Below are 49,739 nucleotides of genomic sequence, written 5' to 3' on the forward strand. Positions count from 1 at the left end.
CGGCGGCGGCCGGCGCGGCCTTCTTCGGGCGCGCCGGCTTGTCGCCTGCGGGTAGCGCGGCGGGGCGCACCGCCTTGCGGGCGACGAGGCTGCCGGAGCGGACAGGGGCGCGGGTCGGCGACGCCGGCTTCGGATTCTTGACGGTTAATTTGGTGCGCATAAACGCTGGGATTCATTCAGACTGCGATCGCGCGCAGCAATTCGGTTTCGAGCTGGATCTGCAGGCGGTTGTCGGACAGGCCGGCACCGTCGAGCAGGAAGATGTCCTCGACGCGTTCGCCGAGCGTATTGATCCGCGCCGCGTGGACGCCGACCTGATGCTCGGCCAGGACGCGCGCGATCGAATAGAGAAGGCCCGGCCGGTCGTTGGCGGACACGGACAGGATGTAGTACTGGCCGCGCTCGTCGGCCCGGAGGTCGACGCGCGGCGTGATCGGAAACGTCCGGGACAGCCGCGACAGGCGGCCCTTGGACGGTTCCGGCAGCGACGCGGTTTCGGCAAGGCGCGCCGCGAGTTGCTGTTCGACGAGATTCGCGATGTCGCGGTAGCGCACGTCGCGTTCGGTCTGCGTGACGATGAAGTTGTCGAGCGCATAGCCGTGCCGCGTCGTGCTGACACGCGCATCGAGCACCGACAGCCCGTTGCGGTCGAAGTACGCGCAGATGCCCGCGAACAGGTCGGGGCGGTCCTTCACGTACACGAGCACCTGCAGCGCGTCGCCGATCGGCGACGGCCGCGCGCGCACGATCGCGGTCTCGGCGTTCACGTGCCGGTACAGCACGCGCGTCTGCCATGCGATGTCGGCCGCGTCGTGACGCAGGAAGAAGCCGACGTCGAGCTGGTCCCACAGCGCGCGGTGCGCGTCGTCGGGCACGGTCTCGAGGCGCAGCAGCGCGAGCGCCTGCTCTTGCCGCGACTTCAGTTCCGAATGCGCGTCGGGGTTCGCTCCGCCGAGCACCGCGAGCGTGATGCGGTACAGGTCCTCGAGCAGCTTGCCCTTCCACGTGTTCCACACCTTCGGGCTCGTGCCGCGGATATCGGCGACGGTCAGCAGGTAGAGCGCGGTGAGGTAGCGCTCGTTGCCGACGACTTCGGCGAAGCGCTTGATGACTTCCGGGTCGCTCGTGTCCTGCTTCTGCGCGACCTGGCTCATCGTCAGGTGATGCTGGACGAGCCACACGATCAGCGATGCGTCGTCGCCGGTGATCCCGTGCTCGCGGCAGAAGCGCCGCGCGTCGGCCATCCCGAGCGTCGAGTGGTCGCCGCCGCGGCCTTTCGCGATGTCGTGGAACAGCGCCGCGACGTACAGCACCCACGGGCGCTCGAAGTTGCCGATCAGCTGGCTGCAGAACGGGTACTCGTGCGCATGCTCGGCCACCGCGAAGCGGCGGATGTTGCGCAACACCATCAGGATGTGCTGGTCGACCGTGTACACGTGGTACAGGTCGTGCTGCATCTGGCCGACGATGCGGCGGAAATTCAGCAGGTAGCGGCCGAGCACGCTCGTCTGGTTCATCAGCCGGAACGCATGCGTGATGCCTTCGGGCTGCTGCAGGATCTGCATGAACGTGCGGCGGTTCTGCGGATCGCGCCGCCACGTGTGGTTCATGATCTCGCGCGAGTTGTAGAGCGCGCGCAGCGTGCGGGCGGACAGGCCCTTCACGCCGCGGGTCGCCTCGTACAGCAGGAACGCCTCGAGGATCGCGTCGGGATGGCGTTCGAACACGCCGTCGTCGACGATCTCGAGCATGCCCTGCTTCTCGACGAAGCGATCGGGCGACAGCACACGCGTGATGCCGCTCGTCGCGGGGAACAGCTGCGCCTCGATGTTCTGGATCAGGATCGTCGCCAGCTGCGTGACCGCTTTCGCGGCCCAGTAGTAGCGGCGCATCAGCTGCTCGCTCGCGCGCTTGGCCTGCGTCGGCCGGTAACCGAAGCTCTCGGCGGCCTGCGTCTGCAGGTCGAACACGAGCATGTCCTGGCGGCGCCCGGCGATCACGTGCAGCCGCGCGCGCAGGGTCTTCAGGAATCCTTCGTTGCGGCGCAGCTCACGTGCCTCGCGATCGGTGATGAGGCCGCGCGTGTCGAGCTCGCGCCAGCTGCTGCCGAAGCCGGCCGCGCGCGCGATCCACAGGATCGTCTGCAGGTCGCGCAGCCCGCCGGGGCTCTCCTTCACGTTCGGCTCGAGGCTGTACGGCGTGTCCTGGAACTTCGCGTGGCGCTGGCGCATCTCGAGCACCTTCGCGGTGAAGAAGGCGCGCGCGTCGAGCGCCTCGTGATACCGCACGGTGAAGCGTTCGAACAGCGCGGTGCCGCCGACGATGCGGCGCGCTTCGAGCAGCGAGGTCTGCACGGTGACGTCCTGCGACGCCTCCTCGATGCATTGCTCGACCGTGCGCACGCTGCTGCCGATCTCGAGGCCGAGATCCCACGCCATCCCGATGAAGCGCTCGATCCGCGCGTCGAGCGCCGGGTCGTGCGCATCGGGCAGCAGCACCAGGATGTCGACGTCGGAGTGGGGCGCGAGCTCGCCGCGCCCGTAGCCGCCGACGGCGACGAGCGCGAGCGTCGCGGGCAGCCCGCAGTCGTCCCACACGCGCTTGAGCGCATCGTCGGTGAGTCTCGACAGCGCGTGCATCAGCGACGTGACGTTCGTCGCGCTGCGAAAGCGCTCGAGCAGGTCGGCCTTGGCGGCCTTGAATTCGGCGCGCCGCGACAGCGCTGCGGGCGAGGGGGCGGCGTGAGCGCTCATGGGCGGCCGTTCAGGTCAGCAGGTGAGGGGTGGGCGGGGCGGGCGCGACGGCGCTCAGACCGCGGCGGCCGGTTGCGCGAACACCGGGCGTGCCGGCGTGCCGGCGGACACGGTCAGCACCTCGTAGCCGGTTTCGGTGACGAGCACCGTGTGCTCCCATTGCGCGGACAGGCTGCGATCGCGCGTCTTGACCGTCCACTGGTCGGGCATCGTGCGGATGTCGCGCTTGCCGGCGTTGATCATCGGCTCGATCGTGAAGATCATCCCGGCCTTCAGCTCGATGCCGGTGCCCGGGCGGCCGTAGTGGACGACCTGCGGATCCTCGTGGAACACCGTGCCGATGCCGTGGCCGCAGTATTCGCGCACGACGCTGTAGCCCTGCGCTTCGGCGTGCTTCTGGATCGCGTAGCCGATGTCGCCGAGGTGCGCACCGGGCTTGACCTGGTCGATGCCGAGCCACATGCACTCGTAGGTGGTCTGCACGAGGCGCTTCGCGAGGATCGAGCCTTCGCCGACGATGAACATCCGGCTGGTGTCGCCGAAGTAGCCGTTCTTGATCACGGTGATGTCGATGTTCAGCGCGTCGCCGTTCTTGATCACCTTCTCGCCGGGAATGCCGTGGCAGATCACGTCGTTGACCGAGATGCAGGTGGCCTTCGGGTACGGCGGATAGCCGGGCGGCTGGTAGTTCAGCGGCGCGGGGATCGTGCCCTGCTCGTTGAGCATGAATTCGTGACAGAGCCGGTCGAGTTCGGCGGTCGTGATGCCCGCGACGACGTGCGGCGTGATGAAGTCGAGCACTTCGCTCGCGAGACGGCAGGCGACGCGCATCTCGGCGATGTCGTGTTCGTTTTTGAGCGTAATAGCCATCGAGGTATGCCTGGAATGCGGTGAATTGACGGATTATCGCACCTTATGGCGGGCCTCGCAGCCCCTGCCGGCGGTGCCGGTGCGGGTTTTCGCGGATTGTCCGGCCGGCTGCCGCGCGGCAAGCGAAAGTGGCGGGCGACTTGAGAGCCGACAAATCGGCGTGCTATACTCTTTGGCTAAGTCGACATCCAAATGCCGAACATGCCCCGATGTGGGGCGGTATCGCGACGGCATCAGGATGAAAGGCTTGCGGCACGGGCAGTTTCGCACGTGCCGAATCGCAAGCCGGCGCAACCAGGGTGCCGGCCGCGCGGAACGCGCGGCGGTACGGCAGCCGGCTTAAGACCCAACCCTCGTGGAGAATTTACATGGCAGTCACGATGCGCCAAATGCTGGAAGCGGGTGTCCACTTCGGTCACCAGACGCGCTTCTGGAACCCGAAGATGGCTCCGTTCATTTTCGGTCACCGCAACAAGATTCACATCATCAACCTCGAAAAGACGCTGCCGATGTTCACGGACGCACAGAAGTACGTGCGCCAGCTGGCAGCGAACCGCGGCACGATCCTGTTCGTCGGCACGAAGCGCCAGTCGCGTGACACGATCGCCCAGGAAGCGCAACGTGCGGGCATGCCGTACGTCAACGCACGCTGGCTCGGCGGCATGATGACCAACTTCAAGACGCTGAAGGTATCGATCAAGCGCCTGAAGGACATGGAAGCGGCAGTCGAGGCGGGCGAGCTCGAAAAGATGAGCAAGAAGGAAGCGCTGCTGTTCGAACGCGAAATCGCCAAGCTGCAGAAGTCGATCGGCGGCGTGAAGGACATGGGCGGCATTCCGGACGCAATCTTCGTCGTCGACGTCGGCTACCACAAGATCGCCGTCACGGAAGCGAACAAGCTGGGCGTGCCGGTCATCGCCGTGGTCGACACGAACCACTCGCCGGAAGGTGTGGACTACGTGATCCCGGGCAACGACGACTCGAGCAAGGCAGTCGCGCTGTACGCTGAAGGCGTGGCCGACGCGATCCTGGAAGGCCGTGCGAACGCGGTCAACGAAGTGGTCCAGGCAGCGCGTGGCGACGACGAGTACGTCGAGGAAAACGCGTAACTGGCCCCGAGCCGGCGCAAAAAGGGGGCTCTCAACAGGCCCCCTTTTTTTAAGCTTGTGCGCCGGACCTGATCGCGCCGAATCGGCGCGGGTCCGGAAACGATTTTCGGCCGTTCGCGTCCAAGCGGGCGGCGTTGTGAATACAGACTCAAGGAGCGAATGATGGCGGCAATTACCGCAAGCATGGTGGCAGAACTGCGCGCAAAGACCGACGCACCGATGATGGAGTGCAAGAAGGCGCTGACGGAAGCCGACGGCGACCTGGCCAAGGCTGAAGAGCTGCTGCGCGTCAAGCTCGGCAACAAGGCGAGCAAGGCGGCATCGCGCGTGACGGCAGAAGGCGTCGTCGCATCGTTCGTCGGCGGCAACGCAGGTGCGCTGGTCGAGCTGAACTGCGAAACCGACTTCGTCGCGAAGAACGACGACTTCCTCGCATTCTCGAAGACCGTCGCAGAACTCGTCGCGACGCAAAACCCGGCCGACGTGGCAGCGCTGTCGGCACTGCCGCTCGACGGTTCGACGGTCGACGCAGTCCGCCTGGCCCTGATCGGCAAGATCGGCGAGAACGTCTCGATCCGCCGTTTCGTCCGTTTCGAAACCGCGAACAAGATCGCAACGTACCTGCACGGCGCGCGTATCGGCGTGATCGTCGAGTACACGGGTGCGGAAGAGCAGGTCGGCAAGGACGTCGCGATGCACATCGCCGCGATGAAGCCGGTCGCCCTGTCGTCGGCCGACGTGCCGGCGGAACTGATCGAGACGGAACGCCGCGTCGCCGAGCAGAAGGCTGCCGAATCGGGCAAGCCGGCTGAAATCGTCGCGAAGATGGTCGACGGCAGCGTCCAGAAGTACCTGAAGGAAGTGTCGCTGCTGAACCAGACGTTCGTGAAGAACGACAAGCAGACGATCGAGCAGATGCTGAAGGCAGCGAACGCGACCGTGCAGAAGTTCGCGCTGTTCGTCGTCGGCGAAGGCATCGAGAAGCGCCAGGACGACTTCGCCGCCGAAGTGGCCGCGCAAGTCGCAGCAGCAAAGCAGCAGTAAGCAGTCAGGCAGTATCCGCGGCGGGCGTCCGCTCCGCCGCGGCCGGCGGCGCCGCCGGCCGGCCGGGAAACCCGGTCCGGTCGCCGGCGCTTGCCCGAATCAGTATTTCGCCCCTACAGTTCGTGGTTGTCATCCTCTCGTCGCTCGGAAGCCCCTATGTCCAATGCCTATAAACGCGTCCTCCTCAAACTCTCCGGCGAAGCGCTGATGGGCGACGATGCCTTCGGCATCAATCGCGCGACGATCGAACGGATGGTGGCGGATATCGCCGAAGTCGTGGGTCTCGGTACGCAACTCGCGGTCGTGATCGGCGGCGGTAACATTTTCCGCGGTGTCGCGGGCGGTGCGGCCGGCATGGACCGCGCGACGGCCGACTACATGGGGATGCTGGCGACGATGATGAACGCGCTGGCGCTGCAGGACGCGATGCGCCACGCCGGCATCGTCGCGCGCGTGCAGTCCGCGCTGCGCATGGATCAGGTCGTCGAGCCGTACATCCGGCCGCGCGCGATCCGCCAGCTCGAGGAAGGCAAGGTCGTGATCTTCGCGGCCGGCACGGGCAACCCGTTCTTCACGACGGACACGGCCGCCGCGCTGCGCGGTTCGGAAGTGGGCGCCGAGGTCGTTTTGAAGGCGACCAAGGTCGATGGCGTATATTCTGCCGATCCGAAGAAGGATCCGTCGGCCACGCGCTACACGACGATCAGCTTCGACGAGGCGATCAGCCGCAATCTGCAGGTGATGGACGCGACGGCCTTCGCGCTGTGCCGCGACCAGAAGCTGCCGATCCGCGTGTTTTCGATCAACAAGCCGGGCGCGCTCAAGCGCATCGTGCTGGGCGAGGACGAAGGTACGCTCGTCCACGTGTAAACTCCCGCGGATGCGGGCAAGCGGCGCGGGTCGCCGGCCGTGGTGCGTGGCGCACCGGGCGCGGCCCGCGTTCATTGAAGGTTGGAAGGTTCGGAGGTTGAAATGAGTGTCGCTGATGTCAAGAAGGGCGTAGAGCAGAAGATGCAGCGCTCGATCGAAGCGTTCAAGAACGATCTGGCGAAGATCCGTACGGGCCGTGCGCATACCGGTCTGCTCGATCACGTGCAGGTCGACTACTACGGTTCGATGGTGCCGATCTCGCAGGTTGCGAACCTGACGCTCGTCGACGCACGCACGATCGGCGTGCAGCCGTGGGAAAAGAACATGGTCGCGAAGGTCGAGAAGGCCATCCGCGAAGCCGATCTGGGCCTGAACCCGGCCACGGCCGGCGACCTGATCCGCGTGCCGATGCCCGCGCTGACGGAAGAGCGCCGCCGCGAGCTCACCAAGGTGGTCAAGAGCGAAGGCGAAACGGCCAAGGTCGCGATCCGCAACCTGCGCCGCGACGCGAACGAAGCGCTCAAGAAGCTCGTGAAGGACAAGGAAATCTCGGAAGACGACGAGCGCCGTGCGAGCGACGACGTGCAGAAGCTGACCGACAAGCACGTCGCCGAAGTCGACAAGCTCGTGCAGAGCAAGGAAGCCGAGATCATGACGGTCTGACGACCGTCCTCGCGCGCCGCCTTCTTCCCGCAACTGTCTCAACGGCCATGACCTATACCAGCTCTACCGTTCGCGTGCCTGACGTCGGCGCCGTGCCGCGTCATATCGCGATCATCATGGACGGCAACGGCCGTTGGGCGACCGAACGCCGCTTGCCGCGCGTCGCGGGGCACACCCGCGGCGTCGACGCCGTGCGGTCGGTGGTCGAAGGCTGCGCGCGCGCCGGCGTCGAATACCTGACGCTGTTCGCGTTCAGTTCGGAGAACTGGCGCCGGCCGAACGACGAAGTGTCGTTCCTGATGCGGCTGTTCATCACCGCGCTCGAGCGCGAGATCGGCAAGCTGCATGCGAACGGGATCCGCCTGCGCGTCGTGGGCGATCTCGAGCGTTTCGAGCCGCGCATCCGCGAACTGATCCGCCGCGCCGAAACCAAGACGGCGCGCAACACCCGCCTGACCCTGACGATCGCCGCGAACTACGGCGGCCGCTGGGACATCCTGCAGGCGACGAAGAAACTCGTCGAGCAGGCCGTGCGCGAGGGCCGCGAGGTCGAGGTGACTGAAGACGCGTTCGCGCCGCACCTGGCGATGGCCTATGCGCCGGAGCCCGATCTCTTCATCCGCACCGGTGGCGAGCAGCGCGTCAGCAATTTCCTGCTGTGGCAGCTCGCGTACGCCGAATTCTATTTCACCGACAAATACTGGCCGGATTTCGACGGCGCGGCGCTGGCCGACGCGATCGCGTCGTATACCGAGCGCGAGCGCCGTTTCGGGCGCACCAGCGCGCAGCTCGAACCGCAATCGCAGAACGCCGATTCCCTTTCATGCTGAAGACCCGTGTGATCACGGCGGTCGTGATGCTGGCCGTGTTGCTGCCGGTGACGCTGTTCGCGCCGCTCGCGGCCTTCGGCGCGCTGATCGGCGTCGTGCTCGTGTTCGCCGCATGGGAATGGGCGCGCCTGCTGAAGCTCGGCGCGGCCGGTTCGGTCGTCTATGCGATCGTCGCGGCGCTGGCGCTCGCGGCGACCGCGCCGCTCGGCGTCGAGGCCGCTTCGTCCCGTCCCCTTTTCATGGCGGCCGGCGTGTTCTGGCTGCTGGTCGGCCCGTTCTCGCTGCGGCGCAAGCCGGAGCTCGCGGGCGGCGTGTGGCGGCCGTTCCTGCTCGCGGCCGGGCTCGTGGTGTTCGCGGCCTGCTGGCACGCGGTCGTCGCGGCGCGTGCGCAGGGCGTTCCGTTCGTGCTCTCGCTGCTGCTGGTCGTGTGGCTGGCCGATATTGGTGCATATTTCGCGGGCAAGGCCTTCGGAAAGCGTAAACTGGCCGTTACGATCAGTCCCGGGAAGAGCTGGGAAGGCGCGATCGGCGGCTGGCTCGCCGTGATGGTCGTCGCGGGAGCCGCGATGGCCGCGCACTGGTTCGAGCCGACCCTGTTTTCCGCATTCGCGACGCGCTACGGGATGCCCGGCGCGTGGGCCGCGCTGACGCTGCTGGTTGCGTACAGCGTGATCGGCGACCTGTTCGAGTCGCTGCTCAAGCGTCAGGCGGGCGTGAAGGATTCGAGCGGCCTGCTGCCCGGTCACGGCGGCGTGCTCGACCGCGTCGACGCGCTGCTGCCGGTGCTGCCGCTCGCAATGCTGCTGCTTGGTTAAACCACTATTTCTGTTATGCAAAAACGTCTGACACTGCTCGGTTCCACGGGCTCGATCGGAGACAGCACGCTCGACGTGGTCGCCCGCCATCCCGAGCGTTTCTCGGTCTATGCGTTGACCGCGCACCGCAATGGCGACAAGCTCGTCGAGCAGTGCCTGCGCTTCGCACCCGAAGTCGCGGTGGTCGGCGATGCGAACACGGCAGCGCACGTCGAGGCGAAGCTGCGTGCGGCGGGCAACAAGACCACGGTGCTGTACGGGCCGCAGGCGCTCGTCGACGTGTCGAACAGCGACGGCTGCGACACGGTCGTCGCGGCGATCGTCGGCGCGGCCGGCCTCGCGCCGAGTCTGGCGGCCGCGCGCGCCGGCAAGCGCATCCTGCTCGCGAACAAGGAATCGCTCGTGATGTCGGGCGCGATCTTCATGGACGCCGTGCGCGACCATGGCGCGATCCTGCTGCCGGTCGACAGCGAACACAACGCGATCTTCCAGTGCATGCCGCGCGACGCGAACGAGCACGGCGGGATCTCGAAGATCATCCTGACCGCGTCGGGCGGCCCGTTCCGCACGCGCGAGCCGGCCACGCTCATCGACGTGACGCCGGACGAGGCCTGCAAGCATCCGAACTGGGTGATGGGCCGCAAGATTTCCGTCGATTCCGCGACGATGATGAACAAGGGCCTCGAAGTGATCGAGGCGCACTGGATCTTCGGCCTGCCGGGCGACCGGATCGACGTGCTGATCCACCCGCAGAGCGTGATCCATTCGCTCGTGTCGTACCGCGACGGCTCGGTGCTCGCGCAGCTCGGCAACCCCGACATGCGTACGCCGATCGCGCACGCGCTGGCGTTCCCGGAGCGCGTCGACGCCGGTGTCGAGCAGCTCGACCTCGCGCAGATCGCCCAGCTGTCGTTCGAGAAGCCCGACTACACGCGCTTCCCGTGCCTCGCGCTCGCGCTGAAGGCGCTCGAGGAGGGCGGCATCGCGAGCGCCGCGTTGAACGCGGCGAACGAAATCGCGGTCGAAGCGTTTCTCGAGCGCCGGATCGGCTTCATGGCGATCGCGGCGACGGTCGACGCGGTGCTCAACGCACTGCCGAACCGCAACCCGAACGGGCTCGACGACGTCCTGGCGGCGGATGCCGAGGCACGCCGCCTCGCCGCCGAGATCATTGCGAAAGCGCCTGCGCCACGCGTGGAGCGCACTGTCTGAATGAGGTGCTCATGAACGTGCTGGTCGAACTGATCGCGTTTGCGGTGGCGATCGGGGTGCTGGTCGTCGTGCATGAGTACGGACATTATCGCGTCGCGCGCTGGTGCGGCGTGAAGGTGCTGCGTTTCTCGATCGGCTTCGGCCAGCCCGTCGCGCGCTGGGTCAGCCGCAAGACGGGCACCGAATGGACGCTCTCCGCGCTGCCGCTCGGCGGCTACGTGAAGATGCTCGACGAGCGCGAGCCGGGGGCGGGCGTCAAACCCGAGGAGCTCGGCCAGGCGTTCAACCGGCAATCGGTGTTCAAGCGCATCGCGATCGTCGCCGCCGGCCCGATCGCGAACTTCCTGTTGGCAATCGTCCTGTTTTCCGCCGTATTCGCAACCGGCGTGACCGAGCCGGCCGCGGTGCTCGCGCCGCCGGCCGCCGGCACGGCGGCGGCCCGCGCGGGCTTCGACGGCAGCGAGACGATCGTGTCCATTCGCGACGCACAGGGCGGCGACGCCGTGCCGGTGCGCTCGTGGTCGGACCTGCGCTGGAAGCTGCTGGCCGCCGCGTTCGATCATCGCGAGGTCGTGCTCGGCGCGCGCGACGGCGGCGCGGCGACGTTCGACTTCCGCGTCGACCTGCGCAATGTTCCCGAAAGCGCGCTCGACGACGATTTCATGCTGCACCTGGGCTTCGAGACCGGCGGCGGCGCGCTGTCGGTGGCGTCGGTGCAGCCCGGCAGCGCGGCCGAGCAGGCAGGCCTGAAGGCCGGCGACAAGCTGCTCGCGCTCGACGGCAAGCCCATCGGCGGCGCCACGCGCTTCATCGACGCGGTGAAGCACCATGCAGGCCAGGCGGTCGAACTGCAGATCGAGCGCGGCGGTGCGTCCCGGACGGTGTCGATCGTGCCGCAGGCGCAGCGCGACGACGAAACGGGGCAGCAGGTCGGCCGCATCGGCGCGGCGCTGTCGATGCACACGCCGTCGGTCGACGTGCGCTACGGGCCGATCGAGAGTCTGCGGCTCGGCGCGCACCGCACGTGGGACATCGCCGTTTACTCGCTGAGGATGTTCGGGCGGATGATCACGGGCGATGCGTCGCTGAAGAACCTGTCCGGCCCGGTGACGATTGCGGACTACGCGGGCAAGAGCGCGCGGCTCGGTCCGTCGGCCTTCCTGTCGTTCCTCGCCCTTGTCAGCATTAGCCTCGGGGTGCTGAACTTGCTGCCGATTCCCGTTTTGGACGGGGGGCATCTGTTATATTATCTGGTTGAAGCCGCGACCGGGAAAGCCGTATCGGAGCGCTGGCAGCTGATTCTGCAAAGAGCCGGGTTGATCTGCATCGTCGCGTTGTCGGCGATCGCGCTGTTCAACGACCTGGCTCGGTTAATCCATTTCTGAAGCGTCAGGCGGCGGCCAGTCGGCCGCCGCCTGATTTGATGCAGCTAAATATTGGGGATGCACGTTGTTCAAACCTCATCGCTTTGTACCTAAGACAGTTGCAGCGGCCGCGCTCGCCGCGCACGGCCTCGCGGCGCATGCAGCGGCACCGTTCGTGGTGCAAGACATCAAGATCGAGGGGTTGCAGCGCGTCGAAGCCGGTTCGGTGTTCGCCTACCTGCCGATCAAGCAGGGCGATACCTTCACCGACGACAAGGCATCCGAAGCAATCCGCGCGCTGTACGCGACGGGCTTCTTCAACGACGTGCGCATCGCCACCCAGGGCAACGTCGTGATCGTGCAGGTGCAGGAGCGTCCGGCCATTGCGTCGATCGACTTCACCGGCACGAAGGAATTCGACAAGGACAACCTGACGAAGGCGCTGCGCGCGGTGGGTCTGGCCGATGGCCGCTACTACGACAAGGCGCTCGTCGACAAGGCGGAGCAGGAGCTCAAGCGTCAGTACCTGACGCGCGGCTTCTATGCGGCCGAGGTCAAGACGACGATCACGCCGGTCGACGCGAACCGCGTGTCGATCCTGTTCGCGGTCGCCGAAGGCCCGAGCGCGAAGATCCGCCAGATCAACTTCATCGGCAACAAGGCGTTCAGCACCAGCACGCTGCGCGACGAAATGCAGCTGTCGACGCCGAACTGGTTCTCCTGGTACACGAAGAACGACCTGTACTCGAAGGAAAAGCTCACGGGCGACCTCGAGGCCGTGCGCTCGTACTACCTGAACCGCGGCTACCTCGAGTTCAACATCGAATCGACCCAGGTGTCGATCTCGCCCGACAAGAAGGACATGTACCTGACGGTCACGCTGCACGAAGGCGAGCCGTACACGGTGTCGGGCATCAAGCTGTCGGGCAACCTGCTCGATCGCGAAGCCGAACTGAACAAGCTGATCAAGATCAAGCCGGGCGATCGCTTCTCGGCCGAAAAGCTGCAGCAAACGACGAAGTCGATCGTCGACAAGCTCGGTGAATACGGCTACGCATTCGCGACCGTCAACGCGCAGCCGGACATCGACCAGGCGAACCACAAGGTGAACCTGAACCTCGTCGTCGATCCGAGCCGCCGCGTGTACGTGCGCCGCATCAACGTGGTCGGCAACACGCGCACGCGCGACGAAGTCGTGCGCCGCGAAATGCGCCAGCTCGAAAGCTCGTGGTTCGATTCGAACCGCCTCGCGCTGTCGAAGGACCGCGTGAACCGTCTCGGCTACTTCACCAACGTCGACGTGACGACGGTGCCGGTCGAAGGCACGAACGACCAGGTCGACGTGAACGTGAAGGTCGACGAAAAGCCGACCGGCGCGATCACGCTGGGCGCGGGCTTCTCGTCGACGGACAAGGTGGTGCTGTCGGCCGGCGTGTCGCAGGACAACGTGTTCGGCTCGGGCACGAGCCTGTCGGTGAACGTCAACACCGCGAAGAGCTACCGCACGCTGACCGTCACGCAGGTCGACCCGTACTTCACGGTCGACGGCATCAAGCGGATCACCGACGTCTACTACCGCACGTACCAGCCGCTTTACTACTCGACGAGTTCGAGCTTCCGGATCATCAGCGCGGGTGGCAACCTGAAGTTCGGTATCCCGTTCTCGGAAGTCGACACCGTCTACTTCGGCGCGGGCTTCGAGCAGAACCGTCTCGACGTCGACTCGAACACGCCGCAGAGCTACCAGGATTACGTGAACGAGTTCGGCCGCGTGTCGAACACGGTGCCGCTGACGGTGGCATGGTCGCGCGACGCGCGTGACAGCGCGCTGATCCCGAGCCGCGGCTACTTCACGCAGGCGAACGTCGAGTACGGCGTGCCGGTCGGCAAGATCCAGTACTACAAGGCCGACCTGCAGGCGCAGTACTACTATTCGTTCTCGCGCGGCTTCATCCTGGGCCTGAACCTGCAAGGCGGCTACGGTAACGGCATCGGCAACCCGTACCCGATCTTCAAGAACTACTACGCGGGCGGTATCGGCTCCGTGCGTGGCTACGAGCCGAGCTCGCTGGGCCCGCGCGACACGAAGACGAACGACCCGATCGGCGGTTCGAAGATGGTGGTCGGCAACATCGAGCTGACGTTCCCGCTGCCGGGCACCGGCTACGACCGCACGCTGCGCGTGTTCACGTTCCTCGACGGCGGTAACGTGTGGGGCAACGCGCCGGGCGGCACGAGTACCGGCGCGAACGGCCTGCGTTACGGCTACGGTGTGGGTCTCGCGTGGATCTCGCCGATCGGCCCGCTGAAGCTGAGCCTCGGCTTCCCGCTGCAGAAGCACGAAGGCGACCAGTACCAGAAATTCCAGTTCCAGATCGGGACGGCGTTCTGATCGAACGCATGACAACAGTAACGAGAGGGTAATTTTGCTAACCGGTAAGTTTTCGAAACGAGTGATGTGTGCGCTGACCGTTGCGCTGGCCTTGGGCGCGGCGACGGCGCATGCTCAGGACGTCGCCCGCATCGCGGCGGTCAATTCGGATCGGATCCTGCGCGAGTCGGCGCCCGCCAAGGCGGCGCAGACGAAGCTCGAAGCCGAGTTCGCGAAGCGCGACAAGGATCTGCAGGACCTCGCGGCGCGCCTGAAGTCGATGTCCGATTCGCTGGACAAGAACGGTGCGTCGCTGTCGGCGGCCGATCGCGCGCAGAAGCAGCGCGATCTCGCGCAGCTCGACACCGACTTCCAGCGCAAGCAGCGCGAGTTTCGCGAAGACCTGAACCAGCGCCGCAACGAGGAGCTCGCGGCCGTGCTGGAGCGTGCGAACAAGGTCATCAAGCAGATCGCCGAGCAGCAGAATTACGACCTGATCGTGCAGGAAGCCGTGTACGTCAGCCCGCGCATCGACATCACCGACAAGGTGCTCAAGGCGCTCGCGTCCGGCTCGACGAACTGAACGGAGCAGACGACGAATGGCATTGACGCTTGAGGCACTCGTAACGCGGTTCGGCGGCGAGATCGCCGGCGACGCCCAGTGCAAGGTGGGCGGCCTCGCGCCGCTCGACCAGGCAGGCCCTCAGCAACTCGCGTTTCTCGCGAACCCGAAGTACCTGTCGCAGGTCGAGACGACCCGCGCCGGCGCGGTGCTGATCGCGCCGAAGGATCTCGAAAAGCTGGGCGCGGCCGCTGACGGCCGCAATTTCATCGTGACGCCGAATCCGTACGCGTACTTCGCGCGCGTCGCGCAGATGTTCATCGATCTCGCCACGCCGCCGCGCGCGGCCGGCGTGCATCCGAGCGCGACGATCGATCCGGCCGCGCAGGTCGCCGCGAGCGCGGTGATCGGCCCGCACGTGACGGTCGAGGCCGGTGCGGTGATCGAAGACGACGTGCAGCTCGACGCGAACGTGTTCGTCGGCCGCGGCACGACGATCGGCGCCGGCTCGCACCTGTATCCGAACGCGTCGGTGTACCACGGCTGCAAGATCGGCCCGCGCGCGATCATCCACGCGGGTGCCGTGATCGGCTCCGACGGCTTCGGCTTCGCGCCGGATTTCGTCGGCGACGGCGACGCGCGCACCGGCAGCTGGGTCAAGATTCCGCAGGTCGGCGGCGTGTCGATCGGCCCGGACGTCGAGATCGGCGCGAACACGACGATCGACCGCGGCGCGATGGCGGACACCGTCATCGAAGAATGCGTGAAGATCGACAACCAGGTCCAGATCGCGCACAACTGCCGGATCGGCGCCTACACGGTGATCGCCGGCAAGGCGGGCATCGCGGGCAGCACGACGATCGGTCGCCACTGCATGATCGGCGGCGCGGCGGGGATCGCCGGCCACGTGACGCTCGGCGACTATGTCATCATCACGGCGAATTCGGGCGTGTCGAAGTCGCTGCCGAAGGCCGGCATCTATACGAGCGCGTTCCCGGCCGTCGACCACGGCGAATGGAACCGGAGCGCCGCGCTCGTGCGCAACCTCGACAAGCTGCGCGACCGCATCAAGGCGCTCGAAACCGCGCTGGCCGCCCAGGGCGGCACGCACGCCTGACCGACACCATGCGAGACCACGAACCGGGCACGGCCAGCGCATCCGGCCCGGTTTGCCAGACTGGGCCGCACGGCGGCCCGCTTCAGCCTTTGCATCACCACCGCGCAGCCTCTGCGTGAGACGAACCATCATGAGCACTGAAAAAATCAATCTCGACATCCACAAGATCCTCACGCTGCTGCCGCATCGCTATCCGATTCTGCTCGTCGATCGCGTGCTCGAACTCGAGCCGCACAAGGGGATCAAAGCGCTGAAGAACGTGTCGATCAACGAGCCGTTCTTCCAGGGGCACTTCCCGAAGCGGCCGGTGATGCCGGGTGTGCTGATCCTCGAGGCGCTCGCTCAGGCGGCCGCGCTGCTGACGTTCTCGGAAGAGCAGCCGAAGGATCCGGAAAACACGCTGTACTACTTCGTCGGGATCGACGGCGCGCGCTTCAAGCGCGTGGTCGAACCGGGCGACCAGCTGATTCTGAACGTGACGTTCGAACGTTACATCCGCGGCATCTGGAAGTTCAAGGCAGTGGCGGAAGTGGACGGCAAGGTGGCGGCGGAAGCCGAACTGATGTGCACGGTCAAGACGGCCGACGCGGCGCCCTGAGCGACGCGGCACGCATGGGTAACGTAACGCGGGCAACGCGACACATCACATCGAGAGGCAACGGCGCATGACCAGGATTCATCCTACCGCGATCGTCGAACCGGGCGCACAGATCGACGAGTCCGTCGAGATCGGGCCGTACGCGATCGTCGGGCCGCACGTCACGATCGGCGCGCGCACGACGATCGGCTCGCACAGCGTGATCGAAGGTCACACGACGCTCGGCGAGGACAACCGCATCGGCCATTACGCGTCGGTGGGCGGCCGTCCGCAGGACATGAAGTACAAGGACGAGCCGACGAAGCTCGTGATCGGCAACCGCAACACGATCCGCGAATTCACGACGATCCACACCGGCACCGTGCAGGACGTCGGCGTGACGACGCTCGGCGACGACAACTGGATCATGGCCTATGTGCACATCGGCCATGACTGCCGCGTCGGCAACAACGTGATCCTGTCGAGCAACGCGCAGATGGCCGGTCACGTCGAGATCGGCGACTTCGCGATCGTCGGCGGGATGTCGGGCGTGCACCAGTTCGTGCGCATCGGCGCGCACTCGATGCTGGGCGGCGCCTCGGCGCTCGTGCAGGACGTGCCGCCGTTCGTGATCGCGGCCGGCAACAAGGCCGAGCCGCACGGCATCAACGTCGAAGGCCTGCGCCGGCGCGGTTTCTCGCCCGACGCGATCTCGGCGCTGCGCAGCGCGTACCGCCTGCTGTACAAGAACGGCCTGTCGCTCGAGGAAGCGAAGGTGCAGTTGCGCGAGCTGGCGGCCGCGGGCGGCGAAGGCGACGCAGCGGTCACCGCGCTCGTCGAGTTCATCGACGCGTCCCAACGCGGCATCATCCGCTAAGCGATGTCGCTCCCGACCAATCAGCTCCGGCTCGCGATGGTGGCCGGCGAGCCGTCGGGCGACCTGCTCGCGGCGTCGCTGCTCGGCGGGCTTCAGGCGCGGCTGCCCGCATCGACCCGCTACTACGGGATCGGCGGGCAGCGGATGCTCGCGCACGGCTTCGACTCGCACTGGCAGATGGACAAGCTGACGGTGCGCGGCTACGTCGAGGCGCTGGGCCAGATTCCCGAGATCCTGCGGATTCGCGGCGAGCTGAAGCGCCAGCTGCTCGCGGAGCGGCCCGACGCCTTCATCGGCGTCGACGCGCCCGATTTCAACTTCAGCGTGGAGCAGGCCGCGCGCGACGCGGGCATCCCGTCGATCCACTTCGTGTGCCCGTCGATCTGGGCGTGGCGCGGCGGCCGGATCAAGAAGATCGCGAAGTCCGTCGACCACATGCTGTGCCTGTTCCCGTTCGAACCGGCGATCCTCGACAAGGCGGGCGTCGCGTCGACGTATGTCGGCCACCCGCTGGCCGACGAGATTCCGCTCGAGCCCGACACGCACGGCGCGCGCATCGCGCTCGGCCTGCCGGCCGAGGGCCCTGTGATCGCGGTGCTGCCGGGCAGCCGGCGCTCGGAGATCGGGCTGATCGGCCCGACGTTCTTCGCCGCGATGGCGCTGATGCAGCAGCGCGAGCCCGGCGTGCGGTTCGTGATGCCGGCGGCGACGCCCGCGCTGCGCGAACTGCTGCAGCCGCTCGTCGACGCCCATCCGCAACTCGCGCTGACAATCACCGACGGCCGCTCGCAGGTCGCGATGACGGCCGCCGACGCGATCCTCGTGAAGAGCGGCACCGTCACGCTGGAAGCCGCGCTGCTGAAGAAGCCGATGGTGATCTCGTACAAGGTGCCCTGGCTGACCGGACAGATCATGCGCCGGCAGGGCTATCTGCCGTACGTCGGCTTGCCGAACATCCTGGCGGGGCGCTTCGTCGTGCCCGAGCTGCTGCAGCATTTCGCGACGCCCGAGGCGCTCGCCGATGCGACGCTCACGCAGCTGCGCGACGACGCGAACCGCCGCACGCTGACCGAAGTGTTTACCGAAATGCATCTCTCGCTGCGGCAGAACACGGCCGCGAAGGCGGCCGAAGCGGTCGTGCGCGTACTCGAGCAACGCAAGGGGCGCGTATGACGGCAGCCCGTGCACCACGCCGCCGCGCGTCGACCGACGTGCAGGGCGGCTTCGACTTCAGCCGGCCCGACGAGATCGTCTGCGGCGTCGACGAAGCGGGCCGCGGCCCGCTCGCGGGGCCGGTGGTCGCCGCCGCGGTGATCCTCGATCCCGCGCAGCCGATCGACGGGCTCGACGATTCGAAGGCGCTGTCCGCGAAAAAGCGCGACGCGCTGTACGACCTGATCGTCGCGCGCTCGCGCGCGTATTGCGTCGCGTCGGCCAGCGTCGACGAGATCGACACGCTCAACATCCTGCACGCGACGATGCTCGCGATGAAGCGGGCCGTCGAAGGCCTGTCGGTGCTGCCGACGCTCGCGCAGATCGACGGCAACCGCTGCCCGACGCTGATGGTGCGTGCCGAGGCGATCGTCAGTGGCGACGCGCTCGTGCCGAGCATCTCGGCCGCTTCGATCCTCGCGAAGGTCGCGCGTGACCGCATGCTCGTCGAGCTGCACGAACGCTTCCCGGTGTACGGGTTCAACGTGCATGCGGGCTACGGCACCGAGAAACATCTCGCCGCGCTGCGCGAGCACGGCCCGTGCGAAGCGCATCGGCGCTCGTTCGCACCCGTGCGCGCGGCACTCGACCTGATTCGATGAAAAGCATTACTTCCCGCGACAACCCGCTGTACAAGCGCCTGAAGGCGCTTGCGGGTTCGACGTCCCAGCAGCGCCGCGGCGGCCAGGCGCTGCTCGAAGGTTTTCACCTCGCCAGCGCGTATCTCGATACGGGCGCGATACCCGAGCTGTGCGTCGCCACCGAAGGCGCGCTCGCGCACGACGAAGCGCAGGCAATCATCGCGCGCGTCGACGCGCAGCGGGTCGTCACGCTGCCCGATGCGCTGTTCGGACAACTGTCGAACGTGGTGAGCGGCGTCGGTTTCCTGCTGCTCGTCGAGCGTCCCGCGCAGCCGCTGCCGGAGCGTGTCACGCACACGTCGGTCGTGCTCGACGGCGTGCAGGACGCCGGCAACGTCGGCTCGATCCTGCGCAGCGCGGCCGCGGCCGGTGTGCGGCACGTGTTCTGCGCGCCGGGCACCGCCTATGCGTGGTCGTCGAAGGTGCTGCGCTCGGGAATGGGCGCGCACTTCCTGCTGTCGATCCACGAGGATGTCGAGGCCGGCGCGCTCGCCGAACGCCTCGACGTGCCGGTCGCGCTGACCGATTCGCACGGCGCGCAGGCGATCTACGACTGCGACCTGGCCGGCCCCGTCGCATGGGTGTTCGGCAACGAGGGCGCCGGCGTGTCGGCGTTCTGGCGCGACGTGGCCACGCATCGCGTGACGATCCCGCAGCCGGGCGGCATGGAGTCGCTGAATGTGGCGGCAGCGGCGGCGGTGTGCCTGTTCGAGCAGGTGCGGCAGCAGCGGCTCGCATGACATGATGACGTGACGCGCGGCGTTGCCCGCGCGGTATCCCGCACCACGAAAAAAGGCCGCGTTCCACGCGGCCTTGTTGCTTCTGGCGACGGCGGCCCGGCGGCCGCCCGTGCGCCGGTCGTCAGTACGACTGCCGGTCGAGGCGGATTTCCTGCAGGATCGTCGTCGCGATCTCCTCGATCGACTTGTGCGTCGACGACAGCCACTTGATCCCTTCGCGGCGCATCATCGCCTCGGCCTCGTTGATCTCGTAGCGGCAATTCTCGGGCGCCGCGTACTTGCTGCCGGGGCGGCGCTCGTTGCGGATCTCCGACAGGCGCTGCGGATCGATCGACAGCCCGAACAGCTTGTCGCGATGCGGCGACAGCGCCGACGGCAGCTTGCCGCGCTCGAAGTCTTCCGGAATCAGCGGATAGTTGGCGGCCTTTACGCCGTACTGCATCGCGAGATACAGGCTCGTCGGCGTCTTGCCGCTGCGCGACACGCCAACCAGGATCACGTCGGCTTCCGACAGGTTGCGGTTCGACTGGCCGTCGTCGTGCGCGAGCGAGAAGTTGATCGCCTCGATCCGCGTCTTGTATTCCTCGGTGTCGGCGTTCTGGTGGCCGCGGCCCATCGCGTGGCTCGACTTCAGCTCCAGTTCCTGCTCGAGCGGCTCGACGAAGCGCTGGAACATGTCCAGCACGAGCGCGTTCGAGCGCTTGACGATGTCGTTCGACTCGCTGTCGACGAGCGTCGTGAACACGATCGCGCGTCGGCCGTCGTGCACCGCGGCTTCGTTGATCTTCTCGACGGTCGAAAAGGCCTTGTCGAGCGAGTCGACGAACGGCACGCGCACGAGGCGGAATTTCTGGTCGAACTGGGAGAGGATCGAGTGCGCGAAGGTTTCGGCAGTGATCCCGGTGCCGTCGGAGACGATGAAAACGGTAGGCAGCATGAATCTGGGCGTCGAGCGTGAAGGGCGGTTGCGCGGGCGGCTGGAGGTCCGCCTCCAGGCACAGTGACAAGGTCGCGCCACATCCGGCAGCCGGCACGGTAGAATAGCGGCAACCTGTTGGATAAGCAATTGCGGGGCGGGGTGCGAACGGCACGCCAGGCTTGCCGCGAGCGTTCCAGAACTCCCGGCAAGTTCGGCGATTCGTCTGAATATATCGCCCTTCTGCCGGGATTTTTGCAAATCGGGTCGGAAGATTTCCCGCTGCGATTGTTTCTCCAACAGGTTGCGCAAGACGCGCCGCGCCTTTTTGCAAGCGCCCGCGTCCGAGCCCACTTGCGCAATCGAGCATTTTTTTCACACTTAGGGGCTTGTATGACTAACGCAGCAAACGTCGCAAAGGACCAGGCGTATGTAATCCCGTTCGAGCAGTTGCGGATGACCGATGTGGAGATCGTGGGCGGCAAGAATGCGTCGCTCGGCGAGATGATCAGCCAGCTTTCCGAAGCAGGCGTTCGCGTACCCACCGGTTTCGCCACGACCGCGCTCGCATTCCGCGATTTCCTCAAGCACAACGATCTGACCGATCGCATCGCCAAGCGTCTCGAGTCGCTCGACATCGACGACGTGAAGGCGCTCGCCGAAGCCGGTGCCGAAATCCGCAAGTGGATCGTCGACGCGCCGCTGCAGGCACGTCTCGAGGAGGAAATCCGCGCACAGTTCGAAATCCTGAAGAACGGCTCGCCGGGCGAGCTGTCGTTCGCCGTGCGTTCGTCCGCGACCGCGGAAGACCTGCCCGACGCGTCGTTCGCCGGCCAGCAGGAGTCGTACCTGAACGTCGTCGGCATCGACGACGTGCTCGACCGCATGAAGCACGTGTTCGCGTCGCTGTACAACGACCGCGCGATCTCGTACCGCGTCCACAAGGGCTTCACGCACGCTGAAGTCGCGCTGTCGGCCGGTGTGCAGCGCATGGTCCGCTCGGACGTCGGCGCGGCCGGCGTGATGTTCACGATCGACACCGAATCGGGCTTCAAGGACGCCGTGTTCATCACGTCGAGCTACGGCCTGGGCGAAACCGTCGTGCAGGGCGCCGTGAACCCGGACGAGTTCTACGTGTTCAAGACGACGCTCGCACAGGACAAGTACCCGATCATCCGCCGCTCGATCGGCTCGAAGCTGATCAAGATGGAATTCACGCAGCCGGGCGAGCCGGGCCGCGTGAAGACGGTCGACGTGCCGCACGAGCAGCGCAACCGCTACTCGATCACCGACGAAGACGTGATCGAGCTCGCGAAGTACGCGGTCATCATCGAGAAGCACTACCAGCGTCCGATGGACATCGAGTGGGGCAAGGACGGCCGCGACGGCAAGATCTTCATCCTGCAGGCGCGTCCGGAAACGGTGAAGAGCCAGGCGAGCGGCAAGGCCGAGCAGCGCTTCAAGCTGAAGGGCCAGTCGCAGGTGCTGGCAACGGGCCGCGCGATCGGCCAGAAGATCGGCGCGGGCCCCGTGCGCGTGATCCAGGACCCGTCGGAAATGGAACGCGTGCAGCCGGGCGACGTGCTGGTGGCGGACATGACCGACCCGAACTGGGAGCCGGTGATGAAGCGTGCGGCGGCGATCGTCACGAACCGTGGCGGCCGCACCTGCCACGCGGCGATCATCGCGCGTGAGCTCGGCGTGCCGGCAGTCGTCGGCTGCGGCGACGCGACCGACATCCTGAAGGACGGCGCGCTCGTCACGGTGTCGTGCGCGGAAGGCGACGAAGGCAAGATCTACGACGGGCTGCTCGAGACGGAAGTCACGGAAGTGCAGCGCGGCGAACTGCCGGAAATCCCGGTCAAGATCATGATGAACGTCGGCAACCCGCAGCTCGCGTTCGACTTCTCGCAACTGCCGAACGGTGGTGTTGGCCTCGCGCGTCTCGAGTTCATCATCAACAACAACATCGGCGTGCACCCGAAGGCGATCCTCGAGTACCCGAACATCGACCAGGACCTGAAGAAGGCGGTCGAGAGCGTCGCGCGCGGTCACGCGTCGCCGCGCCAGTTCTACGTCGACAAGCTGACGGAAGGCGTCGCGACGATCGCCGCGGCGTTCTATCCGAAGCCCGTGATCGTGCGTCTGTCCGACTTCAAGTCGAACGAGTACAAGAAGCTGATCGGCGGTTCGCGCTACGAGCCGGACGAGGAAAACCCGATGCTGGGCTTCCGCGGCGCGTCGCGCTACATCGCCGAAGACTTCGCGCAGGCGTTCGAGATGGAATGCCGTGCACTGAAGCGCGTGCGCGACGAGATGGGCCTGACCAACGTCGAGATCATGGTGCCGTTCGTGCGTACCGTGAAGCAGGCGGAGCGTGTCGTCGGCCTGCTCGAGAAGTTCGGCCTGAAGCGCGGCGAGAACGGCCTGCGCCTCGTGATGATGTGCGAAGTCCCGACCAACGCGATCCTCGCCGAAGAGTTCCTCGAGCACTTCGACGGTTTCTCGATCGGTTCGAACGACCTCACGCAGCTCACGCTCGGCCTCGACCGTGACTCGGGCATGGAACTGCTGGCTGTCGACTTCGACGAACGCGACCCGGCCGTCAAGTTCCTGCTCAAGCGCGCGATCGATACCTGCCGCAAGATGGGCAAGTACGTCGGTATCTGCGGCCAGGGCCCGTCCGATCACCCGGACTTCGCGCAATGGCTGACCGACGAAGGCATCGTGTCGATCTCGCTGAACCCGGACACGATCATCGATACGTGGCAGGCGCTCGCCAACCGGAAGTAACGGTCGGTAACGCTTATTCGGCGCAAGCGCGGTACGCCGCGCTTGTGTTGAAGGCAAAATGCAAGGTTCGTGTTATAAACACCCCGGTAAGCGCCGGGGTGTTTTTTTTCGTCGGTACGCGCCGCGTTGCGTCATGCGTGTCGACCGCGACCCACGGGGGGCGCGCAGCGAATATAGTGAGCAGCGGGGACGTTTTTCGGGAGACCACAATGATGTCGGGGCATCTGTTCTGGTGGGTCGGAGTCGGCGTGCTGGTCGTCGCCGAATTGCTGACCGGCACGTTCTATCTGCTGATGATCGCGCTCGGCTTTCTCGCGGGCGCGCTGCTGCAGCTCGCCGGTTTCGCGCCGCACGTGCAGTTCGGTGCGGCCGCCGTGGTCGCGATCGTCGCGATGATCGTGCTGCGCCGCTCGGGGCTCGGGCGCAAGCAGAAGCGCGACACGTCGACGAATCCGGACGTCAATCTCGATATCGGCGCGACCGTCACGGTCGATGCGTGGCACGACCGCCGCGCGCGCGTGCAGTATCGCGGCGCCGACTGGGACGTCGAACTCGCGGCCGGCGAGCGCGACGATGCACGCGTGTATCAGGTGCGTGCCGTGCGCGGCAACAGTCTCGTCGTCGTCGCGAAACCCGCGGGCTGATCGTCCACTGATACAACAAGGAGGGAATATTTCATGGATTCGCTGATCATCTGGGTCGTCCTGCTCGTCATCGCCATCGTGATCGTGTCGAAGACGGTGAAGATCGTGCCGCAGCAGCATGCGTGGGTGCTCGAACGCTTCGGGCGCTATCACGCGACGCTGTCGCCCGGTCTCAATATCGTGCTGCCGTTCGTCGACCGGATCGCCTACCGGCACGTGCTGAAGGAAATTCCGCTCGACGTGCCGAGCCAGGTCTGCATCACGCGCGACAACACGCAGCTGCAGGTCGACGGCGTGCTGTACTTCCAGGTGACCGATCCGATGAAGGCGTCGTACGGGTCGAGCAACTTCGTGCTCGCGATCACGCAGCTTGCGCAGACGACGCTGCGCTCGGTGGTCGGCAAGCTCGAACTCGACAAGACCTTCGAGGAACGCGACTTCATCAACCACAACATCGTGTCGGCGCTCGACCAGGCGGCCGCGAACTGGGGCGTGAAAGTGCTGCGCTACGAGATCAAGGACCTGACGCCGCCGAAGGAGATCCTCCATGCGATGCAGGCGCAGATCACCGCCGAGCGGGAAAAGCGCGCGCTGATCGCTGCGTCCGAAGGCCGCAAGCAGGAGCAGATCAACCTCGCGTCGGGCGCGCGCGAAGCGGCGATCCAGAAGTCGGAAGGCGAGCGGCAGGCCGCGATCAACCAGGCGCAGGGCGAGGCGGCCGCGATTCTCGCGGTGGCCGAGGCGAACGCGCAGGCGATCCAGAAGATCGCGAACGCGATCCAGTCGCAGGGCGGGATGGATGCGGTGAACCTGAAGGTCGCCGAGCAGTACGTCGGCGCGTTCTCGAACCTCGCGAAACAGGGCAATACGCTGATCGTGCCGGCGAACCTGTCGGATCTCGGCACCGCGATCGCGTCGGCGCTGACGATCGTCAAGAACGCGGCACCGGCGGCGAGCGGGCGGGGCTGAGCGGCAAGCGCGGGTTACGCGTGCCGGCGATCGCCGCGAGCGTCGCCGGGTGCGCGCCGCTCGTGCGCCCGGCATGCGCCCGGTATGTGCCGGTCATGTGCTCGTTATTTGCTCGTTATGCGGCCGGCATGCGTCGAATCGTCGCGTGACCTCGGGCGCGATCGCGCCCGCATGTCAGTAGCGCAGGCTGCGCGGCGGTTCGTCCCGGAACGCGAGCGGCGGTCCGGCCGGCGCTCATGCGCTTCGCATCGCACACAGCAACACGGCCCGCTTCGAGCGGGCCGTGTCGTTTGCGAGGCTGGCTTTCCCGAGCGTCAGGTGCCGGCGCGCATGATGCGCGCCTTTTCGCGTTCCCAGTCGCGCTTCTTCTCGGTTTCGCGCTTGTCGTGCAGCTTCTTGCCCTTCGCGAGCGCGATGTCGCATTTCACGCGACCGCCCTTGTAGTGGAAGTTCAGCGGCACGAGCGTGTAGCCACGCTGCTCGACCTTGCCGATCAGTTTCTTGATTTCGTCACGGTGCAGCAGCAGCTTGCGCGTGCGGACCGGATCGGGCTTGATGTGCGTCGAGGCTTCGGGCAGCGGGCTGATGTGGGTACCGATCAGGAAGATCTCGGCGTTCTTCACCACGACGTAGCCTTCCTTGATCTGGCCGCGCCCGGCGCGCAGCGCCTTGACTTCCCAGCCCTCGAGCACGAGCCCCGCCTCGTAGCGTTCCTCGATGTGATAATCGAAGTGCGCTTTCCTGTTGTCGATGATGCTCATGAAAGGATCGGGCCAACTCGTTTAAAATCACGATTTTAGCAAAGCAGGGCGGGAATCGCCCGGCTTGCGTTCTCACCTCGAGCGATGCCGCGCGATTTATGGCAGATGTCCAGAAAACCGTATTGATCCGTCATTCGGCGGAACAGATGTTCGACCTCGTCACCGACGTGGCCGATTACCCCAATTTCCTGCCCTGGTGCGGCGGCGTCGAGATCCGCCGTCAGGACGACAGCGGGATGGAAGCGCGCATCGACATCAACTTCAAGGGCATCAAGCAGCATTTCGCGACGCGCAACACGCAGCAGCGCCCGACGCGGATCGACATGGAGTTCGCGGACGGCCCGTTCCGGAAGTTCACGGGCTCGTGGCGCTTCATCCCGCTGCGCGCCGATGCATGCAAGATCGAATTCGCGCTGCACTACGAGTTCTCGAGCATCCTGCTCGAGAAGATCATCGGGCCGGTGTTCAGCCATATCGCGAACACGTTCGTCGATTCGTTCGTCAAGCGCGCCGACCAGCGCTACGGGAAGGGGTGACGCGATGCTGTCGATCGAAGTCTGCTACGCGCTGCCGGATCGCCAGACGCTGATTCCGGTGTCGCTGCCCGAAGGCGCGACCGTGCGCGCGGCGATCGACGCGAGCGGCGTGCTCGCGCTGCACCCGGAAATCGACCTCGCGCACGCGAAAACCGGCATATTCGGCAAGCTCGCGCCGCTCGACGCACCGCTCGCCGACCACGACCGCGTCGAGATCTACCGCCCGTTGATCGTCGATCCGAAGCTCGCGCGTCAGCGGCGCGTCGACAAGACCCGCCGCGAGGGCTCCGTCGAGGGCCGCAAGTGGATGCACAAGGACGCGCGCTGACGCGTCGCGTCGGCGTCGCTGCATCTTCTCCGTTCCGATTCGTCAGACCAGGCGCGGCGGCGCTCAGTGCGCCGTGACGTTCGCGTTCACGGCCGCGTTGCCGGGCGTGTTACCGCCCGCATGCGTGTCGTTGTGCCGGCGCACCGACCCGTAGACGCCCGCCAGCAGCAGGGCGAGCGCCACGATCTCGAGTACGCGCGGCATCCGCTGATCGTAGACGAACGCATAGAGCATCGCGAACACGGTTTCGAAGACGATCAGCTGGCCGGACAGCGTGAGCGGCAGCCGCTTCGACGCCGCGTTCCACAGTCCGTTGCCGAGCCACGACGCGCCGATCGCAAGCACGAGGTTCAGCAGCCAGAACAGGTGCCAGCGCGATGCCGGAACGGCGGCCTGCACCGTGCCGGCCGGCAGCGCGAGGATCGCGAGCCAGCAGAGGCCGCCGATCAGCCCCGTCACGACACCCCACAGCACCGACCACTCGTTGCCGCCGAAATGAGGGTGGCGCTGCAGGTAGCGCGTGTTCGCGACCGCGTACCAGGTCCAGCTCGCGAGCGCGCCGCTTGCGCACGCGATGCCCGCGAGCTTCTGGCCGAGCGTCGTCGCCTGCGCAGCTTCCGACGTGAAGAGGTCGACGTTGATGCAGACGATGCCGGCGATCACCAGCGCGAGCGGGGCGGCGAGGCGCCGCAGCGGCATCGCGCCGTGGTCGCCGAGGCCCGCGAGCGTGACGGTCACGGGCAGCACGCCGACGATCAGCGAGCTGGGTGCGATGCCGATCAGGTGCACGGCACCGGACAGCAGCATGTAGTACGCAACGTTGCCGATCAGCGCGAGCTTCGCGAGCGCGACGAGATCCTCGCGGGTCAGCCGGGCGAGCAGCGAGCGGGCGGCCGGCAGGGCCGCCGCCAGCGACACGAGGCCGTACATCGCATAGCGGCCCGCGCTCAGCAGCAGCGGAGAGAAGTCGGTCATCAGCCGCGGCACGAGAAAGACCATGCCCCACAACGCGCCCGCGAGGACGCCATACACCACACCGCGCTGCATCGACTGCTCCGAACGAAAGACTGACGAGCGCGCATGTTAACGACGGGGGCGCGACCGCGTCTTGTTCATTCCTGCACTGCACTCGGGAGCGGGGTGAGGCAGGGCTCGGCTGTAGGCGCCGCCGCGCCCCGGTCCTGTTTACCTACCGGGGGGTGCGGCAGGTCGGGTTGTCCTTCTACGATCAACTGATCAGCGCTCGACCGGCTCGGCCGCCGCCGCACCGTCGCCCGCCGCGCGTGCCCGCGCGGGGCGGCGCACGGCGCGCAGCTTGCCGCTGTTGCCGCCGCCGCAGTAGAAGAGGTCGCGGCCGTCGGACTCCAGCCCCGACACGCCGACGCCGGGCGGCATGTCGACCTGTTCGAGCACTTGCCCGTTGCGCGGGTCGATCCGCCGCAACGCGCTCTCGTCCGCTTCCCAAGTGCCGTGCCACAGCTCGCCGTCGACCCACGTCACGCCGGTGACGAAGCGGTTCGATTCGATCGTGCGCAGCACGGCGCCCGATTGCGGATCCACCTGGTGAATCTTGCGTTCGCGGTACTGGCCGACCCACAGCGTGCCTTCCGCCCAGGCCAGCCCCGAATCGGCGCCGCCGCCGGGCGCGGGGATCGTCGCGAGCACGCGGCCGGAGTCGGGATCGATCTTCTCGATACGGTCCTCGACGATCTGGAACAGGTGGCGCCCGTCGAACGCGGTGCCTGCGTGCGCGGCGACGTCGAGTGCGCGCACGGTCGTGCCGCGTTCCGGGTCGAGCGCGTTCAGCTTGTCGCCGGACGCGAACCACACGTGCCGCCCGTCGAACGTGACGCCGTGTACGCCGTCGACGCCCGGAAACGGGCCGTATTCGCGGAGGATGTCTGCGGTGGAGCGTTTCATGTTTGTCACCTCGTCGTTGGTATCCCCATCCTAGTCGCCCGGCAGCGGCGCGGGGAGTAACAAGGTCGTCGCGAATCCGGGCAGCGGCGGCGTCATCCAGCGGCGCGCGCGACCGCGGCCGACCGCCTGCACCTTGTCCGCTTCGGCGAGCGCATCGAGCGCGCGCTGCACGGTGCGCTGGTTCACGCCGAGTGCGAGCGCCAGCGCGGAGCTCGACCACGCCTCGCCGTCCGCGAGCAGCGCGAGCACGGCCGCGTGGCGGTCGTCGACCGGACGTGCGAGCACGACGGCCTCGTGCGGGCCGAGTGGTTCGAGCGCGAAGCCGCTCGGCGTCGCAGTGATGTTCGCGAGCGGCCGCAGCACCACGCGCAAGCGGCCGATCTCGACGCGCAGGCGGGCGCGATGCGATTCGTCCGCGTGTCTCGCGCGAAACGCCGCGGCGACGAGCGTGTTTCTCGACACGTCGCCGGGCCACGCCTCGCCCAGTGCGCGGGCGAGCACGAACAGCACCGGGCGGCGTGCGAGCGACACGGTCGTGCGCGCGTCGCGCACCGCGTGGCGGCATGCATCGACGACGAGCGCGTTCGATGCCAGCAGCGCCTCGACCTCGTCGAGCAGCACGAGCCGCGACGTACCGCGCGCGATGAGTCGCGCGGCCGGCGTATCGAGCATGCGGGCGGCCGTGTCGACTTCGGCCGTCAGCGCGGCGATGCCGGCGTCCCGTGCGGCCGCGCGCGCACGGGCGAGCGCCAGGCGCGCCGCGTGCGGGCGGATGCGGCGCATCGCGATGCCGGCCGCGATCAGTTCGTGAGCCGCGCGCGATGCGGCGGGCAGCGGTGCGGGATCGAGGCTCGCGAGCCGCTGTTCGGCATCCCCGACGTGCCCGATCAGCAGCAGCCGGCGCACGCCGAGATAGCGCGCATGCGCGGCGTTCGTGCGGTCGCCGTGTGCGTCGAGCGTCGCGCAGGCGGCGTCGAGGGCGCGCGACGGCCAGCCGAGGTCGCGTGACGCCAGCGCGATCTCGGCCTCCGCGACGACACAGCGCGCCCGCGCGACGGCTTCCTTCGCGCCGAACGCGCGAGCCGCGCTGCGCACGAGCGCGCGTGCGCGCTCGAAATCGCCGAGCTGGGCCATCGCGATGCCGCGCAACGCGAGCGCCGGCGCGTCGTCGCGCAACGCGACGCGGTTCAGCGCGCCGAGCGGGTCGCCCGCCGCGAGCGCCCGCGCGGCGGCCGTGATCAGCGAATCCATCCGAATCCCGACACAGTTGTCACTCCCTCCGGTCCGACGCCCGGTCCTAATCTAGCACCACGCACACGGCAGATGCGCCGTGCCCGGATATCCATCGAAAGGAGGAACCCGCAATGACGAACCATCTCACCGGAACGCGCAACGAATGGCTGGCTGCGCGCCGCGCGCTGCTCGATGCGGAAAAGGCGCTGACCCGGCAGGGCGACGAACTCGCGCGGCGGCGCCAGGCGCTGCCGTGGGTGCGCGTCGACAAGGCCTACCGGTTCGACACCGAAGACGGCCCGGCGACGCTCGACGATCTGTTCGGCGGCCGTTCGCAACTGCTCGTCTATCACTTCATGTTCGGCCCCGACTACAAGGCCGGCTGCCCGTCGTGCTCGGCGCTCGCCGACGGCTTCGACGGTTTCGCGGTCCACCTCGCGAACCACGACGTGACGCTCGCGGCGGTGTCGCGCGCGCCGCTTGCGAAGCTGCTGGCATACCGGCAGCGGATGGGCTGGCACTTTCCGTGGGCGTCGTCGGACGGCGGCGAGTTCAACTTCGACTTCAACGTGTCGTTCACCGAAGCGCAGCAGCGCGCCGGCGACGTCGAATACAACTATGCGCGGGCCGGCCACGCGATGGACATGGACCCGCCGCCCGCCGCGCTCGCCCAGTTCGCGGCGACCTGCGGCACCGACGCCGCCACGTACGCGCGCGACCGGCCGGGGATGAGCGCGTTCGTGCGCGAGGACGGCATCGTCTATCACACGTATTCGACGTACGCACGCGGGCTCGACGGGCTGTGGGGGATGTACCAGTGGCTCGATCGCGCGCCGCTCGGGCGCAACGAGACGGGCGTGTGGTGGCGCCGTCATGACGAGTACGCACGCGGTTGAGCGCGGCCCGGCGAGCCGCGGGAGCGGGCGATGAGCACGGCGACGAAACGGGCTGCGGCCGCTGCCGCGGGCGGCGGCCGGCGGGTGTTCGGCGCCGCGCTCGTCGCGGTATGGGCCGCCGCGACCTGGGCGATGCTCGCGCAGCACGCATCGATGGACGCGATTGGCGGCATGCCGATGGCCGGCGGCTGGACGCTGTCGGCCGGGTGGCTCAGGCCGTGCGGATGGCAGGCAGGGCGCGCGTTCGCCGCATTCGCCGGGATGTGGGGCGCGATGACGGTGACGATGATGCTGCCGGTGCTGGCGCCGGTGCTCTGGCGATATCGGCAACGTCTCGGCGCGGTGGGCGACGCGCGTGCGGCATGGTTCGTCGCGGTCGCGGGCACCGCGTATTTCTCCGTGTGGATGGCGCTCGGCGCGCTGGTGTTTCCGGTCGGCACTACCTGGGCGGCGGCCGCCGCGCGGCTGCCCACGCTCGCCGCCACGGTGCCGTTCGCGGCTGGCGCGATCGTGCTCGGCGCGGGCGTGCTGCAGTTTTCCGGCTGGAAGGCGCGCCGGCTCGGTTGCTGCCGATATACACCGGACGACGCATGCGCGCCGCGGGCGGCAGCCCGGGCCGCGGTCGCGTGGCGGTACGGTGTGCGTACCGCGCTACGGTGCGGCGCCTGCTGCGGGAACCTGATGGCCGTCGCACTGGCGGCCGGCATGATGGACCTGCGCGTGATGGCCGTCGTGACCGTGGCGGTCGCCGCCGAGCGGCTGGCGCCGGCTGGCGTTCGCGTCGCGCGGATCGTCGGCGGTGTCGCGATCGGCGCCGGCGCGGCGATGATCGCGTGGGCCGCGGCCGGGCTGGCCTAGCGGCGCCCGGGGCTGCCGGCGCGCGTCGAACGGGGCCGGCGCAGGCACCGTCGGCAGGTCCGGCGTCGTGCGGCAACGGCGGGCGATCGGCCCGATTCAGGCCGGCTGCGCGAATGGGCCGATGCGGGGGTGAAACGAAAGGCGATCGAAAACGAACCGAACGGCGATCCGAACGATTCGGCCCCCGACTGCCGGGACACGGCTAACCCGTTGTTCGTGTTGTGAAAATTCGCAGCGCTTCGCGTATAATTCGCTTTTGCGCCCATAGGATTTGCCATGCGTCTGATCCAAAAAGCACTCACTTTCGATGATGTGCTCCTCGTTCCCGCCTTTTCCGACGTTCTCCCGCGCGACACCAGCCTGAAGACCAAGCTGACCCGCAACATCTCCCTGAACATGCCGCTCGTGTCCGCCGCGATGGACACGGTCACCGAAGGTCGCCTCGCGATCGCGATGGCGCAGCAGGGTGGTGTGGGCATCGTCCACAAGAACCTCACGCCGGCCGAGCAGGCTCGCGAAGTCGCGAAGGTCAAGCGTTTCGAATCGGGCGTCGTGCGCGACCCGATCACGGTTCCGCCGCAGATGAAGGTGCGCGACGTGATCGCGCTGTCGCGTCAGCATGGCATCTCGGGCTTCCCGGTCGTCGAAGGCCCGCAGCTCGTCGGCATCGTCACGAACCGCGACCTGCGTTTCGAATCGCGCCTCGACGAACCGGTCAAGTCGATCATGACGCCGCGCGAGCGTCTCGTCACTGTCAAGGAAGGCACGCCGCTCGCCGAAGCGAAGGCGCTGATGCACAGCCACCGCCTCGAGCGCGTGCTGGTCGTCAACGACGCGTTCGAACTGCGCGGCCTGATGACCGTGAAGGACATCACGAAGCAGACCGAACACCCGGATGCGTGCAAGGACGAACACGGCAAGCTGCGCGCAGGCGCGGCGGTCGGCGTCGGCCCGGACAACGAAGAGCGCGTCGAGCTGCTGGTGCAGGCCGGCGTCGACGTGATCGTCGTCGATACCGCGCACGGCCACAGCAAGGGCGTGCTCGAGCGCGTGCGCTGGGTCAAGCAGAACTTCCCGCACGTCGAGGTGATCGGCGGCAACATCGCGACGGCCGCCGCCGCGAAGGCGCTCGTCGAATACGGCGCGGACGCGGTCAAGGTCGGTATCGGCCCGGGCTCGATCTGCACGACGCGGATCGTCGCGGGCGTCGGCGTGCCGCAGATCAGCGCGATCGCGAACGTCGCGGAAGCGCTGAAGGGCACCGGCGTGCCGTGCATCGCCGACGGCGGCGTGCGCTTCTCGGGCGACGTGTCGAAGGCCCTCGCGGCCGGCGCGAACGCGGTGATGATGGGCAGCATGTTCGCGGGCACCGAAGAGGCGCCGGGCGACGTGTTCCTGTACCAGGGCCGCCAGTACAAGTCGTATCGCGGCATGGGTTCGGTCGGCGCGATGAAGGACGGCGCGGCGGACCGCTACTTCCAGGACAACTCGGCGAACATCGACAAGCTCGTGCCGGAAGGCATCGAGGGCCGCGTCGCGTACAAGGGTTCGGTCAACGCGATCCTGTTCCAGCTGGTCGGCGGCGTGCGCGCGAGCATGGGCTACTGCGGTTGCCGCACGATCGACGAACTGCACGACAAGGCCGAATTCGTCCAGATCACCGCGGCGGGCATGCGCGAGTCGCACGTGCACGACGTGCAGATCACGAAGGAAGCACCGAACTACCACGTGGACTGATCGCCGATGAAACCGCTGCTGCGAGCCGTGCTGATCGTCGATGCCGTGCTGCTGCTGGCGTTCGGCGTGCTGTTCGTGCTGACGCCCTGGCAGGCGCTGTTCAACGCGCTGCAGCTGGCGAACATCCAGCCGGCGATGCTCGGCCAGGCATTCGGCATCGCGCTGCTCGGCCTCGCGTGGCTCGCGTTTCATGCGGCGCTCAATGGTGATCTCACGGCGCCCGTCGCACGTGCGGTCGGCCATGTGAACTGGCTGATCGGCGTGCTGGCGGTCGTGTGGTCGTTCGGCACCGGCAACGGTCCCGCGCTCGCGGCCGCCGGCCGCGTGCTGTCGGCGATGGCCGGGGTCGCGCTGATCTTGCTGGGCCTCGGCGGCGTGCGGCTGGCATCGACCGTGCGGCGGCGCGAGAAGGCGGAAAGGGTGGAACGGGCGCAGGCGCCCGACGCCCGGGACGCGAAGCGCCCGGCCGAACCGGCGGTGGCCTCTGCGCCGCGGCAGCGGGTCGAACCGGTCGTCAGCCGTCCGGCGGCGCCCTCGGCGCCGGCCGCGGCCACCACGTCGGCCGCATCCGACCGCGCGTCAGGCAGCGTCGCATTCGACGCCCGCCCGCCGTTGCAGGATTGACCGGCGATGCGTCGCGCGAGCCGCCTGCCGCCCGACGCCGCTGTCCATGCTTTTGACGCAGCGCTTCGTGCGCTGCTTTTCTTATTCTCTTCATCCCGTCCGCAGCCATGCACGACAAAATCCTGATTCTCGACTTCGGTTCGCAAGTCACCCAACTGATCGCGCGCCGCGTGCGCGAAGCGCACGTCTACTGCGAAATCCACCCGAACGACGTGTCCGACGACTTCGTCCGCGAGTTCGCGCCGAAGGCGGTGATCCTGTCGGGCAGCCACGCGAGCACGTACGAAGACCACCAGCTGCGCGCGCCGCAGGCCGTGTGGGATCTCGGCGTGCCGGTGCTCGGCATTTGCTACGGCATGCAGACGATGGCCGTGCAGCTCGGCGGCAAGGTCGAGTGGAGCGACCATCGCGAATTCGGCTATGCGGAAATGCGCGCGCACGGCCATACGCGCCTGCTCGACGGCATCGAGGATTTCAAGACGGACGAAGGCCACGGGATGCTGAAGGTCTGGATGAGCCACGGCGACAAGGTTGCCGAGCTGCCGCCGGGCTTCGCGCTGATGGCGTCGACGCCGAGCTGCCCGATCGCCGGCATGGCCGACGAGGCGCGCGGCTACTACGCGGTGCAGTTCCACCCGGAAGTCACGCACACGGTGAAGGGCCGCCAGATCATCGAACGCTTCGTGCTGCAGATCGCCGGCGCGAAGCCCGACTGGATCATGAAGAACCACATCGAGGAAGCCGTCGCGAAGATTCGCGAGCAGGTCGGTGACGAGGAAGTGATTCTCGGCCTGTCCGGTGGCGTCGATTCGAGCGTCGCGGCCGCGCTGATCCACCGCGCGATCGGCGACCAGCTGACCTGCGTGTTCGTCGACCACGGTCTGCTGCGCCTGAACGAAGGCCAGATGGTGCTCGACATGTTCGAGGGCCGCCTGCATGCGAAGGTCGTGCACGTCGACGCATCCGAGCAGTTCCTCGGCCACCTGGCCGGCGTGACCGATCCGGAAGCGAAGCGCAAGATCATCGGCCGCGAGTTCGTCGAGGTGTTCCAGGCCGAGGCGAAGAAGCTGTCGAAGGCGAAGTGGCTCGCGCAGGGCACGATCTACCCGGACGTGGTCGAGTCGGGCGGCACGAAGACGAAGAAGGCGACGACGATCAAGAGCCACCACAACGTCGGCGGCCTGCCGGAAACGCTCGGCCTGAAGCTGCTCGAGCCGCTGCGCGACCTGTTCAAGGACGAAGTGCGCGAACTCGGCGTCGCGCTCGGCCTGCCGCCGGAGATGGTGTACCGCCATCCGTTCCCGGGCCCGGGCCTCGGCGTGCGGATTCTCGGCGAAGTGAAGCGCGAATACGCGGACCTGCTGCGTCGCGCGGATGCGATCTTCATCGAGGAGTTGCGCGGCACGACCGCCACCGCGCAGGACGCGGCAGCGGGCCTGTGCGGCGAGGCCGACGTCGGCAAGACCTGGTACGACCTGACGAGCCAGGCGTTCGCGGTGTTCCTGCCGGTGAAGTCGGTCGGCGTGATGGGCGATGGCCGCACGTACGACTACGTGACGTCGCTGCGCGCGGTGCAGACCACCGACTTCATGACCGCGCACTGGGCGCACCTGCCGTACGCGCTGCTCGGCCGTGCGTCGAACCGGATCATCAACGAGGTGCGCGGGATCAACCGCGTGGTGTACGACATCTCGGGCAAGCCGCCGGCGACAATCGAGTGGGAGTGAAATCAGGTCCTTCGGGGACTATCGTCAGCTATCGAGAAGCTGTCATAACGTATTGATTTTAAAGAAAATACGTCGCAACGACTATCGATGGCTATCGCCGGCCAGCAAAACAGGTTGGCGGTAGAAGCGGCGGTAAGAACCGAAGGCCGGATTAAGACCCTCCCGTTCACTATCCAGACCAAAGCCGTCTTTGACGGTAAAAGTCTTCTCAGGAAAGCTTGTTTTACGCGGCTTTCCGGGCATCAGCAGGTCTCCTGATCCCTGACGGTAAAAGCCGTCACGAACAGGAGGAAAAACCTCGATGCTTACCGACACCGCACTGCGCAACCTCAAGCCTAAGTCCAAGATTTATAAGGCTTCTGACCGCGATGGGATGTACGTGACGGTATCGCCTACCGGTACCGTCACCTTCCGCTACGATTACCGTCTCAACGGCCGCCGCGAGACGCTGACCATTGGCCGCTACGGGCCGGCTGGCATCTCACTGGCCTTGGCCCGCGAAAAGCTGATCGACGCGAAGAAGGCCGTCGCCCAAGGCAAATCCCCGGCACTGGAGAAGCAGCGCGACAAGCGCCGGCTGACCGCGGCCAAGACCTTTGGCGACGTGGCCGATAAGTGGATGACGGACGCCCGGATGGCCGACAGCACGAAGGCGATGCGCAAGCACATCGTCGATCGAGACATCCTGCCGGTCTTCCAGAACCGCCAACTCAACGAAATCACCGCCGATGACCTGCGAGCCCTCTGCAACAAGGTGAAGGCACGGGGGGCACCCGCCACCGCGGTCCACGTCCGCGACATCGTGAAGCAGGTCTATGTCTTCGCCATCCTGCATGGCGAGAAGGTGGACAACCCGGCCGATGACGTAGGCGCGGCGTCGATCGCGACTTTCGTGCCGAAGGATCGCGCGTTGTCGCCCTTGGAAATCCGGTTGATGGCGCGGCAGATGGACTCGGTAGCGACCTATCCGACCATCCGGCTGGCACTGCGCATGATCCTGCTGACGCTGGTGCGCAAGAGCGAACTGATTCGCGCCACGTGGGATGAGGTGGATTTCGAAAACGCGACCTGGACGATTCCGAAGCAGAGGATGAAGGGGCGCAATCCGCACGTGGTTTATCTGTCGAGCCAGGCGCTCGACATCTTCGTGGCGCTGCACACTTGCGCGGCCGGCTCCAGGTTCGTGTTGCCGTCGCGCTATGACGCCGACCGCTGCATGTCGAACGCGACCTTGAATCGGGTCACGCAGATCGTGGCGGAACGGGCGAAGGCCGCTGGCCTCCCACTGGAGCCATTCACTGTGCACGACCTGCGCCGTACCGGATCGACGCTGCTGAACGAAATCGGATTCAATCGCGACTGGATCGAGAAATGCTTGGCGCACGAGGATGGCCGCTCCTCGCGCTCGATCTATAACAAGGCCGAATATACGGAGCAGCGGCGCCACATGTTGCAAGAGTGGGCGAACATGGTCGACGCCTGGGTGGAGGGCGGCAGCTACACGCCAACGCTGTTCCCGACCAGTATGGCGCTTCCGGTCGTGAGCGCGCAGGTTTGAGCTACCCCGGTTGATTTTGCCCCGATGGGGGAAGTTGACAAAAAGTCAACTTCTTCCTATCCTGTTTCTGTGAGCATGAAACGAGATGCACGTCATATCCAGAAAGCCGTTCAGTGATGCGGCAAAGGCTTATCCAAACGACGCCGACGCGATCGACCGCACCTACCGGGTGCTGCGATCCGGCGATTTCGATACGCCGCAGGCGCTTCGGCAGGTTTTTCCATCGCTGGACAACTTCAAGTACAAGGACAAGTGGTGGGTCCTCGACATTGGTGGAAACAATCTTCGCCTGATTGCCTTCATCGAATTCCGTGATAACCGCATGTACGTCAAACATATCGCGACCCATGCCGAGTACGACAAGCTTTGCAAACGCTATCGAAAGGAGGCTGATTGACATGGGATTTGCCGCCATCAAGGAAAAAGCCCATGCCTTGTTCGACGAGGCGGGATTCATCAGCCACGTCGCTAATGAAGACGACTATGCCCAGGCGCTGGCGTTGATGGATGACCTGGTCGAGGACTATGAGGCCAACCGTCCGCTGATCGAGATTCTGGCCCGTTCCATTGAGCGTTGGGAAAACGAATCTGACGAGTTCGCGGCATTCAACGCGCGTGTGGAGAAGCTGGGCGGTGTCGACGTGCTCCGGTTGCTGATGGAACAGCATGGGCTGGGTGTGGCCGACCTTCCGGAGATCGGCAGCAAGTCGCTGGTGTCCAAGATTCTCAATGGCCGTGGCCGCAACCTGACCCGCGACCACATCGCGGCGCTGAGCAAGCGGTTCTCGGTTAGCCCTGCGCTTTTCTTTTGAGATTGCAGGTTGGTCGAGGTAGTGCCCGGTATGGCCTGCATCCGGTCCAGACATACGCAGACGGGGGTTGGCACGCGAAGCCTGCTGGCGACTGTCGAGCCAGTTTTCAAGTTCATCCAGATCCCACACGACGTAGCGCGGTGTCAGATTTAAACGGCTTGGAAACTCCCCACGGCGCTCCATCTCATAGATCGGCTTGGACGGAGCTCCGCTAACGCTTAAGGCACCGGAAGCGGCGCCAGCCCTCGCTCGTTACGAACGTTACGCCAGTAAAGCCAGACGCTAATGGCCAACGTCACCATCTCGGTGATCAGCAGCGTGTACCAGATGGCTGCGCCACCGAGCCACGCATTGAGCAACCACAGCGTGCCGAGCAGCAGCACCCAGCTACGCAGCATCGCGATGGCGGCGGACGGGCCCGGGGCCTCTACGGCCGTCAGAAAGCCCGCCACGATCAAATTGCCGGCTGCAGGCAGGAATGCGAGTGCGCACCAGAGCACCGCATGCTCGAGAATCGACCATGCTTCACCGCCCGTCGGTAGAAACGCGAACGTCAGCGGCCGCGCCAACGTCGCCATCGCAACGGCCACCAGCATCGAGAACCCCATCACGGCTATCACGCCAAGCCGGAAAGACTCGCGCAGCGCACGCATATCGCTGGCGCCACGATAGAAACTGATCATCGGTTGCATGCTTTGCACGAGCGCGACGATCGTGACCGTCGCGCCGAGCGTCATGTACTCCAGAATCGCGTACGCCGCGAGGCCCGGTTCACCGAAATTTGCCAGAATCACGCGGTTAAAGGCGAGCACCGTGACCGCGGGCGCAATGGCGCCGAGGAATTCCGACGCACCGTTGTACATCGCGCGCCAGACATGCAACGCGCCGCCACCGAACGCACGGGCCGCAGGCACGACCTTGTGCGCGAGCCAGACGTGATAGGCCAGCATGGCGCTGCTCGAGACCATCATCGAGATACCGGTGGCGAGTGAGGCCCCGTACATCCCCATGCCGCGCACGACGATCAGCCAGTAGTCCAGTGCCACGTTGGCAAGCGCGCCGAGAAACATCGCATACAACCCAAAGCGCGCGGCGTGCGCCCCTTCCACGCGCAGAAACAACTCCATCGCGTAGAGACCGTTGGCGAACACGATGAACCAGGCCCAGCCCGACAGATAGGCCACGACATCGTTAGTGATGGCCCCTTGCGCGCCCAGCGCGGCCGCGATCTCGTGCTTGAACACCAGCACGCCGGCGCTCATCGCGATACCGGAAGCGAGCATCACCCACAGCACCTGAGAGAAGGCGCGACGCGCCTCTGCATCGCGCTGCTCGCCTAGCAGACGGGCGATCAACGTGGCACCGCCCACGCCCACCGTCACACTGACCGCATAAGGGATGTAGAGCAGCGGCACGACCAGATTCAGTGCGGCCAACGCTTGCTGGCCGACGTAACGGCCGATGAAAATTCCGTCGATCAATGTGTAGATCGTGTAGACCCAGCCCGACAGGATCGTCGGGATCGCGAGCGACGTGAATTGCTTGAGCAGGGACGTCCTCGCGCCCTGCGGAGTATTGCAGTGATTGGATAGAGACATGGTCCCCTCGATGACTAATTGCCGCGTCGTGTCGGGACGCAGCTCACCGTGGCTTGCATATCGAAATTCTGTGAAAACTTCGAAGGAAAAAAGAGGTCGCCGCCCACGCGCAAGCGATGGCGTGAGCGCTCCGCCCGAGACGACCGCGCGGATAGACAGGCGTGCGTTAGCGGGCCAGTGAGACTGACCGCGACGTGGACGGCGGAAACATCGCCTGGTGCAGATGCAGCCAGACAACGCCTTGCCGGGAAGCGGAGAAAAGGAGGAAGTTCATGGTGTCTCGTGCATGACGCGCTTGCCAGGGGCATCGCGCCAGTCGTTTGACGTCATGGGAGGGTTGGGCGGGATGCCGCCGCTGCGCCAAAACATCACGCCCGGATTGCCAGGCGCGTAATACAGACCTGCGAACTTGGTGAGAAGTTCCCAAGTGCTTGTTTTCCATGGGATCGTCACACCAGCCGACGATTGATGGGCAGCGCATGGTTTATTCTTGTCGAAAAAAGATCACTGTGAGTGATCATTTTTGCCAAAAGATAAACCTTCAGATCCTGGCGGGAGTTTATAAAAGATGCATCAAGGCCAGGCGTGTGTTCCTCGCGCTGGCCGAGCGTCATCGGCATGCCTGAGTGCCGCACGTGCCACTGGATGGTGTCGATCTGGGCCGGGGAAAGCGGGCGCTGGCTGGCTATGGCGAGGCAGCACAGGCACAGTTGACGTACCGTGCCTTTGCATCCCCGCTTGGCAACGGCGCCCAGTCCGTTGAGTTGAGATCAAAACGAGACGATCACATAGACCAGATGAATCAAGCCGATCATGAGTGACGACGATACTGGCGCCGCGCCTATAGAAATCGATAAAGTTCGTGCGTCAAAGGCTGGCCACGCGTTTCATGAAGCTTGGGCCGCGCGCACCGCCCTTGAATTGCTGCCACCATCAACCGACCTCACCGCCATCACGCTCGAGGGCTTCGATGAGCAAGACGAGCAGAGCTTGGGAACCGGTGCGGTCGAGATTGCCGATCTTGTCCGATACCACGGCGCCACCGATGTTGCCGGCGCGCATCGAGTCGCAGTCGTCCAGTTCAAGTACTCGATCGCAAGCGCACAAACAGCTGTTCGGGCTGCTGATCTGGCATCAACTCTCACCAAGTTCGCCGCGACCGATACCGAGCTAAGGGCGAAGCATGGCGATGAACATATTGTCGCCGTTGTACGGTATGAGTTCGCCACGAACAGGCCTATCCACGAAAACTTGGGAAAGGCGATCTCGGCGGTCGTCGCGGGCACCCAGGAAACCGGCGATACAGGGCGCCAGGCAGGCCAGATCGTGGAAGCCCTGAAAGCGTATCCTCATCCCTTTGCTGACCTGCTGCGGCGCCTGGACCTGGTCGGCAGCAAGGGAAGCTTGATCGAGGCGGAGCGTGCGATTTCAACGACGCTCGCCGCGTGGAGCGAACCCGGCGACCCGGATGCGGAGAAACGCCTGCTCAAGTTGCGCAATCTCATCAGGATCAAGGCCGGTCCTGGCAGTGAGACAGACAAACGGGTTGATCGGGTGGCGGTCCTGGCTGAGCTGGAGGTGGAGCACGAGGATCGACTGTATCCCACGCCCGACGCGTTCCCCGAGGTTGAGGTGGTCATTCAGCGCGATGCTCTTGATGACATTGCAATCCTCGCCCGCGAAACCGGTTTTCCTCTCGTCGTCCACGCTGCAGGCGGGATGGGGAAGACCGTCTTGATGCAAGGTCTCGCCGATCGATTGCGAACTGATGGCCCCGTCGTACTTTTCGATGGCTTCGGCGCCGGTCGCTGGCGAGATCCAGCTGACGGTCGGCACCTTCCGGAAAGGACACTGGTCCACCTTGCCAACCTCATGGCCGGGCAAGGTCTGTGCGACATTTTGTTGCCAGTGGCGGACGTTACGGGCTTGCTGAGGGCGTTCCGCCGACGCCTCGCCCAATCGGTGGAGACTGCGCGGCGAACGCGCAGCGACGCATGCGTTTCACTGGTGCTCGATGCAATCGACCATGCCGGGCTCGCCGCACAGGAAACCGCGACGTCGTCATTCGCACACCTTCTCATACGCAGCATCAGCGTCGATCCGATCGATGGTGTTCGCATCATCGCATCGTGCCGGACTGAACGGCTCCCTGTGGCAACAGGCGACACTTCGCATCGTCTATTCGCAGTTCCATTGTTCACTGATGCGGAAGTACGTGCCCTAGTCGGGCGGCGCATGCCGGATGCCTCGGCCGACGAGATCGCCGCTCTGCTGACTCGATCGGGGCGCAACCCACGCTGCCTCGACAATCTGATCACGGCCGGGCGACCATTTGATCCCGTGGCCTTTCCCGACGCGCAGGAAGAGCCGCAAGATCTGCTCGATGTTCTGCTTCGCAAGCGTCTCGACGAAGCGCGCGAAACTGCACGTGCTCGCGGTGCAAGCGATTCAGACATTGATCTCCTGCTCACAGGCATCGCCTTGCTGGTGCCCCCGGTGCCCATTGAAGAGCTTGCGGCAGCACACGGCCTGATCGCGGCGCAGGTTGAAAGCTTTGCGGCCGACCTTGCTCCCTTGCTTGAACGAACGCCACACGGCCTGATGTTCCGCGATGAACCGACCGAGACCTTGATCCGATCGAACTATGGCGCGAGCCCGGCGGGTCGAGATCGCGTTATCGCCGCTCTCCAGGATCGCCAGCTCACTTCAAGTTATGCGGCCCGGGCCTTGCCAGCGTTACTCACCTCGCTACGCGATGCCGACCAACTCATCCAACTAGCCTACGATCTGCGTGTTCCAAGGGGTGCCTCACAAGTAAGCGCGCGCGACATCCGCTTATCGCGGATTACTGCCGCGATAGCGCTGGCAGGAGAGCGGAACCGGCGCGACGATCTTTTGCGCCTGTTGCTGGAAGCGTCGCTCGTTGCAGCAGGACATGAGCGATCCGACCGATTCCTATACGAGCATCCCGATCTTGTTGCTGTGGCGCGTGACCCGGAAGCCCTGCGACGGCTTTCCGCGACCCATGTCGGCTGGCCTGGGGGGAAACACGCGGCTCTTGCCCTTGCGAACGCCTTCGCAGGTGACCGGGACGAGGCCCGTCGGCACGCCCGGCGATCAATCGACTGGCACAACTGGGCAGCGCAGACCAAACACAGCTCACGTTTTAACGATTCGACTACCTCAAAGCAATGGGACGATATTGGCTTTGCCTATGTCGAGATGCTGGCGGGCAATGACGTGCGTGTTGCGGAGTTTTTCGCCCGTCGAACCGAGAGTGTGGCATTCGCCAAGTTTCAGGACTTGTTCGATCTTCTGGATCGACACCAGCACTCGCCGAATCCGCCCAAAACGCGCGTCCCAACACGGTTGTTGCGTTGCCGACTGCAATCTCGGGCACTCTACGCCGCTGGCCTTTCGTTCGTCGGTCGCGACCCCTCCCATGCCAGGAGGCTTGTCCAGGCGCTTGCGGCAGTACCTTCCGATAATGGCAAAAACGAAGGCTTGGCGATGGCCAGCGTGCTTGCGTCGGCGCTGGCGATTGAGCGTGGCCTTGAGAGAGAAGCTGCAACCATCCTCGCTGGAGCTGCACTTAAGTCGCCGAGCATCTATGACTATTCAGGTCACTATCCGATCGACCCCTCGATCCATGTGACCGTGCTGGCCGCCGGTGTTCGTGCCGCCTTGCGTCGGAAGCGCGCCAGCTTGATCGACATATCGCCATCCGAATTTATCGGGTTGGTGCCTGCGGGCGCACGGTCGAGGGGGGGTGCGAGCTTCCTCCGGACACTTAACCAGAAGCTGGCGGAACAAAAGTTCGATGGAACTCGACACCGTCGAACGCGGCGCAATGGCCTCAATGAGGAAAGGCGGTCGGACTACTCACGCACGCTCATCAACCGGATCCTGCCACTGCTGAACTACGCGCAGGATGTTGCCGACATCATTCGCCCGCCGCGTGGAAAAGTGCGAAGCGAGATGCTGACCGCGGCCTTTGACAGACTTGTTCGCGATGTCGAGCAGTCATCCAACTACCCGTATCGCGATGGGAAAGCGTATTTCGCACGTACCGGATTCCGGGTGATTTTCGATCTCGCCGACGCGTTAGGTATACTCAATGCTGCGCTTGCGAAGCGGATGGTCGAGTGGGCGGCGAGCGCTCCGGGCCTGTTCGCGCCGGAACTTACCAATTCGGTCGCGCGACTGTCGCGCATCCCCGAGTGTCACGATGCTGCGCTCCTCCTCGCCGGCCATATCGAGCGCAAGATCCAGTTCGATACCGACGTCGGAACCAGGGTCTCGTCCTACGGCGCACTTGCCCGCGCAGTCTGGCGAGTCAGCGCTGAAGAGGCGGCCGCCTATTTCCGTCGTGCGCTCGACCTTACGGAGGCAATTGGGTCAGATGATTTCGATCGTACCAACCACCTGCTTGAGCTGACGGGGCATTACTCCGGCCCCGAACTCTCGCCGGCGGCGGCGCACACCCTGGCGCGCATCCTCGAATTGAATCAGAACGAAGACGGCAAATTTCCCTGGACTGAATATGCCCAAGCCATGGTGCCTGCCGCTGGTCGGGCGACGTTGGCAATACTGGCACGACTAGACGATCGTGGCGCATCCCGGCTCGGACTGTCGCTCGGTCCCGCGTTGACTGTCCTCGTACGTCACTCGAAGCTCTCAGTTGAAGCCGCTGCCGCTCTGTTTGGCCTTGCTGCTCCCATCGAAACCTGGACGTGGCACATCTCGGGCTTCGCGTCCGAGATCATTGGCCACCTGCCTCAAGAGCAACGGGAATGGTTCTTCGATCTGCTCCTGGTCGAGATTGATCGAGAGGATCAATTGTCTCCCGTGAGGGAGACGATCGAAGGGCTACATGACCTCGCTGAGCGCAGTCTTCCTGCCACGTCCACAGCCCGAGCCCGAATCGCGGGCCTGCGCGCTCGACTTGGATCTCAATCCGGTTCGCAAACGGTCATTTCCTCGTCGACCGAGACGGAACCACTGATCACCTTCCCGGTGGACCTCACGGATCCAGACGTCATCGACCGTCAGATACTCGACGAGGAGATTGAACAGTCGGGACGGCGCTGGCCCGTTCGAACGCTGATCGAATTGGCCGGGCAAGCAAACACTCCCGCCGTGCGCCTGGGGTTCGTCCGCGCCGTCGTCGAAGCAACGGCTGCCACACTCGCTGACAAAATCCGCGCGCTGGACGATTACCTGGAGGCGTGGGGTAAGTCGTCAGCGGCGATGCGCGACGCTCTGCCTGGCCTGGGGCTACGCCTGGCGACCAAGCACGCTGCTGAGCTCGCCAGGTCAAGCACCGACGCATGGGGCGGCTGGCGCGGTCTGGAGCAATATTTTCATGCCGACCGCGCAACCCTTGTCGAGCACGTAGTTGCGGCGCTCCGGAGCACTGCGGATAGCCTTGGCGGGAATGCGTGGCTCGCGCTTGCCGCGAGACTGGCGCCTGATGTCAATGCCAGCGCAATTGCGGAGGGTCTCGAACGGTTTCTGGCGAATACCGGCGAAAAGCTCCCATCTGAAGTTGGAGACGGGCCATGGGACGCTCGCTTTGCGATTCCGGCCGACGAGGCGACATTCGTGGCCGGGCTCGTGTGGGCGAGGCTTGGTCATCCTGTTGCAGCGATGCGCTGGCGCGCTGCCCATGCGGTAAGGCGCTTCGCGGCGGTCGGACGCTTCGATGTGGTTGAAAGACTGATTGAGCGCTTCCAGTCTGCCCTGAGCTTGCCCTTCGGCGATGCAAAATTGCCTTTCTACGTCATGCATGCGCAGCTCTGGCTGTTGATAGCCCTTGCTCGCGTAGCGAAGGACGGCGCTCCCGTATTAGCTCACCATCGCGCATTCTTCGAGCGAATCGCTTTTTCCGCTGAGTTTCCGCACGTCGTCATGCGTGCGTTCGCGATAGACATACTCCGCGAGCTTGCGCGGTCGCTGGTATCCGAGGAGTGCGAGGCTCTCATCGCCAAGCTTGCCTCGGCAAACCGGTCACCTTATCCATATGCTTCCCGAAGCGACTATCGCGAACTCTGCTACGCCCCCAGGCCCAACGCCTCGCCACGACCAGAGGATGGCTTTCACCTCGACTATGACTTCAACAGAAATCAGGTCGAGCGCTTGTGCCGTGTCTTCGGTTGTCCAGGCTGGGAGGTGGACGACAGCATAGGCGCATGGGTGCGGCGGTGGGACGCAAAGGTCCGATCGATGCATGATTGTCCACGCAGAGGGAGCTATGACGAATCCTGGTCGTCGGGATACGTTCCTGACCGAGATCCGTATGGGGGATATCTCGGCTGGCATGCGCTCATGCTTGTTGCCGGTGAACTGCTGGCCACACGGGCGGTTGTTGGTGAGGACTGGGGCGGCGACGCTTGGGTCGCGTTCCTCAGGGAATACACGCTCTCACGAGACGACGGTCTCTGGCTTGCCGATCTTACCGATCCGTTTCCGCTCGACCTTACCAAGGAAGCGGACATGCCCATGCCGGAGAGCGGTGAGAGCGGGACCGTGCGCGAAGACAGTAATCTGGTGGCACCTTTACTGGGCCTGGTGGACGGCAAGATAGTGAGGGATTGGCTTCCCGTTACGGGACATTGGTCGATCGGGCGAGACACAGGCGTCACGCTTCAAAGCGTTCTTGCGAATGCCATCGATGCGCGAGCTGTTGTCATGACGTTGCTCTCAGAGAAGGCATTTTTTAGATGGTTGCCTGACGATGAAGATGAAATTGCCCGGAATTTCGGCAGCGACGGTCATACGGTTCAGCCATGGGTCGCAACGACACCGAACACAGAGCGCCAGCTCGATCGGCACGATCCCTATGGCACGGCCACCGCACTCGACAGGCCTTTCCCATCGGCTTGGACACGAGAGCTGTTGGGGACAGTCGCAGGTGATGATGTGGTACGCCACTGGTCTGTGGACGGGGCACAAGCATATCGCGCCGAAGCCTGGGGAGCTGAGGGCGGACGGGGTGAGTACGCGTGGAGTGAAACCGGCTACCGGTTACTCGTCACGCGCAGCGCATTGTTTTCGCTGCTGAAGCTGTCTGGGCGAAGTCTTGTCGTCGCGCTCAAGCTACGGAAATATCACAGGGGGAAGTCGAGCGGACGCAGTGGGGACACCAGCGCCTTTACGCATCGATCGCTGGTGGTCGTCATAAACGAACGCGGCGAGGTTTGGTCACCGCGACACCTCTCTCGACAGGCCAAGGATGCGGTCGCGACGCTCGATCCCGATCGACGGCGAGATATCTATCCGAGGTTCCGTGCGATCGCTGGTCTGCCTGATGAATGGCTAGCTCGACGAAACGAGTCGTCTGATCTCGAGGCGCTGTACCGAATATTCGTCGAGCGCCAAACACCTGACTAGGACAATGGCCTGCCTCCTCACTCCGTACTCGATCCCGTCCGAACAGGGCGGGATCTTCGTAGGTGAACATCTGGCTTTGAGACGCCGCTGCGAGGGGCCTGTTTGCGCTGCTCGATCCACGCTTCCACTTCGACCAGGTCCCATACGACGCAGCGCGCCGTCAGGTTGAAGCGACGCGGGAATTCGCCGCGTCGTTCCATTTCATAGATCGTTGTTTCGGCCAAGGGCACAATTTGGCGCAGTTCCTGCCGGCGAATGGTGCGGCGAAAGGGAAGAACGCTGCGCTTTGGAAATTGCGGGAGTTCGTCGTAGGCGTTTGATCCGGGCAGGGGAGTAGATATGGGCCGTGGGGATTCCTGGGCTCCACTGTCTTCGCTGATTTTATGTAACGGGTTATTCTCCATGTTGCACTCCATGAGTTTCTGCTGTCGGGCTTACTGTTACCCGAAGTAATGATGGCTTTCATTGGCTATCGGGGAAACTCACTGGGGCGTAGAGCAGCGTATTGAAGAAATGGTAGTCACGAAAAAGGGAAGGGGCATGGCGACGGTAATGGTTTCTCCGATTCATTTCGAGGATTACAGTGGCACCCAGTTCGAGCGACTTGTTTTCGCGTACCACGTGCGCGCGGGGTGGCGTGACCTGATCTGGCGTGGCCAATCGGGAGGCGACCAAGGGCGGGACATCTCGGGGATCGAGCCATTCGATGACCAGCCGGCGCGCAAGACCATCATCCAATGCGCGAACCGGGACACGCTGACACTGGCGAAAGCTAAAAGCGACATGGACAAAGCCGTCAATGCCATAGGCGGAAAGCCAGGTGCCTTCAAGTTCGTTTCTCGCGGCGCTGTTTCGGACACCAACCGAATCCGGATCGAGCAAGCCGCAGCTTCACTGGGAATTGCTCATGTGACGATATGGTCGGGTGCGGAGTTCGAGGAAAACCTGCGGCTTCGCGCCGAGTACCTGCTGCACCGCTTCGTCCAAGGTATAGAGTTTCCCGAGGCCGAAGCACAGATCAGCAAGTTCGTGGACGACTTCCCTGACCTCTCGGATGCCGACGCGCTGCAATTGATGGCGTCCGTGTTCGATCGACCGGCATTTCGCACGCCGTTTCAGCAGGAATGTTCCCTGCCTGCTTTTCAGCAGGCGATCGAGGACACCATCAGCGCACTGAACACCGGTGTGTGGCGAACACGCCAGGGTGACGAGATCAGACGTATTCCGTCGATTCATCATCTTCGAGATCAACGCATCAGGGCAGTGCTGAAAAAGATCGGTCGTCAGGTCGACGAGCTGCGCCGCGTCTTCGTGACTCGCCTCAGGGAGGGGGAGATCAAACACTGCGGATGTGGTCAGCCGGACTGTCCCACGTACATGCTCTCGCATCGCGTTGCCGACGAACTGGACGGAGCCCGGCGGAAAATCCTGACGACCTTTCGATCAGTGTATACGTCCTTTGACGTGAGTCTTCGGTAGGCGAGCCTGGCAATGGCACTGTCCAGCGATCAAATCGAGTATCTCCACCTTCATTCTCCAGGCGCGGCTGTGGCATACGCGCTGTCTGAGCTACTGGTCAATGACCATGACCTGCTCAGTATCGACGCCAACGAACGTTCCATTACCTTTCGCTTCGCGATGTATCTCCAGCGATGTTTGCCTGATTGGACTGTGGATTGCGAATACAACCGGGATGGCGTAGATCCCAAGAAACTCGCTTATTTGGGGCTAGACCCAGATAGCGAAGATGATGAGGCGAAGACCGTGTTTCCCGATGTGATCGTACATCGACGAGGTAGGAGAGAGAATTTTCTGGTCTTGGAGTTCAAGAAGTCAACGAGCCACGTCGACAGAAATATCGACCTTCAGAAACTTCAGGGTTACAAGCGCCAGCTTGGCTACGAACATGCTCTGTATGTGGAGGTTGGCACCGCCGGGCAAGCGATGATTACCATGCTTAGGTGGGTCTGAGGCGCAATAGGGAGAACTCATGGCACGCATTCCACCGTTCAGCTCGCAGCACCTTGAAGCTGCCTGCCGTGTCCTCGCCGATACCGAGCGTGGTTTGAGCGGCACGCAGATCGAGCGGTTACTGCAGGAAATCGAGGTCGCCGACACGTCGCCTGGCATGACAAAGTGGAAGCGGCTGTTCAATGCGCTAGCTGTTGCGCAGGACCAGCATCAGCTCGGCAACCATCTCATCATGTTCATCAACCGCGCGATGAACCCCGTGAACTATGCGCGGGACACTGCGACATTCGCCTGGCGGCGCGACGAACTCAACGTCGTCCTCGCTTTTTCCGGTTTCTACGTTCGCGACGATGGCAAGGTGGGATACGCCGACAAGGCCACGACGCTCGACGCGGCGCGTGCCCGTGCAGGACGGCTCAAAGCGGCGCTTGAAAGTCGCGTTGTGCATGCCGAGGTGCTGAACTACTGCCGCGCTGAACTGGTGGACGAAAACTACTTCCATGCTGTCTTCGAGGCGACGAAGGGCGTCGCCGAGCGGATCCGCGAACTGTCGGGCCTGACCTGCGATGGTGCTGACTTGGTGAACAGGGCATTCACCGGCCAGCAGCCTATTCTGGAACTGGGGCCGCTCACTACTGATTCCGAGAAAAGCGAACAGAAAGGCTTTGCGAACCTGCTGATTGGCCTGTTCGGTGCTGTGCGCAACCCGCTTGCCCACGCGCCCAAGACGAATTGGCCCATGTCTGAGCAAGACGCGCTGGACATCCTCACGCTAGTTTCCTTGATCCATCGCAAGTTGGACCGTACACAGAAAGCACCGACTGTATCGGCGTAAGCAT

The 49,739-nt window shown here is 65.1% G+C and carries 45 protein-coding genes and 1 pseudogene (1 of these 46 running past the window's edge); 33 read left to right on the forward strand and 13 right to left on the reverse strand.

Annotation, left to right across the window (positions count from 1 at the left end; genetic code table 11):
• The 3 genes in view from U4012_RS21125 to map are tightly spaced (at most 54 nt apart) and all read right to left on the reverse strand, a layout consistent with a single transcriptional unit that may run on beyond the window.
• Window positions 1–160, reverse strand: partial view of a pseudouridine synthase gene (locus U4012_RS21125; RefSeq protein WP_321801227.1) — the start only. It extends 1,703 nt beyond the left edge of the window; only the first 160 of its 1,863 coding nucleotides appear in the window; its start codon is at window positions 158–160; its stop codon lies beyond the left edge, outside the window.
• Between the two features lie 16 nt (window positions 161–176).
• Complete coding sequence (locus U4012_RS21130) at window positions 177–2,753, reverse strand: [protein-PII] uridylyltransferase (RefSeq protein ID WP_321801228.1); 2,577 nt, start codon at window positions 2,751–2,753, stop codon at window positions 177–179.
• A 54-nt stretch (window positions 2,754–2,807) separates the two neighbouring features.
• Window positions 2,808–3,623 carry a type I methionyl aminopeptidase gene (gene map, locus U4012_RS21135; protein WP_021159103.1) on the reverse strand — a complete coding sequence of 272 codons (816 nt, stop codon included), beginning with the start codon at window positions 3,621–3,623 and terminating at the stop codon, window positions 2,808–2,810.
• A gap of 368 nt (window positions 3,624–3,991) precedes the next feature.
• On the opposite strand from map, the gene rpsB reads away from it, so the two are divergent.
• From rpsB to U4012_RS21215, 16 genes are all read left to right on the forward strand, one after another.
• Window positions 3,992–4,732, forward strand: coding sequence for a 30S ribosomal protein S2 (gene rpsB, locus U4012_RS21140; RefSeq protein ID WP_006483818.1), 741 nt, complete (start codon window positions 3,992–3,994; stop codon window positions 4,730–4,732).
• A gap of 162 nt (window positions 4,733–4,894) precedes the next feature.
• Complete coding sequence (gene tsf, locus U4012_RS21145; protein WP_044843775.1) at window positions 4,895–5,776, forward strand: translation elongation factor Ts; 882 nt, start codon at window positions 4,895–4,897, stop codon at window positions 5,774–5,776.
• A 156-nt stretch (window positions 5,777–5,932) separates the two neighbouring features.
• Complete coding sequence (gene pyrH, locus U4012_RS21150; RefSeq protein WP_011885142.1) at window positions 5,933–6,646, forward strand: UMP kinase; 714 nt, start codon at window positions 5,933–5,935, stop codon at window positions 6,644–6,646.
• A gap of 102 nt (window positions 6,647–6,748) precedes the next feature.
• Window positions 6,749–7,309: a ribosome recycling factor gene (frr, locus tag U4012_RS21155; protein WP_006752152.1), complete on the forward strand. Its 561-nt coding sequence runs from the start codon at window positions 6,749–6,751 to the stop codon at window positions 7,307–7,309.
• 47 nt (window positions 7,310–7,356) lie between these two features.
• The gene (uppS, locus tag U4012_RS21160) at window positions 7,357–8,139 is read left to right on the forward strand and encodes a polyprenyl diphosphate synthase (RefSeq protein WP_044843774.1); all 783 of its coding nucleotides are present in this window, start codon (window positions 7,357–7,359) and stop codon (window positions 8,137–8,139) included.
• The gene (locus U4012_RS21165) at window positions 8,133–8,954 is read left to right on the forward strand and encodes a phosphatidate cytidylyltransferase (RefSeq protein ID WP_124486187.1); all 822 of its coding nucleotides are present in this window, start codon (window positions 8,133–8,135) and stop codon (window positions 8,952–8,954) included. The genes uppS and U4012_RS21165 overlap by 7 nt, the downstream gene beginning before the upstream one ends.
• Before the next feature lie 15 nt (window positions 8,955–8,969).
• Entirely contained in the window at window positions 8,970–10,166 is a 1,197-nt protein-coding gene (locus U4012_RS21170) for a 1-deoxy-D-xylulose-5-phosphate reductoisomerase (RefSeq protein WP_321801233.1), read from the forward strand.
• 11 nt (window positions 10,167–10,177) lie between these two features.
• Entirely contained in the window at window positions 10,178–11,551 is a 1,374-nt protein-coding gene (gene rseP, locus U4012_RS21175) for an RIP metalloprotease RseP (RefSeq protein ID WP_321801235.1), read from the forward strand.
• 64 nt (window positions 11,552–11,615) lie between these two features.
• On the forward strand, window positions 11,616–13,922 hold the full coding sequence (gene bamA, locus U4012_RS21180) for an outer membrane protein assembly factor BamA (protein WP_044843770.1): 2,307 nt from the start codon (window positions 11,616–11,618) through the stop codon (window positions 13,920–13,922).
• Window positions 13,923–13,986: 64 nt separating this feature from the next.
• On the forward strand, window positions 13,987–14,484 hold the full coding sequence (locus U4012_RS21185) for an OmpH family outer membrane protein (RefSeq protein ID WP_040144479.1): 498 nt from the start codon (window positions 13,987–13,989) through the stop codon (window positions 14,482–14,484).
• Between the two features lie 16 nt (window positions 14,485–14,500).
• Window positions 14,501–15,580, forward strand: a complete 1,080-nt coding sequence (gene lpxD / locus U4012_RS21190) for a UDP-3-O-(3-hydroxymyristoyl)glucosamine N-acyltransferase (RefSeq protein WP_321801239.1) — start codon at window positions 14,501–14,503, stop codon at window positions 15,578–15,580.
• A 130-nt stretch (window positions 15,581–15,710) separates the two neighbouring features.
• On the forward strand, window positions 15,711–16,178 hold the full coding sequence (gene fabZ / locus U4012_RS21195; protein ID WP_006402657.1) for a 3-hydroxyacyl-ACP dehydratase FabZ: 468 nt from the start codon (window positions 15,711–15,713) through the stop codon (window positions 16,176–16,178).
• 67 nt (window positions 16,179–16,245) lie between these two features.
• Entirely contained in the window at window positions 16,246–17,034 is a 789-nt protein-coding gene (gene lpxA, locus U4012_RS21200) for an acyl-ACP--UDP-N-acetylglucosamine O-acyltransferase (protein WP_044843768.1), read from the forward strand.
• Between the two features lie 3 nt (window positions 17,035–17,037).
• The gene (lpxB, locus tag U4012_RS21205) at window positions 17,038–18,207 is read left to right on the forward strand and encodes a lipid-A-disaccharide synthase (RefSeq protein ID WP_044843767.1); all 1,170 of its coding nucleotides are present in this window, start codon (window positions 17,038–17,040) and stop codon (window positions 18,205–18,207) included.
• A complete protein-coding gene (rnhB, locus tag U4012_RS21210; protein WP_044843766.1) occupies window positions 18,204–18,848 on the forward strand; it encodes a ribonuclease HII in 645 nt (214 codons plus the stop codon). Before lpxB ends, rnhB begins: the two co-directional genes overlap by 4 nt.
• Window positions 18,845–19,627, forward strand: a complete 783-nt coding sequence (locus tag U4012_RS21215; RefSeq protein WP_044843765.1) for a TrmH family RNA methyltransferase — start codon at window positions 18,845–18,847, stop codon at window positions 19,625–19,627. Before rnhB ends, U4012_RS21215 begins: the two co-directional genes overlap by 4 nt.
• 121 nt (window positions 19,628–19,748) lie before the next feature.
• On the opposite strand, the gene U4012_RS21220 is transcribed toward U4012_RS21215, so the two are convergent.
• Window positions 19,749–20,564 carry a pyruvate, water dikinase regulatory protein gene (locus U4012_RS21220; protein ID WP_044843764.1) on the reverse strand — a complete coding sequence of 272 codons (816 nt, stop codon included), beginning with the start codon at window positions 20,562–20,564 and terminating at the stop codon, window positions 19,749–19,751.
• Between the two features lie 372 nt (window positions 20,565–20,936).
• On the opposite strand from U4012_RS21220, the gene ppsA reads away from it, so the two are divergent.
• From ppsA to U4012_RS21235, 3 genes are all read left to right on the forward strand, one after another.
• Window positions 20,937–23,336: a phosphoenolpyruvate synthase gene (gene ppsA / locus U4012_RS21225; protein ID WP_044843763.1), complete on the forward strand. Its 2,400-nt coding sequence runs from the start codon at window positions 20,937–20,939 to the stop codon at window positions 23,334–23,336.
• 209 nt (window positions 23,337–23,545) lie between these two features.
• Window positions 23,546–23,980 carry an NfeD family protein gene (locus tag U4012_RS21230; protein ID WP_321801245.1) on the forward strand — a complete coding sequence of 145 codons (435 nt, stop codon included), beginning with the start codon at window positions 23,546–23,548 and terminating at the stop codon, window positions 23,978–23,980.
• 33 nt (window positions 23,981–24,013) lie between these two features.
• On the forward strand, window positions 24,014–24,949 hold the full coding sequence (locus U4012_RS21235) for an SPFH domain-containing protein (protein ID WP_044843761.1): 936 nt from the start codon (window positions 24,014–24,016) through the stop codon (window positions 24,947–24,949).
• 314 nt (window positions 24,950–25,263) lie between these two features.
• On the opposite strand, the gene smpB is transcribed toward U4012_RS21235, so the two are convergent.
• Window positions 25,264–25,710, reverse strand: coding sequence for an SsrA-binding protein SmpB (gene smpB, locus U4012_RS21240; protein WP_050012888.1), 447 nt, complete (start codon window positions 25,708–25,710; stop codon window positions 25,264–25,266).
• Between the two features lie 98 nt (window positions 25,711–25,808).
• Here smpB and U4012_RS21245 point away from each other — a divergent pair, with 98 nt between their 5' ends.
• Complete coding sequence (locus U4012_RS21245; RefSeq protein WP_044843759.1) at window positions 25,809–26,246, forward strand: type II toxin-antitoxin system RatA family toxin; 438 nt, start codon at window positions 25,809–25,811, stop codon at window positions 26,244–26,246.
• A gap of 4 nt (window positions 26,247–26,250) precedes the next feature.
• Window positions 26,251–26,574: an RnfH family protein gene (locus tag U4012_RS21250; protein WP_044843758.1), complete on the forward strand. Its 324-nt coding sequence runs from the start codon at window positions 26,251–26,253 to the stop codon at window positions 26,572–26,574.
• A 63-nt stretch (window positions 26,575–26,637) separates the two neighbouring features.
• Here U4012_RS21250 and U4012_RS21255 read toward each other — a convergent pair whose 3' ends face one another.
• The 3 genes from U4012_RS21255 to U4012_RS21265 all read right to left on the reverse strand — a co-directional run bounded on the left by U4012_RS21255 (window position 26,638) and on the right by U4012_RS21265 (window position 29,745).
• Window positions 26,638–27,621 (reverse strand): DMT family transporter, encoded by a 984-nt coding sequence (locus U4012_RS21255; RefSeq protein WP_321801251.1) that lies wholly within the window; start codon window positions 27,619–27,621, stop codon window positions 26,638–26,640.
• 189 nt (window positions 27,622–27,810) lie between these two features.
• A complete protein-coding gene (locus U4012_RS21260) occupies window positions 27,811–28,494 on the reverse strand; it encodes a glutamine cyclotransferase (RefSeq protein WP_321801253.1) in 684 nt (227 codons plus the stop codon).
• 30 nt (window positions 28,495–28,524) lie between these two features.
• Window positions 28,525–29,745 (reverse strand): helix-turn-helix domain-containing protein, encoded by a 1,221-nt coding sequence (locus U4012_RS21265; protein WP_321801255.1) that lies wholly within the window; start codon window positions 29,743–29,745, stop codon window positions 28,525–28,527.
• Window positions 29,746–29,858: 113 nt separating this feature from the next.
• Between U4012_RS21265 and U4012_RS21270 the strand changes: the two genes are divergently transcribed.
• From U4012_RS21270 to guaA, 5 genes are all read left to right on the forward strand, one after another.
• Entirely contained in the window at window positions 29,859–30,623 is a 765-nt protein-coding gene (locus U4012_RS21270; RefSeq protein WP_321801257.1) for a DUF899 domain-containing protein, read from the forward strand.
• A gap of 30 nt (window positions 30,624–30,653) precedes the next feature.
• Window positions 30,654–31,481, forward strand: a complete 828-nt coding sequence (locus U4012_RS21275) for a DUF2182 domain-containing protein (protein WP_321801259.1) — start codon at window positions 30,654–30,656, stop codon at window positions 31,479–31,481.
• Window positions 31,482–31,757: 276 nt separating this feature from the next.
• Entirely contained in the window at window positions 31,758–33,218 is a 1,461-nt protein-coding gene (gene guaB / locus U4012_RS21280) for an IMP dehydrogenase (RefSeq protein ID WP_059464274.1), read from the forward strand.
• A 6-nt stretch (window positions 33,219–33,224) separates the two neighbouring features.
• Window positions 33,225–33,842, forward strand: coding sequence for a hypothetical protein (locus U4012_RS21285; RefSeq protein ID WP_044843751.1), 618 nt, complete (start codon window positions 33,225–33,227; stop codon window positions 33,840–33,842).
• Window positions 33,843–33,949: 107 nt separating this feature from the next.
• Window positions 33,950–35,569 carry a glutamine-hydrolyzing GMP synthase gene (gene guaA, locus U4012_RS21290; protein ID WP_044843750.1) on the forward strand — a complete coding sequence of 540 codons (1,620 nt, stop codon included), beginning with the start codon at window positions 33,950–33,952 and terminating at the stop codon, window positions 35,567–35,569.
• 81 nt (window positions 35,570–35,650) lie between these two features.
• Here guaA and U4012_RS21295 read toward each other — a convergent pair whose 3' ends face one another.
• Window positions 35,651–35,812 (reverse strand): hypothetical protein, encoded by a 162-nt coding sequence (locus U4012_RS21295; RefSeq protein WP_321801264.1) that lies wholly within the window; start codon window positions 35,810–35,812, stop codon window positions 35,651–35,653.
• Between the two features lie 58 nt (window positions 35,813–35,870).
• On the opposite strand from U4012_RS21295, the gene U4012_RS21300 reads away from it, so the two are divergent.
• From U4012_RS21300 to U4012_RS21310, 3 genes are all read left to right on the forward strand, one after another.
• Window positions 35,871–37,127 (forward strand): tyrosine-type recombinase/integrase, encoded by a 1,257-nt coding sequence (locus U4012_RS21300; RefSeq protein WP_321801266.1) that lies wholly within the window; start codon window positions 35,871–35,873, stop codon window positions 37,125–37,127.
• 85 nt (window positions 37,128–37,212) lie between these two features.
• Window positions 37,213–37,524 carry a type II toxin-antitoxin system HigB family toxin gene (locus U4012_RS21305; RefSeq protein WP_321801268.1) on the forward strand — a complete coding sequence of 104 codons (312 nt, stop codon included), beginning with the start codon at window positions 37,213–37,215 and terminating at the stop codon, window positions 37,522–37,524.
• Between the two features lies 1 nt (window position 37,525).
• Window positions 37,526–37,939, forward strand: a complete 414-nt coding sequence (locus U4012_RS21310; RefSeq protein WP_321801270.1) for a transcriptional regulator — start codon at window positions 37,526–37,528, stop codon at window positions 37,937–37,939.
• 108 nt (window positions 37,940–38,047) lie between these two features.
• Here U4012_RS21310 and U4012_RS35985 read toward each other — a convergent pair.
• The 3 genes and pseudogenes from U4012_RS35985 to U4012_RS21325 all read right to left on the reverse strand — a co-directional run.
• Window positions 38,048–38,122 (reverse strand): annotated as a pseudogene (locus U4012_RS35985) (transcriptional regulator); the annotation flags it as partial.
• Between the two features lie 35 nt (window positions 38,123–38,157).
• Window positions 38,158–39,537, reverse strand: a complete 1,380-nt coding sequence (locus U4012_RS21320) for an MATE family efflux transporter (RefSeq protein WP_321801271.1) — start codon at window positions 39,535–39,537, stop codon at window positions 38,158–38,160.
• A gap of 449 nt (window positions 39,538–39,986) precedes the next feature.
• A complete protein-coding gene (locus tag U4012_RS21325; RefSeq protein WP_321801273.1) occupies window positions 39,987–40,157 on the reverse strand; it encodes a hypothetical protein in 171 nt (56 codons plus the stop codon).
• Window positions 40,158–40,350: 193 nt separating this feature from the next.
• Here U4012_RS21325 and U4012_RS21330 point away from each other — a divergent pair, with 193 nt between their 5' ends.
• Window positions 40,351–46,929, forward strand: coding sequence for a hypothetical protein (locus U4012_RS21330; protein ID WP_321801275.1), 6,579 nt, complete (start codon window positions 40,351–40,353; stop codon window positions 46,927–46,929).
• 17 nt (window positions 46,930–46,946) lie between these two features.
• Here U4012_RS21330 and U4012_RS21335 read toward each other — a convergent pair whose 3' ends face one another.
• Window positions 46,947–47,333, reverse strand: a complete 387-nt coding sequence (locus U4012_RS21335; RefSeq protein ID WP_321801277.1) for a helix-turn-helix transcriptional regulator — start codon at window positions 47,331–47,333, stop codon at window positions 46,947–46,949.
• A gap of 148 nt (window positions 47,334–47,481) precedes the next feature.
• On the opposite strand from U4012_RS21335, the gene U4012_RS21340 reads away from it, so the two are divergent.
• Genes U4012_RS21340 through U4012_RS21350 form a run of 3 tightly spaced genes read left to right on the forward strand, consistent with a single transcriptional unit; the run spans window position 47,482 to window position 49,735 of the window.
• On the forward strand, window positions 47,482–48,408 hold the full coding sequence (locus tag U4012_RS21340; RefSeq protein ID WP_321801279.1) for a hypothetical protein: 927 nt from the start codon (window positions 47,482–47,484) through the stop codon (window positions 48,406–48,408).
• A gap of 12 nt (window positions 48,409–48,420) precedes the next feature.
• Window positions 48,421–48,900, forward strand: a complete 480-nt coding sequence (locus tag U4012_RS21345) for a hypothetical protein (protein WP_321801281.1) — start codon at window positions 48,421–48,423, stop codon at window positions 48,898–48,900.
• Window positions 48,901–48,919: 19 nt separating this feature from the next.
• The gene (locus tag U4012_RS21350) at window positions 48,920–49,735 is read left to right on the forward strand and encodes a TIGR02391 family protein (RefSeq protein WP_321801283.1); all 816 of its coding nucleotides are present in this window, start codon (window positions 48,920–48,922) and stop codon (window positions 49,733–49,735) included.
• Window positions 49,736–49,739 lie beyond the last annotated feature (4 nt).

Origin of the sequence: Burkholderia sp. BCC1988 (genome assembly GCF_905339895.1) — a bacterium.
Lineage (GTDB): Bacteria > Pseudomonadota > Gammaproteobacteria > Burkholderiales > Burkholderiaceae > Burkholderia.

Bases quoted from the DNA above. Each gene is read 5' to 3' on its own strand.
- U4012_RS21130 (WP_321801228.1), bottom strand. From the start codon at position 2,753: ATGAGCGCTCACGCCGCCCCCTCGCCCGCAGCGCTGTCGCGGCGCGCC.
- map (WP_021159103.1), bottom strand. From the start codon at position 3,623: ATGGCTATTACGCTCAAAAACGAACACGACATCGCCGAGATGCGCGTC.
- rpsB (WP_006483818.1), top strand. From the start codon at position 3,992: ATGGCAGTCACGATGCGCCAAATGCTGGAAGCGGGTGTCCACTTCGGT.
- tsf (WP_044843775.1), top strand. From the start codon at position 4,895: ATGGCGGCAATTACCGCAAGCATGGTGGCAGAACTGCGCGCAAAGACC.
- pyrH (WP_011885142.1), top strand. From the start codon at position 5,933: ATGTCCAATGCCTATAAACGCGTCCTCCTCAAACTCTCCGGCGAAGCG.
- frr (WP_006752152.1), top strand. From the start codon at position 6,749: ATGAGTGTCGCTGATGTCAAGAAGGGCGTAGAGCAGAAGATGCAGCGC.
- uppS (WP_044843774.1), top strand. From the start codon at position 7,357: ATGACCTATACCAGCTCTACCGTTCGCGTGCCTGACGTCGGCGCCGTG.
- U4012_RS21165 (WP_124486187.1), top strand. From the start codon at position 8,133: ATGCTGAAGACCCGTGTGATCACGGCGGTCGTGATGCTGGCCGTGTTG.
- U4012_RS21170 (WP_321801233.1), top strand. From the start codon at position 8,970: ATGCAAAAACGTCTGACACTGCTCGGTTCCACGGGCTCGATCGGAGAC.
- rseP (WP_321801235.1), top strand. From the start codon at position 10,178: ATGAACGTGCTGGTCGAACTGATCGCGTTTGCGGTGGCGATCGGGGTG.
- U4012_RS21185 (WP_040144479.1), top strand. From the start codon at position 13,987: ATGTGTGCGCTGACCGTTGCGCTGGCCTTGGGCGCGGCGACGGCGCAT.
- lpxD (WP_321801239.1), top strand. From the start codon at position 14,501: ATGGCATTGACGCTTGAGGCACTCGTAACGCGGTTCGGCGGCGAGATC.
- fabZ (WP_006402657.1), top strand. From the start codon at position 15,711: ATGAGCACTGAAAAAATCAATCTCGACATCCACAAGATCCTCACGCTG.
- lpxA (WP_044843768.1), top strand. From the start codon at position 16,246: ATGACCAGGATTCATCCTACCGCGATCGTCGAACCGGGCGCACAGATC.
- lpxB (WP_044843767.1), top strand. From the start codon at position 17,038: ATGTCGCTCCCGACCAATCAGCTCCGGCTCGCGATGGTGGCCGGCGAG.
- rnhB (WP_044843766.1), top strand. From the start codon at position 18,204: ATGACGGCAGCCCGTGCACCACGCCGCCGCGCGTCGACCGACGTGCAG.
- U4012_RS21215 (WP_044843765.1), top strand. From the start codon at position 18,845: ATGAAAAGCATTACTTCCCGCGACAACCCGCTGTACAAGCGCCTGAAG.
- U4012_RS21220 (WP_044843764.1), bottom strand. From the start codon at position 20,564: ATGCTGCCTACCGTTTTCATCGTCTCCGACGGCACCGGGATCACTGCC.
- ppsA (WP_044843763.1), top strand. From the start codon at position 20,937: ATGACTAACGCAGCAAACGTCGCAAAGGACCAGGCGTATGTAATCCCG.
- U4012_RS21230 (WP_321801245.1), top strand. From the start codon at position 23,546: ATGATGTCGGGGCATCTGTTCTGGTGGGTCGGAGTCGGCGTGCTGGTC.
- U4012_RS21235 (WP_044843761.1), top strand. From the start codon at position 24,014: ATGGATTCGCTGATCATCTGGGTCGTCCTGCTCGTCATCGCCATCGTG.
- smpB (WP_050012888.1), bottom strand. From the start codon at position 25,710: ATGAGCATCATCGACAACAGGAAAGCGCACTTCGATTATCACATCGAG.
- U4012_RS21245 (WP_044843759.1), top strand. From the start codon at position 25,809: ATGGCAGATGTCCAGAAAACCGTATTGATCCGTCATTCGGCGGAACAG.
- U4012_RS21250 (WP_044843758.1), top strand. From the start codon at position 26,251: ATGCTGTCGATCGAAGTCTGCTACGCGCTGCCGGATCGCCAGACGCTG.
- U4012_RS21255 (WP_321801251.1), bottom strand. From the start codon at position 27,621: ATGCAGCGCGGTGTGGTGTATGGCGTCCTCGCGGGCGCGTTGTGGGGC.
- U4012_RS21260 (WP_321801253.1), bottom strand. From the start codon at position 28,494: ATGAAACGCTCCACCGCAGACATCCTCCGCGAATACGGCCCGTTTCCG.
- U4012_RS21265 (WP_321801255.1), bottom strand. From the start codon at position 29,745: ATGGATTCGCTGATCACGGCCGCCGCGCGGGCGCTCGCGGCGGGCGAC.
- U4012_RS21270 (WP_321801257.1), top strand. From the start codon at position 29,859: ATGACGAACCATCTCACCGGAACGCGCAACGAATGGCTGGCTGCGCGC.
- U4012_RS21275 (WP_321801259.1), top strand. From the start codon at position 30,654: ATGAGCACGGCGACGAAACGGGCTGCGGCCGCTGCCGCGGGCGGCGGC.
- guaB (WP_059464274.1), top strand. From the start codon at position 31,758: ATGCGTCTGATCCAAAAAGCACTCACTTTCGATGATGTGCTCCTCGTT.
- U4012_RS21285 (WP_044843751.1), top strand. From the start codon at position 33,225: ATGAAACCGCTGCTGCGAGCCGTGCTGATCGTCGATGCCGTGCTGCTG.
- guaA (WP_044843750.1), top strand. From the start codon at position 33,950: ATGCACGACAAAATCCTGATTCTCGACTTCGGTTCGCAAGTCACCCAA.
- U4012_RS21295 (WP_321801264.1), bottom strand. From the start codon at position 35,812: ATGCCCGGAAAGCCGCGTAAAACAAGCTTTCCTGAGAAGACTTTTACC.
- U4012_RS21300 (WP_321801266.1), top strand. From the start codon at position 35,871: ATGCTTACCGACACCGCACTGCGCAACCTCAAGCCTAAGTCCAAGATT.
- U4012_RS21305 (WP_321801268.1), top strand. From the start codon at position 37,213: ATGCACGTCATATCCAGAAAGCCGTTCAGTGATGCGGCAAAGGCTTAT.
- U4012_RS21310 (WP_321801270.1), top strand. From the start codon at position 37,526: ATGGGATTTGCCGCCATCAAGGAAAAAGCCCATGCCTTGTTCGACGAG.
- U4012_RS21320 (WP_321801271.1), bottom strand. From the start codon at position 39,537: ATGTCTCTATCCAATCACTGCAATACTCCGCAGGGCGCGAGGACGTCC.
- U4012_RS21325 (WP_321801273.1), bottom strand. From the start codon at position 40,157: ATGCCGATGACGCTCGGCCAGCGCGAGGAACACACGCCTGGCCTTGAT.
- U4012_RS21330 (WP_321801275.1), top strand. From the start codon at position 40,351: ATGAGTGACGACGATACTGGCGCCGCGCCTATAGAAATCGATAAAGTT.
- U4012_RS21335 (WP_321801277.1), bottom strand. From the start codon at position 47,333: ATGGAGAATAACCCGTTACATAAAATCAGCGAAGACAGTGGAGCCCAG.
- U4012_RS21340 (WP_321801279.1), top strand. From the start codon at position 47,482: ATGGTTTCTCCGATTCATTTCGAGGATTACAGTGGCACCCAGTTCGAG.
- U4012_RS21345 (WP_321801281.1), top strand. From the start codon at position 48,421: ATGGCACTGTCCAGCGATCAAATCGAGTATCTCCACCTTCATTCTCCA.
- U4012_RS21350 (WP_321801283.1), top strand. From the start codon at position 48,920: ATGGCACGCATTCCACCGTTCAGCTCGCAGCACCTTGAAGCTGCCTGC.